This window comes from Metabacillus sp. GQ13 (assembly GCF_059758525.1).
Map to the genome: position 1 here is coordinate 1 of NZ_JCAXET010000016.1, position 57,671 is coordinate 57,671.

Consider the following 57,671-nt stretch of genomic DNA (forward strand, 5'->3'; position numbering starts at 1 on the left):
TTTGGAGTTGGCTTTTTTACTTAAGGAAGATTCGCAAAGTTTATTGGATAAAAAGACTTAAACAATTTTATACATGTCGATTTTTTAGCGTACTATTCATTAAAATGACATGGTATGATTAAGGGCATTCATAACAAATTTCCAAGGATATAAATGGAGGAGATAGGTTGGTTATTTTTCAAGCGACTTTAAAGGATTTAAACAATTTAACTACTTTGTTTAACGAATACAGAATTTTTTACGGGAAGCAGTCTGATACTGAAGGTGCGAAGGCGTTCATAGAGGAACGAATACAGTTGAATGAATCGGTGATTTATCTTGCGATGGATGAAGGAAGACCGATGGGGTTTGTTCAATTATATCCAATCTTTACGTCAGTAGGCATGTCTCGTAAGTGGTTATTAAACGATTTGTATGTAACAAAGAACTATCGACGCCAAGGTGTTGGAAAAGCGTTAATGAATCAGGCTAAGGAATTCGCCTTAGAAACAAAGGCAGCTGGAATTCTATTAGAAACGGCCAAGGATAATGAAAAGGCTCAAGCCCTATATGAAAGCTTAGGTTATCAAAAAGAAGATACAGTATACTTCTATAACCTTTCTCTATAGCATGTAAACTACTAGTTGAATAGGAGATCTATAATGGTTTTAAAAGTAATTTTAGCACTACTCATACCGTGTTTACTTATTATCCTCTTTACACGTGTTTGCTATAACCACTATGTGGCTACGGCTTTAACAGTAGCTTTACTAATCGCATCATATGTAAAAGGGTACACGGATAATCCTTACATTATATGTTTAGACATGGTCTCGCTAATTGCAGGATATTTCTATGCGCGAAAAATGAAAGCAGACCTTTTAAGGAAGTAAAGGTTTGAGCATAGCTAATAGGAGATATACTAAGAGAAAAGGAGTTACCTGATGGTGCTCTTTTTTTGTGAACCACTTAGATCACAAATATGAGGAACAATCGAGTTGACTTTTTTTGAAGGTTACATAACGAAAAAATTGTAAAAAACTTTACATAAAAAATATACGAACTTTAGTTCGTATATTTAGTGATTTTCTGACTGAATGTGGTAAACTAATACTATCGAAACTTTTTGAATGGAGGCTTATGCGTGAGCGAGCAATTTGAATTAGTCTCAAAATACCAGCCGCAGGGTGATCAGCCTAAAGCTATTGAATCGTTAGTTAACGGAATGAAAAATGGTGAAAAATTTCAAACGTTGCTTGGTGCGACAGGTACTGGAAAGACTTTTACTGTTTCTAATCTTATAAAAGAGGTCAATAAACCAACATTGGTTATTGCTCATAACAAAACATTGGCTGGCCAACTATATAGTGAGTTTAAGGATTTCTTTCCTAATAATGCAGTTGAGTATTTTGTTAGTTACTATGATTATTACCAGCCTGAGGCATATGTTCCACAAACAGATACATTTATTGAAAAAGATGCGAGCATTAATGATGAAATTGATAAGCTTCGTCACTCAGCTACATCCTCATTATTCGAGCGGAATGATGTTATTATTATTGCCAGTGTATCGTGTATCTATGGACTCGGTTCACCAGAGGAATATAAGAAGCTTGTTGTTTCCTTAAGAACGGGTATGGAGATCGAAAGAAATCAGTTATTAAGAAGATTAGTTGATGTTCAATACGAACGGAATGATATAGATTTTAGACGAGGGACATTTCGCGTTCGTGGTGATGTCGTTGAGATATTCCCAGTCTCGAAGGATGAGCAATGCATTCGCGTTGAGTTTTTTGGCGATGAAATTGATCGTATTCGGGAAGTGGATGCTTTAACAGGTGAAATAATGGGTGAGCGCGATCATGTTGCAATCTTTCCTGCATCTCACTTCGTTACAGGGGAAGAGAAGATGGAAAAGGCAATCGTTAACATAGAAGCAGAGCTGGTGGAGCGTTTAGCTGAGATGCGAGAAAATGGCAAAATCCTTGAGGCGCAACGTCTTGAACAAAGAACGAACTATGATCTTGAAATGATGCGTGAAATGGGTTTTTGTTCGGGAATTGAAAACTATTCACGCCATTTAACGCTTCGCCCATCAGGGGCCACACCTTATACATTAATAGACTTCTTTCCAGACGACTTTTTAATCATTGTTGATGAGTCACATGTTACACTCCCACAAATCAGGGGTATGTTTAATGGTGATAAGGCTCGTAAACAAGTGTTGGTTGATCACGGTTTTCGACTGCCTTCAGCGATGGATAACCGACCACTTCGATTTGAAGAGTTCGAAAAACATATCGAGAATATCGTTTTTGTTTCTGCTACACCGGGTCCTTTTGAGATGGAACATACGCCAACAATGATTGAGCAAATCATTCGACCTACTGGCTTACTTGATCCAACAATAGATGTTAGACCGATTGAAGGACAAATTGATGATTTAATCGCAGAAATTCACGCTAGGGTTGAAAAAAATCAACGTGTGTTAATTACCACTTTAACGAAAAAAATGTCTGAAGATCTTACAGACTATTTAAAAGAGATTGGCATAAAGGTAAATTACCTCCATTCTGAAATTAAAACCTTAGAACGAATTGAAATTATTCGTGAGCTACGCCTTGGCAAATACGATGTTCTCGTTGGAATCAATCTATTAAGAGAAGGACTAGATATACCAGAGGTTTCATTAGTAGCCATACTTGATGCCGATAAGGAAGGATTTTTACGTTCAGAACGGTCGCTTATTCAAATAATTGGCCGTGCAGCGCGTAATTCAGATGGTCATGTTATTATGTATGCAAATAAAACGACAAACTCAATGGAAATGGCGTTAAGTGAAACAAAGAGACGTCGTGATATCCAAACTGAATATAATAAAAAGCATGGAGTCACACCAATCACGATACAGAAAGATATTCGTGAAGTCATTCGGGCTACTGTCGCTGCAGAGGAACTAGAGGATTATGAATTCTCTGTTACGAAAAAACTGTCAAAAATGACCAAGAAAGAACGCGACAAGGTCATTTCGGATATGGAAGTCGAAATGAAGGAAGCAGCAAAGGCATTGAACTTCGAGCGTGCTGCAGAGTTGCGTGATTTAATTTTAGAGCTTAAAGCGGAAGGATGAAGCATTATGGCAATGGAACATATCGTTGTGAAAGGAGCGCGCGCTCACAACTTAAAGAATATAGATGTCACCATTCCACGTGATAAACTCGTAGTTTTAACGGGTTTATCTGGTTCAGGAAAGTCATCACTTGCTTTTGATACCATCTATGCAGAAGGACAACGCCGCTATGTTGAATCTTTGTCAGCATATGCTCGTCAATTTCTTGGGCAAATGGATAAACCTGATGTAGATGCAATCGAAGGTTTATCACCAGCTATTTCAATTGATCAAAAAACAACAAGTCGTAATCCGCGCTCCACAGTCGGAACGGTCACTGAAATCTATGATTATCTTCGTCTTTTATTTGCAAGGGTTGGACATCCAACATGCCCTGTTCATGGCATTGAGATATCATCACAAACGATTGAACAAATGGTTGATCGGATTTTGGAATACCCTGAACGAACAAAATTACAGGTGCTAGCTCCAGTTGTATCAGGTCGCAAGGGTACACATGTAAAAGTACTCGAAGACATAAAAAAGCAAGGCTATGTACGTGTACGTGTTGACGGTGAGATGCGGGAGATATCTGATGACATTGAATTAGAGAAAAACAAAAAGCATTCAATCGAGGTTGTGATTGACCGAATTGTTGTGAAAGAAGGGGTTAGTGCTCGTTTAGCAGATTCACTAGAATCAGCTCTCCGCTTTGGTGAGGGAAGAGTGATTATTGATGTGATGGGTGAAGAGGAATTGCTCTTCAGTGAACATCATGCCTGTCCAATCTGCGGCTTTTCAATTGGAGAACTTGAGCCAAGAATGTTTTCGTTTAACAGCCCATTCGGTGCATGCCCTGGGTGTGATGGACTAGGGACTAAGCTAGAGGTTGATTTGGAGCTTATCATTCCCAATAAAGACTTATCACTTAATCAGCATGCAATTGCCCCATGGGAGCCAACAAGTTCACAGTATTATCCGCAATTGTTAAAGGCAATCACTAACCATTATGGAATTGATATGGACATACCTGTGAAAGATCTACCAAAACATTTACTTGATAAAATTCTCTTTGGTAGTGATGGTGAAGAGATTTATTTCCGTTATGAAAATGACTTTGGACAAGTTAGAGAAAATTACATTCAATTTGAAGGTGTCGTCCGTAATGTTGAACGTCGCTATAAAGAAACGAGTTCTGACTATATTCGTGAGCAAATGGAAAAATATATGGCCCAGCAAAATTGTCCTACATGTAAAGGTTATCGTCTAAAGAAGGAAACATTAGCGGTATTAATCAATGGCAATCATATTGGTGAAGTTACCAAGCTATCTGTTCAAGATTCGCTTACCTTTTTCAAAGAGATGTCATTGTCTGAAAAAGAAATGGCGATTGCCAACTTAATCTTTAAGGAAATCATAGAGCGATTAGGCTTTTTAAATAATGTTGGACTTGATTACCTAACATTGAATCGTGCAGCAGGTACTTTGTCTGGTGGAGAAGCACAACGGATTCGTCTTGCCACGCAAATTGGTTCACGACTAACAGGTGTTTTATACATACTTGATGAGCCGTCAATTGGCTTGCATCAACGAGACAATGACCGCCTGATTCAAACGATGAGAAATATGCGTGATATCGGAAATACGTTAATCGTCGTCGAACATGATGAAGATACGATGATTGCAGCAGATTATTTAATTGATATCGGGCCAGGTGCTGGAATTCATGGTGGAGAGATTATTGCTGAGGGTACACCCGAGGACGTTATGAACAACGAAAACTCATTAACAGGTCAATATCTAGTAGGGAAAAAGTTTATCCCACTACCTACCGAAAGAAGAAAGCCTGATGGACGTTATATTGAGATAAAAGGGGCAAAAGAGAATAATCTTAAAAATGTAAGTGTGAAATTCCCCCTTGGTTCATTTATTTCCGTGACAGGTGTTTCTGGTTCGGGAAAAAGTACACTAGTAAATGATATCCTTCATAAATCACTAGCACAAAAGCTTAACAGAGCGAAGACAAAACCTGGAGAACATAAAGAGGTTAAAGGAATCGAGCATCTAGAGAAGGTTATTGATATTGATCAATCACCAATTGGACGTACACCTCGATCTAATCCAGCAACTTACACTGGTGTGTTTGATGACATTCGTGATGTATTTGCAACAACAAATGAAGCTAAAGTACGAGGATACAAAAAGGGCCGTTTCAGCTTCAACGTAAAAGGCGGTCGATGTGAAGCTTGCCGCGGTGATGGGATCATTAAAATAGAAATGCATTTTCTACCAGATGTCTATGTCCCGTGTGAAATTTGTCATGGCAAGCGTTATAACCGAGAAACCCTTGAAGTAACATATAAGGAAAAAAGCATTTCCGATATTCTGGAAATGACCGTAGAAAAAGCAGTAGACTTTTTTGAAAACATTCCTAAAATTAAGCGGAAGCTACAGACAATTTTTGATGTTGGATTAGGATATATCACATTAGGTCAGCCAGCAACAACTCTTTCCGGTGGTGAAGCTCAAAGGGTAAAGCTAGCATCTGAATTACACAAACGTTCACAAGGTCGATCCTTTTACATCCTTGATGAACCAACTACAGGTCTTCATGTCCACGACATTGCTCGACTATTAAAAGTATTGCAACGATTAGTAGAGAATGGTGATACCGTTTTAGTCATTGAACACAACCTCGATGTGATAAAAGCAGCAGACTACCTAGTTGACTTAGGACCTGAAGGTGGCGACAAAGGCGGAGAAATTGTCGGTGTGGGAACACCTGAAGACATCATGAACAATGAAAAATCCTACACAGGTAAATATCTAAAACCTGTGATCGAGCGTGACCGTGAACGAATGAAAAAACGATTGAAAGAAAAAGAGGAAGTCGTTGGTTAATACTTGCTGAGACAATGGATGTTATTTGATAAACACTTTGGAACTCTGATTAGTCGTATCTAATTGGGGTTCTTTTTTCTATACAAAACCAACCCTAGTAGATTTGTTATATTATTTACTTATCCCCCTAATCCTTTTTTCTACTTTTTAATGTTGAAGGTAAAATAACTAACTAAATCAACTAATAGGTAATTTATTCCTATATAATAAAATAGTCGATTCATTGTCAATAACTCTAAGGTAGCTTAAAAATAAATGCCTTGCAATTTTTTTGTAGTTTTTGGAAATTTGTATTGATTGAAATGGAATCATACATTACAATAAAATGGAAGAAAGTATGAGGAGATTATGATGGAAAGAGAATATCTACAAACAAATTTGATTGAGCCCACTAGATTGAAACTATTTCAGGTTTGTAAAGAATTTGGTTACCAATCCAATGAGGCGATGCGTTTAAGTAGGATACTAGATGAGTTAATTAATTTATTTAATGACCATGCATGTGAAGGAAAAAGAATAAAGCATTGACACGTAGAGCCCACATTAATTAAAAATGTGGTTTTTTTATACCAAGTAGTAGTCTGCGTAAGGATTTTTGTTTTACCAAAGTCTTCCTCAAAGAGTGTTATTCTACACAATAAACGATCATACGGACTCTAATAACCTTTCTTATTACCTTCATAATAACAGACGATCGTACAATTAATGAACGGTTAACCTCTTAGAACGATCCTTTCCTTAAAAATAGCTGTTTTCGCAACCTTTGTTGCTATTTACCAAGAAGTGAGGTGTAGCTGATTTCCGCTCCAGATGCTCACCTGTCCCGCTACTCCCGTAGGAGTCTCGCACTTCCGCTCCAATCGACCTTAAATAGTTTTTGTTTGAAAAGCAACAATCTCTTAGAAAAGAACCATTTAAAAACTTTACCAAAAATTAAATACAAAAAATAAAATAGTGAAACCTCTTATCTCTTCATACGTATTAAAGAGAAGGAGATGAATAGTAAAATGGATAAAACGAATAAGTTGATTGCTTCTTTAAATTATTTTAGTGTGTTTTTTGCACCTTTTCTTATGCCCATAGCCATCTATTTTATTGTCGATCACATCGAAGTAAAACAGCATGCTAAAAAGGCTTTGATCTCACATATCATTCCATTCTTATCGATCGTAGCTGTCATTCTTTCGATTGTGTTTAGTGGTTTTTCAAATTCAAGTGAAGCCTTGTTTCTAACTGTATTTTTCGGAGGTATGATTCTTATTGGAATCATTAATATAATTGTATTAATCTGGAATGTTGTCAAGGGAGTTAAATTGTTGTCGACAATATGATGATGACATGATCTTAAAAATAGGGGGATGAGGTACATGAAAGAACAAAGAAAAAGAATTTTGAAGCTTGTTGAAGAGGGAAAGCTATCTGCAGATGAAGCACTAACTTTGATTGAATCCTTAGAAAGTGATGAACAATTAAAAGAGGAAAAGATCACAGCATTATCAACTGATGTGATTGATTTTGAGCATGATCATTCAAACCAAACGACAGAGGATAAACATGCGTCGTTAGGTGCAAAGTTGATGGATTGGGTAGATACAGCTGTGAAGAGAGTAAAAGAAATTGACCTCGATATCAACTTTGGAAAATCAATTGATGTTCATCATATCTACCAATTTCAAGGATCATCGTTTCATGATATTGATATAAATCTCCCTAATGGAAGTATCAATCTACAGGCATGGAATGAGAATGATTGTAGGATCGAATGTGATGCGAAAATGTATCGGGTCGAAAATAAGGAACAGGCTAGAGAAACCTTTTTAACGGAAGTTGAGTGTTTAGTTGAAGGGAGTCGCCTGATTCTTCAAACGGATAAAAAGACAATGAAGATGAATGTAAAAATATTTGTCCCTGAACAATCTTATGAGCAAATAAAGATAAAACTGTTTAATGGTCCGGTAAGAGGGGAAGATTTAAAAGTAGAAAGTCTCAAGGTCAAAACCGCAAATGGCGTTGTATCTTTTTCTGATATCAAGGGTCAAGATGGGGAATTTGAAACAGCAAACGGACAGATTAAGCTTTCAAATTCCAGCTTTAAAAAGCTTGCAGTTGAATCAATTACAGGTCTTATTCAGTTTAATGGATCTGCAGAAAAAATTGATGCTCAAAGCTTCAATGGGAATCTTCAATTAACGGTGACAGAACCATTATGTGAAACGCTATATGCGAAAACAACAACAGGTAATATCGACATTTATACCCCAGAGGAAAGCAGAATGATTGGTGAGTTGAAATCGAATCTGGGTACCTTATCTGCACAACTTAAAGATGTAGATATATCGTTTGAAAAAAATGATACCATTCAAAAGGAATTACGATTTAGAACATCACAAGAAACATCGCTATCATTATTTGCTGACTCGAAAACTGGTTCCATTTCAATAAAAAATACGTAAGGTGGAAGATAATTGAAGAAATTACAGAGATCTCGTTCTGATCGTAAGCTATCCGGAGTACTTGGAGGCTTATCTACTTATTTAGGTATTGACGCATCTGTTTTAAGAATTCTATTTGTGGTCTTAGTGATACCTACTGGCTTTTTTCCGTTGATTTTAGTTTATCTCGCTTGGATTTTCCTTGTTCCTGAAGAATCGGACGATATTTAAAATGACAAGGTGGCTAGTTAGTATTCTGGTGAATGCAATAATTCTTATTGTGGTTGCTGGCTACTTTGATTCCTTTTATTTAAGTGGGATAGGTGCAGCGTTAGGAGCGAGCTTTATCTTATCGGTTTTAAATATCCTTGTAAAGCCCTTTTTGATCATCTTAACATTACCGGTAACCGTATTTACATTAGGTTTGTTTCTGTTTGTCATAAATGCAATAACGTTAATGATCACAGAGGGACTCATGGGTGATGACTTTAAGATCGCTGGTTTTGGGGCAGCGATCCTAGCCGCTGTAGTCATATCCCTGCTAAATCTAATGATACAAAAGGCAATTGTTGAGCCATTGCAAAAGAATAAATGAAATCAGAAAAGAGCCTAAACAAACGTTTAATTAGGCTCTTTTTTGTGTTAATTTTGTTTTGTAGTATGAGAATCCTAAGGCTTTCGTCTCCTGTACCTCTCGTTCTAGCGGGCTTCTTACGTTTATCTAGTTGGAATGGATGGTAATCATTACCTATCTTGTTCTAATGGTAAAAAGTTATTTTTCTACACAGACTATAAATGGGTGAATAGCATGCACAAATACATTAAATCTTTTTGTATAATTTCGATAGCATTCCTTTTTCCAATTGTTACGCCAGCACACCCTGTGATTGGCGAAGTAGTACATCCATCACATATCAAATTAATTGCCTCTAAAAACTTTTATCTTGCTCATCAATATACGTCTGAAACAAACAATCATATGAAAATAAGTGAAAATGCAACAGAAACAGAACCACCAATATCAGGAAACCCTCTGGGTGAAAATGAATTCTCACCTGAAAAGTATGTTTCTCTTTATCAAAAAGATGCAAAGGGAAATGAGACACGTGCTCTGACAAAATTTCCATATCATCGATTTGATGTGAATGTGGACGACGATATCAAATCATCAGACCAAGTAACTATGTATTGGGAGGGGCATTCCTTACCAGGTAGACATGTTACAATGTATGGCTGGAACAATAGGCAAAAAAAGTGGATAGAGCTTGACCATAAAATAGCTGGAACTCATCAGTTTTCATTAAAAGGAAGCATTTTAGCTGATGAATATGTGAACAATCATAAGATAAGTGTGATTGTTCAAGATCAGCTCTCCACTCCTTCGAAAAGTTATGATTACTCGTTTGTTTGGATGACGGATACACAATATTATGCACAAGATCACCCAGCTGTTTTTAAGTCGATTGTGGAATGGATTTCTCAGAATAAAGCAGTGATGAACATTCATTATGTTGTTCATACTGGTGACATAGTGAATAGAGGTGCAAATCACCAGCAATGGCAGCGTGCAGATTCATACATGAACACTTTGGATGTTGCAAAAATTCCTTATGGTGTATTGCCCGGTAATCATGATGTAGGGGAAAGCTATAGTCAATATCAACAATATTTTGGGGAGAATCGATTTCAGCATAAGGATTATTATGGAGGTTCTTACCAGAATAACCGTGGACATTTTGATCTCCTTTCGATAAATGGGAAAGACTATGTTTTTGTTTATATGGGTTGGGATATTGATAAGCTTGAGATTAAGTGGATGAACAAGGTCTTGTCACGTTTCTCTGATCGGACAGCCATTCTCGCCGTTCACGAATACTTACAGGGGAATGGGAAAAGAAGTCATAAAGGGAATGAATTATTTGATAGTGTTGTTGTGCCAAACAATAATGTTATAGCAGTATTATGTGGACATTATCACAGTAGTGAGGTTCTCGTGAATAAAATCGATGATAATGCAGACGGTGTAGTAGATCGACGTGTTTATCAAATTCTTGCTGATTATCAAAAGGCTCCTAATGGAGGAAATGGGTTTATTCGTCTCTTGCATATTGATGAAGAGACAAACTCAATAGATGTACAAACTTATTCACCCTTTTTAGACCAATACCATTTTTATGATAATGGTAAATATCCGAATAAAGATGAATTTACGATGGATGTCGATGTGAAAAAAACGGTGAAAATGATTTCCACAGATTATTTTGAGATGAATGTGTATAAACAATTAACTGGAGAAAGGGTTGTTCATGCTAACAACTACTCACAGTGATTCATGCTAATTTACCTACTAACATCAATCCTTAATTTAAAAACATTATGGAAATATTTAATGATCATAAGTTACTATTAAGGGCAACCATAAAGATAAAAATAGGATTCCACTCTTAGAAAATAGGGTGGAATCCTTTATTTTCTCACCTTCGTGATTATGCAAATCACTGTGAAAGAAGGAAGGAATATAGGATTATGTTGATGTTTGTATATTTCTTGTATAGTTCCGTTTGTTATTCTTAATGTCGAATGTGGAAGAATATATTAGTTCAATTATCCTAATGTAGGAATTTACCATATTCATAGATATTAATTAGGACAAAAGGAGTGAAAAAAATGAAAAGGTTTAGATCTTTAATGGCAGTGTTTTTGAGCACATTGCTGATTCTAGGTGCTTTCATGCCACAGTTTGGTGGACAAGTTGTGCTTGCAGCTGAACTTAATGACATTGAATATAATCCAATAATAGGTGAAGAAGCTCAGGTAGCACCTGATTTTGAGCTTCTGCCCAATGAAGGTGAACAATTTGCAGAAGGGCATATTCGTTTTGATATAAATGATGATGGAGGATATGTATCCACTGAAAAATTATTTTTACCAGATGGTAAAAGTGTAACGTTATCAGACGGTTCAGTTCTTACCGTAGTAGGTGAGCAAATATTGCTTGATGGTGTACCTATTGCATCTGCAAATAGTGAAATTAATGGAGAAGCAGGTCCGCTTCAAATTGATTTGTCAGCACCATTACCAAACGGGAATTTTGAAGAGGGATCAATTGGAAATGGTGTTTCAATTCCAAGTTGGGACATTAATACGTCAATATGGCTAGGGGACTTAGCGACCAAAACAAATGGTCGTACTTATAATAATATAGAAATTAATGGAGATGGTACCTATACGGTAACCGGACCAAATAGCGAGTACACTTATAAGACTAATTCAGATTATCGTGGAAGAACAGGTACTAACACGGGAAATGATTTTCAAAACATAGAAGGTTTTGAAACTGGTTTTAATGGTGGAACATATGTGGAAAAAATCTATATGGACAGTACTCAATCAAGCCAAGCTCTAGAAATAGGTTTCTTAAATGCTAACCTCTTGAACGGAGATTACTCCAAAGCAGACGGGAAAATTGCATCTTCTTTCGGAATGGAAGCCGTGAGTGAAACATTCAAGGCGAATCAAGGTGATAATTTATGGTTTGATTGGCAAGCGAATGATGGTGGCGATGACTATGAAGTTTATGGTTTTCTAGTAAATGAAGTAACTGGTGAGCACACAGAAATTCTTTATGGTAGAGGGTCTGCACAAGCTTGGACAACTAATTCAGGAATTGTCCCAGAAAACGGAACATATCGATTCCGTTTTGTCGCAGGATCGTTTAACAAAACAGATGGTACACTACATGGTGCGACATTAAGTATTGACAACATTCGTGTTGTTAGTTCAAAAATAGTTGAAGGTGTTGTTGATGGAATTGCTCAACTCGTACACTATAAAAACACAGAATATAGCGGGAACCGTCCGGTTGAGATTTCTGTTAAGAATAGTGAAGGTGGCCTAAGTACTATAAAGGGTGATGGCAATCTCACTATTAATATGTCTACTAAAGAAGAAGCTTCTACTGCTTTGGGGAATTCATTAACAATTGAAGTCCCTGCAGATAAAGCATTACTATATGATTCAACTGGTCCAACGATAACAGGGAAAACAGAACCAAGTTCAGCCGTTTCTGTTAAAGTAACTGATCCAGCAGGCAATACCAAGTTTGATGGACCTGCAACTGTTGATCAAGATGGAAAATGGTCGATTAAACTTAATGACGCATTAATTAAAGGTGAGTATACAATCGAAGCAAAAGCTTCAAAAGGTGGAGTTGAAGTAACAGAGGCATCAACCTTCCACTTTGTGAATAAAACTGATCTTGAAAATTACTATAATCAAGTAAAAGATCTTGTTAAAGAGCAATATCGGGATGGATGGGATAATGATGATACGGATAGTGACATTGAATTTGCACCTGCACTTGATGCAGCTAAGGGAGTTTTAGCCCAAATTGATGATGGCACTGGAACTCCAAGTCAAGCAGATATTGATCAAGCATTTAAAAACCTAGAAGATGCAAAGATAGCGCTTGAAAAAAAATCACCATTAGAAACTAATCCAGCTTCATATGAGCATGGTAAACAGGAAATCACAATTGATTTTGATAAAGACGTAAAACTAAATGCAGACGATCCAAAAGAAGGGTTTACTGTTGTTGTTGACGGAGAGCCTTATCAAGTAACAAATGCAGTAGCTAATGGCGACAAAGTAACGTTAACCGTTGACAAGCCTTTATCAAGTGATGCTGGAGAAGTTGTTGTAGATTATACACCTGACGATACTCCAAATCTATATGGTGATGAGGACAATGGTACTGCTGACGAACAGTTTAATATCGTCGCAACAGACGCTTTTGGTGCTGGTCTCCAAATAATCGGAACAAAAGGTAATACAGATGATCGTACACCACCATTTAACGGTGGGATTTATGCTGATGCAGACAGAGTAACGTTGACCATAGTTGACGAAAAAGGTACTGAATATGTAGTCAATGCAGTCGCAACGATTAACGGCGAAGGCTGGATATTTGAAGATTGGACAGATTTAGAAGGACTTGTACCAGGTGACTACACAGTTCACGTTACCGCAAAAGATGACGATACTGAAAGAACTGTCACAAAATCAGCCGATTTTACAGTCGTTGATAAAGAAACTTTAGAATCTGCAGTAGAAAGTGCAGAGAAATTAGTTGAAGACGATCATCGTGCAGGTTGGGAAGACTTTGCTAAAGAAATTGATGAAGCACAAGTGGTATTAGCTAACCCGACAGCATCTCAAGATGAAGTTCAGGCAGCATTAGACGACCTTCAAGCAAAAAGAGATGCATTAGAAAAACATACACCAGTAGAAACAAAAACAGCTTCATTTGAGCACGATAAACAAGAAATCACAATTGATTTTGATAAAAACGTAACATTAAATGCAGAGGATCCAAAAGAGGGATTTACTGTTGTTGTTGACGGAGAGCCTTATCAAGTAACAAATGCAGTAACTAATGGTGATAAAGTAACGTTAACCGTTGACAGACCTCTATCGAGTGATGTTGGAGAAGTTGTTATAAAATATACACCTGACGATACTCCAAATCTATACGGTGATGAGGAAAATGGTACTGCTGACAAAGAGTTTACAATCGTCGCAAAAGACGAATTTGGCGCATCACTTCAAATCATTACTACAAAAGGAAATACGGATGACCAAACGCCAAACTTTACGGGAACTGCTCACCAAGATGCAGATAAAGTAACTTTAACCTTCTATGATAGCGAAGGAAAAGCAGTTCTTAAAGATGTACCGGCAACTTTAAATAAAGATAATACTTGGACCTACACGGTTTCTGAAAGGTATAAACTTATATTCGGTGAGTACACATTCAAAGCAACAGCAACAAACACTGAAGATGGAAGAACAGTCACAAAATCAGATGATTTCACAGTTGTTAACAAAGAAGAACTTCAAGCTGAGAAAGATGAAGTAGAAAAGTTTGTAGCTGAAGATTATCGTGCAGGTTGGGCTGAGTTTAAAGATGCCCGAGAACATGCTGATAGCGTTCTTAAAGATCCTAAAGCTTCTCAAAAGAACGTTGATAAGGCATTAGCTGATCTTCAAGCAAAAAGAGATTTATTAGAAAAGCATCCACCAGTAGAAGATAATCCAGCTTCATACGAGCATGGAAAGCAAGAAATCACAATTGAGTTTGATAAAAACGTAAAATTAACTAATGCAGAGAATCCAAAAGAAGGATTTACTGTAACAGTTGACGGGAAATCTTATCAAGTCACAAAGGCAGAGGCTAATGGAAATAAAATAACGTTAACCGTTGACAAGCCATTATCAAGTGATGCAGAAGAAGTTGTTGTAGAATATATTCCAAACAAAACGCCAAACCTATATGGTAATGAGGAAAATGGTACGGCTGACGAACAGTTTACCATTGTTGCAATAGACCAATTTGGAGCTGGACTACAAATAATTGGAACAAAAGGTAATACAGATGATCGGACACCACCGTTTAATGGTGAGGTTCATAATGAAGCAGACAGCGTGACGTTGACGATTGTTGACGGAAAAGGTACTGAATATTTAGTAGACGCAATCGCTATGATTAACGGCGAAGGTTGGATATTTGAAGAATGGACAGGTTTAGAAGAACTTATACCAGGTGATTACACAGTTCACGTTACTTCAAAAGATAATGAGACTGAAAGAACAATTACCAAATCAGCTACTTTCATAGTTGTTGATAAAACGAGTTTAGAAGATGCAGTAGAAAGTGCAGAGAAATTAGCTAAAGACGATCATCGCGAAGGATGGAAAAAATTCGCTAAAGAACTTGATGAAGCACAAGCGGTAGTAGATAAACCGACAGCAACTCAAGATGAAATTCAGGCAGCATTAGACGATCTTCAAGCAGCAAGAGATGCTCTTGAAAAACATGCTCCAGTAGCTGAAGATGCAAGCTTTGAACATGGATACAATGAAATTACTGTTGAATTTGACAAAGATGTAACATTTGCTAGCGGTGAAATAGATCCTAAAGCAGGATTTACAGTAACAATTGATGGTAAAAAAGTGGAAGTCATTTCAGCTGAATTAGTTGAAGTAGATCCTGAAGGGAAAACAAACAAAGTGAAGTTAACTTTACCAGAAGGCACTACACTATCTAGTGATGCTTATGTAGAAGTAGACTACAACGAAGAAGCAGGTAGTTCAAACCTTGTCGGTGAAGAAGAAAACGGAACAGCAGTAGAAAACTTCACGTTCCAAGCTGGTGATCTATTCGGACATGCACTGCAAATAGATGATCCAGATGGTATTACGAATGATACAACACCAATTATTGCTGGAACAGCTGATGCAGGTGCAGATAGTGCAATAATAACAGTGACAGGTCCAGATGGTGAGGAAATCGTTGTCGATGCAGCTAATTTAACGATTAATCCAGATGGCACTTGGACATATCAGATTGAAGATAAGCTCGCTCCAGGTGAATACGTAGTTGAAGTAACAACTTCAGAAGCAGGAAGAACTAATGTAACAAAATATCACAATTTCATCGTCGTTGACAAAGCAAAGCTTATAGCGAAGGATGATGAAATCACCGATCAAAAATTAAAAGAAAATGAGTACACAGACGATTCATGGGCTAATTTGGAAAAAGCATCTAAGCATGCTAATGAAGTTATCGCTGATCCTGAAGCAACGCAAGCAGTAGTGAATCAAGCACTAGCTAATTTACAAAAAGCTTACGATGAACTCGTATACAAAGCAGCATTAGCAAAAGAAGAAAAAGAAGCTGCTAACTTAATACCAAGCAACTATTCTGTTGCGAGCTGGGGAGCATATCAAGCAGCACTTACTCATGCTCAAGAAGTGTTAAGTAACTTAGAATCAACTCAAGAAGAAATTGACGCAGCAACACTAGCATTAGCGCAAGCTCGTGCAGCTTTAACAGTTGACAAAATAATGCTTCAGGCAGAAGCAAAGCAATCAAATCAGCTTAACAGTGCAGATTATTCACATGCAAGCTGGAAAAACTACAAATCAGTATTAAAAGCAGCACATGCTATAATAAGCGACCCACATGCAACACAAGCAGAAGTAGATGCAGCGGAGAAGGCATTAGCAGAAGCACGTGCAGCACTTACTGTCGATAAAGAGCTGCTAGATAAAGAAGAGAAAATGTCTGACAAATTAAAAGAAAATCACTATACACCAGCAAGCTGGAAAGCTTATCAGAAGGCTTTGGAGCATGCAAAGAGAGTATTAGCTGATGAAAATGCAACACAAGCAGAAGTAGATGTAGCATTAGTAGGATTGTCAGATGCTCATAAAGCATTAGAAACAAAACAAGAATTACCTAATACAGCAACAAATTTATATAATTCGTTACTAATAGGGATAGTAATTCTATTGGTAGGCGTTATCCCTTTTATTGGGAAACGCCGAAGAAAAACTATATAAGATTATTCAAAACGTTTGTAAACAAGGAAAAGTTTGATACAGCAAGATAAATCATCATGATTCACAATAAAAGGGCTGTCAGATATTATCTGCCAGCCTTTTTATTAATTTGACGAAAAAACCCAAATTCTCATATTGGAGTGGAAGTTAGTGTATATGGAAGGCAGTTATAACTACTATATTGTGGCACTTTCAGTATTAATTGCTATATTAGCATCGTATTCCGCATTAAGTATAGTAGGGAAAATTTCACTAGCAAGTGGGAAGTACAAGTTATTTTGGCTTTTGGCAGGTTCTTTAGTAATGGGAAGTGGTGTTTGGTCCATGCATTTTATCGGAATGCTTGCATTTCACCTGCATGTGTCAGTGAAATATGATATCTGGCTCACCTTACTGTCGATGTTAGCCAGTTTGATTACTTCTCTCATTGCGTTTTTTATCACGATGCCAATGAATATTAATTGGTACAAAATTGCTTTAAGTGGCACTATTATGGGCATCGGGATCGTCTCGATGCATTATACCGGAATGGAAGCCATGATTATGGATGTTGAATATACATATGACATGAATTTATGGGTATTGTCAGTAATTATAGCTTTCGTCGCTTCATATGCGGCATTATTTTTGTTTCTTCGTTTTCGAAATCAGTCGGCTAGTTGGTTAAAGTGGTGGTCTGCGATTATTATGGGGGTTGCGATATGTGGGATGCACTACACGGGGATGAAAGCGGCAAGGTTTCACAATCATTCGGGCATGATGATGGAGCATGTCCAATCCATTGATCTTTTACTACTTTATGTTGTGACTGTAACGATCTTTATCATCTTGGTTGTTTCTTGGGGGGCGATGTTCTTTGATCGCCATGTATTGGAAAAAATGGCTTATCAAGATACCATCACAGGATTACCAAATCGTAATGAAATGAATCGTTTTTTTGATACTCACATAAGTAATGAGAGTATAGGGGTTTTATTCCTCGACTTGGATCAGTTTAAAGCGATCAATGACACATTGGGTCATGATATAGGTGACCTACTCGTTCAAGAAGTTGGTATTCGGTTGCGCCAGTTTATTCGTGATGATCAACAAGCGTTTCGAATTGGAGGAGATGAGTTTTTGATCATTGTCAAACGTTGTGACCAGAAACGAGCGGAACAACTAGCAGAGCAAATTTTACATAGTATTAAGAAAGTATATCGCATTGAAGGAAATGAATTATATGTCACCGGAAGTATCGGAATTAGTATAGGAACAATCAAACAGTCGGAGCGTTCCGTTCTCCTTAAAACAGCTGATACAGCGATGTATAAGGCAAAAGGTTTAGGAAAGAACCGATATTGTGTCTATAACGAGGAAATGGGAGCCAAAGAAGTTCGGAGAATGGAGTTAGAAAAGGATATACAAATGGCTCTTGAGAATAATCAGCTTTATCTAGTGTATCAACCGAAATGGAATGTGAAGACGAATAGTTTGTATGGATTTGAGGCATTATTACGGTGGGAACACCCGAGGTTAGGTTTCGTTTCTCCAGATGAGTTTATTCCCATTGTGGAAGAGACAGGTTTGATTATACCTATTACAAATTGGGTCTTAGAAAATGCGTGTCGTCAATGCAAAAAGTGGCAGAATCAAGGGGTTACTCAGCCAGTTTCCATGAATCTTTCGATCGGGCTTTTTCAGTCAGGTAATTTATTAGAATTGGTTCAATCTGTGTTGGAAAAAGAGGAGTTAGACCCTCAGTTGATTGAATTGGAGATCACAGAATCCATGGTACTTTATGACCTGAATGATATAATCTTACAACTTCAAAGTATTCGTTCATTAGGTGTGAGGATTTCAATGGATGACTTTGGTACAGGTTATTCATCGATTGGAATACTTGATCGAATTCCCATTGATGCACTTAAATTGGATCGGTTATTTACCGATGATTTAGAAACACCAAAAAAGCATGCAATCATTAATGCCATTATGTTAATGGCGGAAGATCTTAATCTGGATGTTATCGCCGAGGGTGTAGAAAATCAGGATCACATTGAACATTTAGTTGAATTGGGCTGTCATGTGATGCAGGGCTATTTCTATGGAAAGCCAATGAAGGTTGCAGAAATTAATGAATGGATCAAAAATCATAATGAAAATAATGTAAAAGCTTCGGGTTGAGTGATTAATAGGTGGATACGTGTGAATAGATAGACCAAGACTGTAATTTTATTGAGGAAAAGGTGATTTGATGAGAGAGGACCGGTTACCTCCAGAGGATATAGAAGTAAAAAAAGAATAAGCTAATTTTCTATTGTGTACTTGCTATTAGCGTCGTTATTACTAGTGTGATAGTAACTTATCTTTTGAGTGCTTTTTAACAAAAACTCATTTAATCTTAATGTCTTATTTAAGGTACTAGTTTAAGTCCAGGACAGACAAACCTAATAACTGAGAAGGTGCTGAGTTGCTTAGTCATTTTTCGAAGGATAAAGCCCTAGTTTTTCTCCTTTTTGGAGAAAAACTAGGGCTTTTTTAAGTATAATTCCATACCGATTGAGGATACTAAAGTTTTGAAATGAGGCATTCTCGATAGTGAAAATTTATAAGTATCTAAACCTTTATATAGTAGGAATCTTGAACGATACTGTCGTTCCATGATTGAGTTTACTTTCAATTGTGAGACCTTTTCCATATAACTGCTTCAAGCGGCGATTCGTGTTGAATAAACCTATCCCACCTTTTTTATTTTTCTTCTTTTCTAGTAACTCTTTTAGTACCATTTCATCTATCCCATTACCATTATCGGTAATGGTAATTTTGATAGAGTCCTGATACTTGTTAATTTTAATTTTTATAGTCCCGCCTGTAGGACGTTGTAAGATACCATGATTAAGAGCATTTTCGACAATTGTCTGTATTGCAAGAGGAGGGATATGTGCATCTATGTCCTCATCTACTTCCCATACAAACTGTACTCTGTCCCCAAATCTGCCCTTTTCTATCGTTAAATAGGAGCGAACGAGATGGAGTTCATCATCAAGTGGTATAACGTTATTTGTATTTTGAAACTCAAAGCTTGTTTGTAGATAAGAACAGAATGCCTCAAATATATCCTTTGCCTTTTTTTGATCATGATCGAATAAAATGAGTATCGTATTTAACGTGTTAAAGAGAAAATGAGGCTTAATTTGTGCTTGAAGCCAAGCAGCTTCCATTCGATGATGCTCTGTTATTGATTGCTTTAAATCGGTCAACATTTGAACCCTAGCCTTTAATTCTAAAGATTCCACTGGTTTTGAGATATAATCATTTGCTCCTGAAAGAAAGCCGGTATAGAGATCCTCAGGTTGACTACGTGCAGTTAGTAGCAGGATTGGAAGTTCAGAAATCGTGTAGCTCTCACGTATGATTCTCGTCAGTTCATAACCTGATATAATCGGCATCATTACATCACTAATGACTAAATCCCATTGTTCTTTATCTAGTTTAAGCAAGGCTTCTTTCCCACTTGTTACTGTAGTAATTTCATATTCAGCAGATGAAAGGATATTAGTAAGAACATGCAAATTAACAGGATCATCATCTACTATTAATAATTTCCGTCTCTCCATGAGAATGGGATGTTTTTCCTTCATAGAAAACGTATTAAATAAAGGAGAATATGAATCAGTGGTTGCTGCTACCTCTTTTTTATGGCTAACAAGTATTTCTACATCTACCTCGTCCTCTCGTTCTTTAGCCAATGGTAGTGAAAAGGTAAAAACAGATCCCTCGCCTTTTAGTGATTTGACGGTTAGTTTCCCACCATGCAATTCAACTAATTGTTTGCAAATAGTTAACCCGAGTCCGATTCCGCCTCTATTGTCTGTTAATGTAGCGTCACCCTGCCCATAGGGCTGGAAAATCTGATTCAAAATGCTTTCATCCATTCCAACACCTGTATCTGAAATGTGAATAAAGACTTCATTATCTTCGACTGTTCCAGAAATTATGATTTCACCTTCGTCCGTATACTTGATAGCATTATGAATCAAATTTAATAGTATTTGAATAAGCCTGTTTTCATCTGCAACTACATTAGGAAACGAATTGGGGATTTTATTAAGTATTTGAAGGGGTCTACCTTCAAGCATGAATTTGATAATGTCTAATACCCCAGTTACGACCGATTGTACGTTGATACTATTTGGTTGTAAGTGAATTTTACTTTCTTTTAAACGTGTTACATCAAGCAAGTCATTTAGCATGAGTGACATTCTTCGCCCTACTGTAATAAGTAATCTCAAATCCTTGTTCTTTTTTTCGCTAAGCTGATTATTTTCACTTTGAATAAGGGATTGGGCTATATTAATCATCGCATGCAATGGATTGCGTAATTCATGGGATGTATTTGTAAGAAATTCATCCTTACGTTTGTCAGCCTCTAGCAGTTCTTTTGATAGCTGTTCTGCCTGAAGTCCATTTCGATAATAGCGCTTAAACCAAAATATTGAAAATAAGAAGATAGCCAAAAGGAGATCCCATGGATAAAAGTCTTTTTCAAGTGAAAGGTTAAGGGTAAACATGGCCCAAATCTGATTAATCGTAATAGCCGTTACGCCCAATAATAAATAAATAACATCCTCGAGGCCATCGACAGTTGCTCTTATTAATTGTAGAGTTATCATCCCAAGAGATACGAGGAGGATCATAGCGAGAATTTCGCTAGAATCTTGTACGTATTTAATTGGGAATAACACAATAAATAGCGCATAGATTGTGCAACCAATGGGGAACCAAAAAAAGATTTTATTTTTGGAGTAATTTGGTAGTAAATGTTTGAAAAATAGAAATAGAAATAGTGCGATCCCCGTAAAGGTTAGTAATAGCATTCTAGTACTAGATTCATAGCTCATAGCAACATATTCAAATAAAATTCTATCATCCGTTATTAGGACCATCAACATCGCGTTAACCATTAGCAAGAAGAAGTAAATCAATTGCTTTTGCCTGATGCCGATTAAATATAATAAAATGGAGTAAATCGCTAAAGTAAATAGAATGGCACAAACTAGCATTTGGGTAAATAGCGAAAATAAGGTTTCCTTGTTAATAGCAGAAATTTCTCCAAACTTAATTGATTTAAAAACAGCCTTCGTTGGATAATCACCGTGTGAAACATGAATGACTATGTCTATTTCGTTTCGATTAGTACTAAAGGATACTGAATATGGCTTGTTTTGAGCAACGTAATTTTCCTCTTTCTCAGATGGAAGACCAGAACCACCTAATAATTGCCGATTGACAAATAATTGTGAAGCTGTGGGAATACTTGACACTCGCATTCCATAAGTTTGCAAAGACTTGTTGTTATCAAGCAATATACGAAGATGATATGTTCCGGATTTAAAAGTAGAATCCTCAGAAAAAGTTTCCCAATCATTTGGAATATCATGATATTCATGTTGTAAGTTTTTATTATTGTTTTCAATAGATTCTGATGTTAAAAGAACATGTGGATAAAAGTCCCATTGCCCACTCAATCTTATTGTTTGCTCTTCTGGTAGCGCCCACTGACTTAAGTCCATAATTCCTTCGACTGCTTTAGGGTGCTCAGGTACAACGTGGAAGGAATTCCACAATAGGCGGATTAACGTTAAGGCTATACAAAAAAAGATGATAATTATAATAAAAATGAGTTTATTTTTTTTCATTTTTTTCTCCGTTTCTAACCACTAGATATAAAATATTCATTTTTCACCGGGCTTATGTCGTTTCGTGTATGATTATTAGTAAATTTGTAATATTGACTTATTTAGATTAATCTTAACTTATATTGGAAGAATTTACTTTAATTATTTAATGATTTTTAGTTGTTATTAATATACTTAACCACATTATTTATAGAGTTATTTAAATAATAAGTACTTAAGGGGAGCTAAATCGAATGAGGGCAATACTAGTCGATGATGAACATTTACCATTAATGCATTTAAAGAAAATATTGGAAAATGATATTAATGACGTGGAAGTTGTCGGGGTCTATCAAGATTCTTTACAAGTCTATGAGAATATAAAATACCTATCTCCAGATATAGTATTTTTGGATATTCAGATGCCTGGGATAAATGGGTTGGAAATGGCCGGAAGAATTCAAGAGTCTTTTAAGAACATTGAAATTGTATTTGTGACCGGCTATAACGGTTTTGCTTTAGAAGCATTTGATCTTTTTGCTTTTGATTATATTATGAAACCATTACAGGTAGATCGGCTAAAAAAAACAGTAGAACGTTTGAAACAGCGGATAAATAGTAACCTAACAAATGACAAAAAGATAAATGATGCTAATATCCTGTTTTGTAACTTTAATCGAATGACGGTTCAAAAGCCAGGCTATGAACCCGAATCAATAAAGTGGCGTACATCAAAGGCACAAGAACTATTTGCTTACTTATTTCATAATAGAGGGAAAATAGTTGATAAGGAGACATTAATTGAGTTATTATGGCCATCCACTGATGTAACCAATGGAGCGCAGCAACTATATACGACAATTTATCATATCCGTCGATCGATGAAACAAGCTGGATTAGAATCGATCTCAATCATTAGCGAAGGCAACGGATATATCCTACATATTGGCAGGATGCTCATTGAAACGGAAGAATGGGAAAATCAGCTAAATGGATTACATGCTCCGAGCAATGATAGTATCAATGAACATGAAAGTGTGTTTAATAAATACAAAGGAGACTATCTCGGAGAATACGGTTACTTATGGGCTGAAGGAGAAAAGGAACGACTTAGGCGTCTATGGTTAAATCAAGGCCAAAATTTAAGTGGATTTTACCGAGACAAAGGGGATGTGCAAGCTGCAATCAAAGTAAACCAAAAAATTCAACAAATGTATCCAGAAGTTGAAGAAAGCTACTTTGAACTTATGAGGTTGTATGCGTCTGTAAACAGGATAACTGCTGTTGATGAACAATATCGGTTATTGTACGCTATGTTAACTAATGAGTTAAATGTAAAGCCAAGTAAAAAGGTTATAAATTGGTATAATAGTTGGAAATACAAAGATTAATACTGATCGTTATGGAATACATTTCTAGTAATCTAGTGATATTCATCACCATAGGGTCTTAGCTAAAAATCCCGATTTATCTCTATATTTTTATAAAAATGTCGGGATTTTTATAATAGATAATCTTGCTAAAGTAGCTTAGATTCAAGACAACATCCCATCCCTACTCTTGCTTACTAACTACAATGATTGCCTCATAGCCATTTTGCTTTAGGTCATTTACAAGTCTTTCTGCATTTTTCCTATTTTTAAAAGCACCAGTTTGAACCTTGAAAAAACCTTCTAGAATTGGCTGTATATTTTCCTTTTTTCGACCTTCTAAATGATAATATGAAGCTATTGCATAGACAATCGCTTCTGCACAAGCCTTCTGATAAGCAGCTGTACGAAGTAAAGTCGCTTCAAGCTGATTTGTCATAAACCCACATTCACATAAGATTGCTGTCATAACTGTTTCCTTTAAAACAAAGAAGTTCGCTGTTTTTACGCCGCGATCCTTTCTTGCAGTCTTACGTACGAGTTCATCTTGAACTAATAGGGCCAATTCATATGCCTCCTTTGGTTTTGATGTATAGACATAGGTTTCAATGCCGGATGCAGATGTCCATTGTTTTCCATTCCCATGTGCGTTTGCGTGGATAGAGATAAATAGGTCTGCCTTCGATTGATTAGCTTGATCTACCCTGTCTTTTAGGGAGGTGTCCTCTTGGTCAGAATGTGAAAAAAGACTTGTAACCTGTTGGTAATTTGTCAACAGCCTTCTTATTTCGTTTGCAACTGCACGATTAAACTGATATTCCTTCATTCCATCAACCGTTCGTTTACCTGCCGTCTCATACCCATGTCCAGCATCAATCAGGATCTTCATAGAAAAACCTCCTCATATAAGTAAAATCACTTTATATATAGGTCTTTCTTTGGGAAAGGTAGCGTGAATGGAACAGTTTTACTTAAAGATCTTTGTAGTTAAGCATACATTGATTTTTCATAAAGTGTATGAATTATAAAGAGGATCTATCAAAAGAGAATAATTTTTATTTTGGATTGTATGACACTAATGCTAAAATATAGAAGGGACCTTCTTAAGTATCCTTTTAAAGTAACCTCAGGCTTTTAATAATGACCGCATTTAATACAATCCAAATAACATGACAACAAGGTAAACTCATTCTTCTAAGAGATTATAAATCCTTGTGAAAAAGGAGGATAAAAAAGTGCCTACAGTTCGCACAAAGGATCTTATTGAAAAATTTAATTTTCAAATCATTAGTGGTGAGGAAGGAATTAATCGTCCAATCATAACAAGTGATTTATCACGTCCTGGTATTGAAATGGCTGGTTTTTTTACATATTATCCAAAAGAACGAGTACAGTTGCTTGGGAAAACAGAAATTTCATTTTTTCTCCAGCTATCTGATCAGGAGAAAAAACATCGTATGGACGAGCTTTGTACAGAGGTAACACCTGCTATTATTCTCACAAGAGAAATGGAAGCCCCTCCAGAATTAATTGATGCATCTAATCGTGGTGGAGTTCCAGTTTTACGTTCACCGTTGAAGACGACGCGCTTATCAAGCCATTTAACAAACTTCCTTGAGGGAAAACTTGCTCCAACTACTGCTGTTCATGGTGTTTTAGTAGATATTTATGGTGTTGGTGTGTTGATCATTGGGAAAAGTGGTGTTGGTAAAAGTGAAACTGCTCTAGAGTTAGTTAAGCGAGGACATCGCCTTGTCGCTGATGATTGCGTAGAGATTCGTCAAGAGGATCAAGATACGTTAATCGGAAGTGCACCAGAGTTGATTGAGCATCTTTTGGAGATCCGCGGATTAGGGATTATCAATGTGATGACATTGTTTGGTGCAGGTGCAGTACGTAGCTTTAAGCGGATTACATTAGTGATTAATCTAGAATTATGGGACCAAAATAAACAATATGATCGTCTAGGTTTAGAGGAAGACAAGATGAGAATTATTGATACAGATATAACAAAGCTAACCGTTCCTGTACGACCAGGACGAAATCTTTCGGTTATTATCGAAGTTGCAGCTATGAACCATCGGTTAAAACGAATGGGCGTCAATGCAGCTGAGCAATTTACCAATAAGCTTGCTGGTGTAATTGAAGATGGGGATCATGAGGAAGAGTAAGCTCTGAATTGAAGCTGGTCTTAATGGCCAGTTCTCATCGTTTTTGTATGGACTTATCTACCTTTAGATTGAAATGTTTCTTTCGCAAAAAATACTAATGTACACGATTTAATAGATCTTCGTGCTCTTTTCGCTAAATGACTATGATATCCCTATGGAGATCGCTTCAATTTAGATCATAAACGTCCAAAAACCGATTTTTATTCGTACTAGAGCAACAATCTTTTAGATAAGAGCCTACATAAAAGATCGCTAAAAATAGATAGTAAGGAGTTGGAGAGATGGAAGAGAGCTTAACACCTCTTAATCCAGTATTCTTTGAATTAGGGCCTATTCAAATTCACTGGTACGGGGTCATTATTGGGGTTGGAGCCTTACTTGGACTTTTTCTTGCTGTAAGGGAAAGTGAAAGAAGAGGTTTACATAAGGATACATTCGTAGATGTTGTGCTGTTTGCGATTCCAATTGCTATTTTAGGAGCAAGAGCGTACTATGTCATTTTTCAATGGGACTATTATTCTCAAAATCCAGGGGATATCATCAAGATCTGGAATGGTGGACTTGCGATTCATGGTGGTTTAATCGCGGCACTTATAACAGGTGCAGTTTACGCTAAAGTGAAGAACATCTCGTTTTGGAAGCTTGCAGACATTGCTGCCCCAAGTATACTTCTTGGTCAGGCAATTGGTCGTTGGGGAAATTTTATGAACCAAGAGGCACATGGTGGTCCGGTTACAAGAGAGTTTTTAGAAGGCTTATTTTTACCAGACTTTATCGTCAATCAAATGTATATTAACGGTGTTTATTATCACCCTACCTTCCTATATGAATCTCTTTGGAGCTTAGTAGGTGTTATCGGCTTGATCTTATTAAGAAAAGCCAACTTCAGACGAGGTGAGCTTTTCTTAACGTATGTGATTTGGTATTCGGTTGGTCGCTTTTTCGTCGAAGGGCTCCGAACAGATAGTCTCATGCTGACTGAGACCTTACGAATTGCACAGGTCATCTCGATTGTGTTAATTGTTATCTCTATTGCAGTCATCATTTTCCGTCGCTATAAAGGTTATTCAAAAGCAAGGTATTTGGATGCTGGTCAATAAAGTAAAGGTAGTCATACTTGGAGTTGACTAATAATCTGTTGGCGCTTGCGCTTTTCTATAAGACCAGAATCTATTTACATAGTTTTGGTGTCTAGCTCCAGCGCCTAGCCCCTCGAGTCATAAGTCACTAAGGAATTGAAGGAAAGATCACCTTCATTTCCTTAGTGACTTATGCTTGTCTGGGCTGAACAAGGCGCTTGCGCTTTTCTTATTTTACTTCAAGGGGGGTTGGCTGTGGGAAGCAGTTTAAAGAAGGGCTTTCAGTCTGGAATTCAGACAACCTGGACATTAGGGAAGGTTATTTTTCCGATTACGTTACTTGTTAGTCTTTTGCAACACACGCCTGTATTAGATTGGATTGTAAAACTGATCAGTCCGCTTATGGGGATTTTTGGATTATCAGGAGAAGCAGCCATACCGTTAGTCATTGGTAACTTTCTTAATCTTTACGCAGCAATTGGCGCAATTTTAACGCTTGATTTAACGGTGAAAGAGGTCTTTATTTTAGCGATGATGCTTTCGTTTTCACATAATTTATTGATTGAATCAACGGTAGCTGCGAAAGTTGGTCTCAAATTATGGGTTATTTTAATCGTAAGGCTTGGTCTTGCATTTGGTTCAGCGATTGTCATTAACCTTGTATGGCAAGGAGGCAGTGAAGTTGCAGAATACGGCTTTGTTGGCAAAACCGAAGCCGTTCCAAATGGCTGGTTAGAGATTATTGGGTTAGCTATTCAAAAGGCAAGTATAGGAGTCATTCAGCTTGCGTGTATCGTTATACTTCTAATGATTGCGATCCAATTTTTAAAGGATTATGGATTACTAACTTTATTTACTAAATGGATGGCACCTGTTACGCGAATACTAGGAATGAAGGAAAATACATCGATGACATTAGTGGCTGGACTTACAATTGGCCTAGCATTTGGGGCAGGTGTAATGATTCAGGCGGTAAAAGAAGATGGTGTTAGCAAGAAGGATTTAACGATAGCATTTATTTTTCTTGTTTCCTGTCATGCTGTTGTCGAGGATACACTTATTTTTATTCCATTAGGAATTCCCGTCTGGCCATTGCTAGCGATCCGACTAGTTGTTGCGATTCTATTAACAATCACGGTTTCGCGGATATGGCGAAGGGTTGAAGCAACACCAAGAAGAAAGGATGCGTCTTATGAACATTGATACTTTATTATTTGACTTAGATGGTACGTTAATTAATACAAACGAGTTAATCATCGAATCATTTCTTCACACTCTACATTCATTCTATCCAAACCAGTACAATCGTGAGGACGTTTTACCATTTATCGGTCCAACTCTTTACGATACATTTGGTGGCATAGATGCAGAAAAAATGGAAGAAATGGTCAAGGTATACCGCAAATTCAATCACGAACAACATGATCTCCTTGTCACTGAATTTGAGACGGTCTTTGAGACGATTAAGACGCTCAAGGAGAAAGGCTATAAGCTTGGGATTGTAACGACGAAAATACGTACGACCGTTAATATGGGCTTAAAGCTTACAAAGCTGGATCAGTTTTTTGATGTCGTGGTCACGTTAGATGATGTTGACCATGCAAAGCCACATCCAGAGCCTGTTTTAAAAGCATTAGAACAGCTTGGTTCAATTCCTGAGCAAGCGATTATGGTTGGCGATAACCACCATGATATTGTAGCTGGACAAAATGCGGGAACGAAAACAGCAGGTGTTTCTTGGAGTATTAAAGGTAGAGAGTATATTAGTAGCTACAACCCAGATTACTTACTTGAAAAAATGAGTGACCTATTACCAATCATCGGAGTGGAATAATGGGCAGAAATACGACTAGGTATCAGGTTTCTGGAGCAAATTCATTATGGCATGTATATAAAACCGTGCCATTTTTGAAGGTTGTTCGAAATTTCTTTGTTATTCAGCTTGCAAGGTATACGCCCTTTCTAAATATGAAAAATTGGATGTACCGTACATTGTTAAAAATGAATGTCGGCGATCAGGCATCTTTTGCCTTAATGGTGATGGTTGATGTGATGTTTCCGGAAAAGATATCAGTTGGTAAAAATACTGTGATTGGCTACAATACGACGATTCTAGCTCATGAGTATTTAATCAAGGAATATCGTCTTGGCAATGTGGAGATTGGTGATGAGGTGCTAATTGGCGCTAATTCTACGATTTTACCTGGAGTCGTTATCGGTGACGGTGCAATCGTATCAGCCGGCACTCTTGTAAATAAAGATGTACCAGCCGGAGCCTTTGTTGGTGGAAACCCTATGAGGATTATTTATACAAAAGAAGAACTGGCAAAGAGGGATGAAGAGGCTGCTAGTAGAGACTAGTGGTCTTTTTTTAGATTTGATTTGTTAACAGGTAGCTAATAGTTGGGAAACGGACTTAATCAAACGTTCGTTTATCTTCATTTTATTAAATAGGGCCAGTTTCTACAGAATAGTCAGAATAGATGATCAATTTAAATGCATAAAGAGAGTATTTCTAAATAAAATCCCTTGATAATCTTACTTCACTTTGGTAATATATTAGCATATTAGCGAGATAAAGGATTTAGAAAATTTAATTAATGTATATGAACCTTATGATTTTTAATATTAGTATTCATTACGGGGGTACAGACTCATGTTTATGTTTGAAAAACCGCTTGGAATGGTAGATACACTACCAAATCTATATGAAGTGAAGAAGAAGACGCGTCATGCAATGACAACGATTATTGAACAGTGGGGTTTCCAATTTATTGAAACACCTACACTTGAGTACTATGAAACAGTTGGGGTTCAATCGGCAATCCTTGATCAGCAGCTTTTTAAATTGTTAGATCAGCAGGGACATACCTTGGTACTTAGACCAGATATGACAGCTCCAATTGCTCGTGTGGCTGCTTCTAAATTGTATAACAGTCTCTATCCATTACGCCTAGCATACTCTGCAAATGTGTATCGTGCACAACAGCGTGAAGGTGGGCGGCCTGCAGAGTTTGAACAAGTGGGGGTGGAGTTAATTGGCGATGGTACTACGAGTGCTGATGCTGAAGTCATTGCCTTGATGGTTGCGACACTTAAAGAGGCAGGCCTAGAAAACTTTAAGATAGCGATCGGCCATATTGGTTTTGCAAATGCTTTATTCAACGAAGTATTAGGAAATCAAGAGCGAGCTGATGTGTTAAGAAGATTTTTATATGAAAAAAATTATGTTGGCTACAAAGAGCATGTCAAAGGATTACCGTTATCTTCAATTGACAAAGAGCGCCTTTTAACATTATTAAAACTGCGTGGTGGTATTGGTAAGGTTACAGAAGCTAAGGAGCTAGTTTCCTCTCAAGTTGCTCGGGAATCATTAGAAGAAATCAACCAGCTATGGACTACATTAGAGGCCTTTCAAGTAACAGACTACTTAAAATTGGATCTAAATATTGTTAGTCATATGAGCTATTATACTGGGATCTTATTTGAAGTGTATGCAGACAATGTCGGCTTTGCAATCGGTAGTGGTGGACGATATGACCATTTATTTGAAAAGTTCAACTGTGCTGCCCAAGCAACAGGATTTGGGTTGCGAATTGATCATTTAATACAAGCTCTAAATGTCTCAGATGAACAGAAGCTACAATGTGTAATTTACAGTCAGGAACGTCGTTCAGAAGCCATCATTCATACCGCTGAGCTACGAAAAAGTAATAAGCGAGTTGTCATGCAGGACATTACCGGAATAAAAGATGTCGATGCCTTTACAAAGCAGTTTGAAGAGGTTGTTTATTATATAGGTTCTAGGAAGGAGGAGCTGTGAGGTGACAAATATACTAACGATTGCGATGCCAAAAGGGCGAATCTTTGAGGAAGCGGCAGATATGCTTCGAAAAGCCAATTATCAGCTTCCCCCAGAATTTGATGAATCAAGAAAGTTAATTCTCGATGTTCCAAATGAAAATATTCGATTTATCCTAGCAAAACCAATGGACGTTGTTACCTATGTTGAACATGGTGTTGCAGATGTAGGAATTGCGGGTAAGGATGTTATGTTAGAGGAAGATCGTGATGTGTACGAGGTTCTTGATCTGAAAATCAGTGAATGCTATTTAGCTGTAGCCGGGCTACCAAATGCGAAGATAACTGATGTTGCACCTAAGGTTGCCACAAAATATCCAAATGTCGCGTCAAGTTACTTCCGTGAGCAAGGTGAACAGGTTGAGATTATTAAATTGAATGGTTCTATAGAATTAGCACCTTTAATCGGCCTAGCTGATCGGATCGTTGACATTGTTTCAACGGGTCGTACATTAGTAGAAAATGGCTTAGTTGAGCTTGAACATATATGTGACATTACTTCCCGGTTAATAGTTAATCCAGTAAGCTATCGAATGAAGGATGAGCCTATTGATGAATTAGTTGAACGGTTATCGAAAGTAATTGGAGGTTAGTATGATGAAAATCACTCGTATTACTGATAAGAAGGTTTCGCTGAGACGAACAATTGATACTGGAACAGAAGAACAAAGAATAGTAGTCCAAGAGATTATTACTACTGTTCAAAAAGAAGGGGATCAAGCGCTTTTTTCCTATACAGAAAAATTTGATAAAGTAAGCCTTTCAAGTTTAAAAGTAACCGAAGAAGAGTTCTCTCAAGCATACGTAGATTTAGATGAAGAACTAGTTGAGATTATCCGTGAAGCTGCAGTCAATATTCGTTCATTTCACGAAAAACAAAAACGTGAATCTTGGTTTAGCTACAATGATGAAGGAACAATGCTCGGCCAAAAAATAACGGCTATAGACGCAGTTGGTGTTTATGTACCTGGTGGAACAGCGGCATACCCTTCCTCTGTATTAATGAACGTTATTCCAGCACAGGTAGCAGGTGTGAAACGTATTGTCATTACCTCACCGCCAACAAGTCAAGGAACGTTACCGGGAGGTGTTCTTGTGGCTGCAAAAGAGCTTGGAATCACTGAAATCTACAAAGTTGGTGGTGCACAAGCGATCGCTGCCTTAGCTTATGGAACAGATTCTATTGCTGCTGTAGATAAAATAATGGGGCCTGGTAACATCTTTGTTGCTCTTGCAAAACGTGAAGTGTTTGGCAATGTTGATATTGATATGATCGCAGGACCAAGTGAGATTGTTGTGTTAAGTGATGAAACTGCTAGAGCAAATGAGATTGCTGCTGATTTATTATCACAAGCTGAGCATGACAAAAATTCATCTAGTATCCTTGTCACAACATCAATGAAGCAGGCTGAAGAGGTTCGTGAAGAAGTAGCGAAACAAGTTGCCTTGTTACCAAGACAAGAGATTGCACAAGCGTCGATCGATACATACGGACATATTTACGTAGCCGAAGACCTTGACACAGCAATCGCTGTCGTCAATGAGCTAGCACCAGAGCATCTTGAAGTTCTAACTGAAAATCCATTTGCTCTTTTAAATGATATTAAGCATGCTGGAGCAATCTTCCTAGGACGATATAGTTCAGAGCCTATCGGTGATTATTTTGCTGGTCCAAACCATGTGCTACCAACAAACGGTACAGCCCGTTTTTCAAGTCCGCTAAATGTCGATGATTTCATGAAAAAATCTAGTATTATTTCATATAGTGAACAAGCCTTTCTAAATCATTATCAAAAGGTAGCAAAGCTTGCAAGGCTAGAAGGCTTGGAAGCACATGCACGTGCAATAGAGGAAAGGTTAAAATAAGGGGGGTAATCTTATGTCAAGAACAGCTTCAGTAAATCGCCAGACAAAAGAAACGCAAATATCGTTAACATACAATGTTGATGGATCAGGAAAGTCATCACTAAAGACAGATGTTCCGTTTATGGATCATATGCTTGATCTTTTTACGAAGCATGGTCAATTTGATTTATCCGTTGATGCAAATGGTGATATTGAAATTGATGATCATCACACAACAGAGGATATTGGAATTTGCTTAGGGCAAGCCTTACGTGAAGCTCTCGGTGATAAAAGGGGAATTAAGCGCTATGGCAGTGCATTTGTACCAATGGATGAGGCACTAGCACAGGTAGTTGTTGATTTAAGTAATCGACCACATTTTGAATTTAAAGGGGAGCTACCAAGTCAAAAGGTTGGAACATTTGACACGGAAAATGTTCATGAGTTTTTATGGAAGCTTGCACTTGAAGCGCGAATGAACCTACATGTTATTGTTCATTATGGACAGAACACTCATCACATTATTGAGGCAGTTTTTAAAGCATTAGCTAGAGCATTAGATGAGGCGACAATGGTAGATCCCCGAATTGAGGGAGAGCTTCCTTCCACGAAAGGGATGTTATAAAAATGATCGCAATTATCGATTATGGAATGGGTAATTTGTATAGCGTAAGCAAAGCATTAGAACGAATGAATGTTGACTATATCCTTTCACATAACGAGGATGAGCTAGATAAAGCCGATGGTTATATCCTCCCTGGAGTCGGTGCATTTAAGGATGCAATGTCGATTTTAAACGAAACAGGTCTTGCTAGCTTTATTCAAAAAGTTGTTGCAGAAGGTAAGCCACTTATCGGAATCTGTCTGGGTATGCAGCTTTTATTTGATGAAAGTGAAGAGAACGGATTAACAAAGGGACTATCGCTATTACCAGGTAAAGTTGTTAAAATTCCTGATTCGCTTAATGGTGCGAATTTTAAAGTTCCACATATGGGCTGGAATAATCTAACGGTCAAAAACGAAAATCAATTACTCGCGAGGGTAGATGAGGGGTATGCCTATTTTGTACACTCTTATTATGTTGATGCAAAGCAATCGGATAGCCTAATAGCCACTGCTGACTACGGTGTCGAGGTACCAGCTGTTGTTGGAAAAGGGAATGTTTATGGCACACAATTTCATCCTGAAAAGAGTAGTGATCTCGGAATTGCAATTTTGAAAAACTATATTAACATTGTGGAGGGAAAATAACGATGAGCCAATTTATTATCTATCCTGCAATCGATATGCGGGGCGGAAAGTGTGTCAGATTGCTACAGGGTGATTATAACAAAGAAACGGTATATGGTGATTCCCCTTTTGATATGGCCAAGCAATTTGATGATCAAGGAGCAAACTGGATTCATATGGTTGATCTTGATGGAGCAAAGGCAGGTAAGCTTGTTAACCACGCACATGTAATAAAAGCGGCAAAAGAGCTTTCAGCACGTATTCAAATTGGCGGAGGGATTCGAACAGAAGAGGATGTCGAGTTCTATTTATCTAACGGTGTTGACCGTGTGATCCTAGGAAGTGCGGCAATTTCAAATCCCGATTTTGTTAAAAAAATGCTCGCTACATTTGGAGAGAAAATTGCCATTGGCATCGACGCGAAAGATGGGTATGTTTCAACAGAAGGCTGGCTAAACACTTCAAATGTAAAGGCAACCGAACTTGGTAAGGAGCTTGCTCAAGCAGGTGCCGAGGTATTTATTTTTACCGATATCGCAACAGATGGAATGCTTTCAGGACCAAATGTTGAAGCGATCGTTGAGATGGCAAAGGAAACAAAAAAACAAGTGATTGCATCAGGTGGCGTAAGCTCGATTAAAGATTTAGAAACACTATCTGAGTATAAAGGTGAAGGTGTAGCAGGAGCCATTATCGGTAAGGCACTTTACACAAATCAATTTAGTTTACCTGTAGCTTTAAAGGTAGGATGTTCATCATGATTACAAAACGAATTATTCCATGCTTAGATGTAAAAGATGGTAGAGTTGTAAAAGGGATACAATTTTTAGGACTTAGGGATGCTGGTGATCCTGTTGAGCTTGCAACCTACTATGATCAAGAAGGTGCAGATGAGCTTGTCTTTCTTGATATTTCTGCTTCACATGAAGGCCGTAAGACGATGGTCGACGTTGTTGAACAGGTAGCAGCACAGCTTGCAATTCCATTTACAGTTGGTGGTGGTATCAACTCATTAGAGGATATGAAAAAAATCCTCCGAGCTGGTGCAGATAAGGTATCTTTAAATACTGCAGCTGTCCTACACCCAGAGGTTATTTCTGAAGGGGCAAACTTCTTTGGTTCGCAATGCATCGTTGTGGCGATTGATGCGAAGTATGACGACGAATTAGGAAGCTTTCGAGTTTATACGCACGGTGGAAGAAAAGCAACCGAATGGGAAGTTGTTCAGTGGGCAAAAGAAGCCGTTAAACGCGGTGCGGGTGAAATTCTGTTAACAAGCATGGATAGTGATGGTGAGAAGAACGGATTTAACATTGCGCTAAACAAAGCAGTAAGTGAAGCGGTAATTGTTCCAGTTATCGCTTCAGGTGGAGCTGGAAATGCCGAGCACTTTTTACATGCATTTAATGAAGGAAAAGCAGATGCAGCATTAGCAGCCTCTATTTTTCACTATAAAGAAACATCTGTTCAAGAAGTAAAAGATTACTTAGATAAACAGGGGGTGAACGTACGATGATTGAGACAATTAAATTTGATCAAAATGGACTAGTTCCAGCAATCGTACAGGATGCGGCAAGCAAAGAGGTTTTAACGTTAGCTTATATGAATGAGGACTCTTTAAAAAAGACTCTTGAAACGAAGGAAACTTGGTTTTATAGTCGCTCAAGAGAAGAACTTTGGCACAAAGGTGGCACATCAGGTAATATCCAAAAAGTAGTTGAGATGAGATATGATTGTGATCAAGATGCTTTGTTAGTATTGGTTAACCCAGCAGGTCCTGCTTGTCATACTGGTGCTTACACTTGCTTTAGTGAAACAATTGATAAACAAGAAGTATCCGTTAATCAAGACCGGTTCCAAATTTTAAGCACACTTGAATCACTGATTGCCAAACGCGAAAATGAACTTCCAGAAGGCTCTTATACAACCTATCTATTTAACGAAGGTGTCGATAAAATCCTTAAAAAGGTCGGAGAAGAGGCATCTGAGGTTATCATCGCTTCAAAAAATAGAGATGCTGAGGAATTGAAATGGGAAGTAGCCGATTTATTCTTCCACGTTTTGGTTCTGTTAAGAGAGCAAAAACTCCCGTTGGATGAAGTATTAAAAGTATTAGAAGAACGTCATCTTACAAAAAACTAATCTATGCAAATAGCTTCGCACCAAGAGTCTAAGCGATTAATTATGTCTTATTCTTAGGCTCTTTTCTAAAAGTGTGTTGCTCTAGTATGAATAAAGATGAAAATAGAAGCGATCTCTAAAGGGATATCAGCGTCATTTAACGAAAAGAGCACGAAGATAGGCTGAATCTGTAGAGATTTACTTATTACGTAAAACAACACAACCTTGGTGAAAACAGGTTATTAGTAAGAAGACTCGTAATGTGAGTCTTTTTTGCGTTCATTTATGTAGCCAGCTATACTTTTAGAGAAATCGTCCAGCTGGGCTCTTTTTCAACTGATTTTCGGCATATCTTAACGGGTTTTAAGTTTTATTGTCCGACCAATCCATCGTATCATTCAAATTTACTATTATATCGACTTTAATCGACATAATTCGTAATGTAAAAAGTGCGGATAACTTTGTGAATATCGTATATTTACGTAACCACTATTGTTGACCATTATCTTATGGTATACTAACGTACGGTGAAATGAATGAAATGGAGGATTTCGGTGGGAAAACAATTGAGCAAACAACAACAAAAAGCACAGATTGTCCCGTTTCTCCAAGATGGACAATATTATTATAATAAAGGCCTAAAGGCTTATCGTGAGCAAAACTTTCAAAAGGCAAGCAAATATTTGCAAAGGGCAGTTGAGTTAGATCCAAAAGACTCAATCAAGCTATCCCAACTAGCAACAATCTATACAGATATGGGAAACTATAGCCAATCAAATGAATTGCTTTTAACAATACTTGATGAAGTTGATAAAGATCTGACAGAGTGTCACTACTTTATGGCAAACAATTATGCACATCTTGGATTATTTCAGGAAGCATACAAGTGTGCAACTGAATATGCGAATAAGGAACCATTTGGTGAATTTATAGAAGAGAATGAAGATTTAATCGACCTTTTGACGATGGAGGACGATGGTGAGGATCCGTTTTTAAAGGACCCAGATGATTTAATTTTAAAACAGGATGCAGCAAAAACGCTTCTCGAAAATAGTCAATTTGACGATGCTATTTTACTTTTAGAAGAAATTGTTGTCGAGTATCCTGAATTTTGGTCTGCCCATAATAATTTATCACTAGCCTATTTTTACGTTGGTGAAGTTGATAAGGCAAAAGATTATTTGCACATTGTACTCGAACAAAATCCTGGCAATCTCCATGCTTATTGCAATTTATTAGTCTTTCATTACTATGAACGGCAGGACGAGAAGGTAGCAGAGCTTGCCAAAACATTATCAACAGTCTATCCACTTTTATATGAGCATCGTTATAAATTAGGGGCAACGTTTGCTTTAGTCGGCTATTATCCACTTGCCTATAAATGGCTTCGCTCTTTACACAAACAAGGTTTTGAAGGCGATGATACCTTTTATTACTGGCTTTCACATGCTGCGTATTTTACAGGTCATGTCGCATTTTCAGAGCAAATGTGGGAGCGTGTTTTAAAGGAAAACAAAGACAAAGCTGGCTCTGAGCCATGGAATGTAGACAGTTTAGACGATCAACGAGTGCAAAATATGACACTAGAAGAGCGTTTATATGGGATTTTCCTTGCTTCAGAAATGAATAATTATGATCAAATTAATAGTTACAAGGTATCAACTGTTCCACAATCACGATTGGAAAAAGAATTTATTAAACTTGTTTTATCGAAGGATTTTCGTTCGTCTAACGAAGTGACCTCTCTTTATCATATTGTAAAAGAACTATTTGTTCATTGTGAGCAGGATGAGATGATGCTGTTTTCTCTACAAATACTAGGGCTTGCTTATAATAATGATCAAACATTAAAAAATCATCTTGGATGGGCAGCAGCATTAGACTATGTTTGGAAAAACAAAAAAAACAAGTCGATAAGTCAAGCGACAGTGGCGGATATGTATGATGTATCGGTATCGTCGCTTGGGAAATATGTAAGAATTGTAAGAGAAATCTCCATTGTGGATGAGACCTGATATTCATCATTTATCGATTCTCGAATCGCCAAGTAAGCTGTGAATAGGCTCTTGGCGGTTTTTTTGTGTCTGCTTGTATTAGTCGAAAAACACTCGAATTTTGTCGAATGATAGATGATCCTTTAAGGTTGATAGGTCATTAAGCTTCCTTCCTAGTCCGTGAGCAAATAAATGGCATGAAACGTTTATATTTTATACGATGTTTATAAGGTAGAAGAGATAAAACAATGTAGAAAGACTTTTTTTAAAAAGATTGTTGTTTAAAGTTTTAAAAAAAACAGCATTCTTCGCAAAAGTAGTTAATAATAAAAGGAATCATTTTAATGAGGAGTGAACATTCGTGTCTGAAGAAAAAATTTACGATGTTATTATAGCAGGCGCTGGTCCAGCAGGAATGACGGCAGCTGTTTATACATCACGTGCCAATTTATCAACACTTATGATTGAACGAGGAGTGCCAGGTGGGCAAATGGCTAATACAGAAGAAGTAGAGAACTATCCTGGTTTTGATCATATATTAGGACCTGAGTTATCAACAAAAATGTTTGACCATGCGAAGAAATTCGGTGCTGAATATGCTTATGGAGATATTCAAGAAATCATTGATGGCGAAGAATATAAAACAGTGAAAGCTGGAAAAAAAGAATATAAAACACGAGCAGTCATTATTACAGCTGGTGCTGAATATAAAAAAATCGGTGTGCCTGGAGAAAAGGAACTAGGTGGACGTGGCGTATCTTATTGTGCCGTTTGTGATGGTGCCTTCTTTAAAGGGAAAGAGTTAGTTGTTATTGGAGGAGGAGATTCAGCTGTAGAAGAAGGCGTTTATTTAACACGCTTTGCTTCTAAGGTGACAATCGTCCATCGCCGTGATGAACTAAGAGCACAAAAAATTCTTCAACAACGTGCATTTGATAATGAAAAAATTGACTTCATCTGGAATAACACAGTTAAGGAAATTCATGATCAAGATGGTAAGGTAGGGAAAGTTACCTTAGTGAATACGACAAATGGTGAAGAACAAGAATTTAAAACGGACGGTGTGTTTATTTATATCGGGATGCTACCGTTATCCAAACCATTTAAGAGTCTAGGTATCACAAACGATGAGGGATATATTGAAACAAATGAACGAATGGAAACAAAGGTAGAAGGAATCTTTGCCGCGGGTGACATTCGTGAGAAGATGCTACGTCAAATTGTCACTGCAACAGGTGATGGAAGTATTGCAGCCCAAAGTGCACAGCACTATATTGAAGAGTTGACGGAAAAGCTAAAGCTGAAGAATTAAATGCATGTAAGAATGTTTAACACATTCGTAATTCTGTTTTAACCCTCCTGTAACATGGGTGAAACAATTATCGGTTACTATAAGGGTAGTAATTGACCCCCTTTTATAAATAGAATTACTTTAGAGCATGGACGCCCTTTTCCATGCTCCTTTTTTTGTCCTTTTTTTCGTACAAATAAACCGGAATATCCCCACATAACCTAAAAATAGAAAGATTGTTAAAAATAGTACCAAAAAGTGAAACTGATTTTGTTTTGAAACGTATATAAAATGAGAACACCATAAATCGTGTTCGTTGTTAAGACCAAATATAAATAGTATAATATAGAAAAGACAAGAACGTTTCTTATGCTGTTTCATGGCTAATCTAGAGATCGTCAACACTTGATTGAAGGCATAAGAAAAACTTCAACCATGTACGTTTGATTTTTCCTAGTTAAAGCATGACACTTGCGCTTTTCTAAAGTCATGGGAAATAGAGGTGAAGAAGGTGCAGAGAGTTACAAATTGCGTCTTAATGGAAGGAAACAAAATACTACTCCTTCAAAAACCAAGAAGAGGCTGGTGGGTGGCGCCTGGCGGGAAAATGGAATTAGGTGAATCTGTTAAAGATACAGTGACCCGTGAATATCGCGAGGAAACAGGCATATACATTAAAAATCCCCAATTAAAGGGTGTTTTCACCTTTATAATCCAGGATGGAAAAGATATTATTTCAGAATGGATGATGTTCACCTTCTTAGCAACAGATTACCAAGGTACAAATGTCCTTGAGTCAGAAGAAGGCACCATACAATGGCATGAAAAGGAAGCTATCCAAACACTGCCAATGGCTCCAGGGGATCATCACATTTTAGATTATGTCATTAAAGGTACGGGTATGCTATATGGGACCTTTACCTATACCCCAGAATTCGAGTTAATTTCCTATCGTTTAGATCCACAATAGGGTGAAATAAATATATACATAGCATATCCACCGAACGGTTTGTCTTGCCTTCTTTAGAACGAAGATAAACTGAACGAATAGAGGTATTAGGTGAAAGGAGGAACGGACAATGACAAATGATATGAATGAGCAACAACCGACTTCAAATGATGTTCAAATGGTTATTATAACGGGTATGTCAGGAGCGGGTAAAACAGTTGCTATTCAAAGCTTCGAGGATCTTGGATATTTTTGTGTAGATAATTTACCACCTACCCTTTTACCAAAATTCTTAGAGTTGATGAAGGAATCTGGCGCTAAAATGAATAAGGTAGCGCTGGTTATGGACCTTCGTGGTAGGGAATTCTTCGATCATCTGTTCCAAGCACTTGACGATCTCTCTGAAAGTACATGGCTTACACCTCAGATATTATACCTTGATGCCAAAGATGCTACATTGGTGACGAGATATAAAGAAACACGAAGATCCCATCCATTAGCATCGAAAGGCTTACCTCTAGAAGGAATTGGACTTGAACGGGAACTTCTCGAAGAGCTGAAAGGCAGAGCGCAGCTGATTTATGATACAACTGGCTTGAAGCCAAGGGAATTAAGAGAAAAAATTCTTAAGCAATTTTCATCAAGTGTTGAGCATACATTCACAGTTAATGTGACATCATTTGGTTTTAAATATGGCGTACCAATTGATGCTGATTTAATGTTTGATGTGCGTTTCCTGCCTAATCCACACTATATTGACCATATGAGGCCGAAAACCGGATTACAAGAGGAAGTATCCTCATATGTGTTAAAATGGAGTGAAACGCAAAAGTTTTTAGAGAAACTCATAGATTTGCTCACGTTTATGCTTCCATATTATAAGCGTGAAGGAAAGAGCCAAATCGTCATCGCCATAGGTTGTACTGGAGGACAGCATCGCTCTGTTACATTAGCTGAGTACATTGCCAACCATTACCAAAATGACTATCATACTCAAGTGTCTCATCGAGATATTGAGAAAAGAAAGCAACATTAACGAATGACTTTGGACCAAGTACCAAAAGTCGTTATCATCGGTGGAGGAACTGGTTTATCCGTCCTATTAAGAGGGTTAAAGCAATTCCCGGTTGACATTACAGCTATTGTCACCGTCGCCGATGATGGTGGTAGCTCTGGCATGATCCGTAATGAGCTAAACATACCTCCTCCAGGTGATATCCGTAATGTATTAGCAGCCTTGTCAGATGTGGAGCCGCTTGTGGAAGAACTTTTTCAACATCGATTCAATAAAGGAAATAACTTAGTTGGCCATTCATTAGGAAATCTCATCTTAGCAGCAATGACAAACATTACAGGAGATTTTGTCCATGCAATAAGGGAAATGAGTACTGTATTAAATGTGCGGGGGAAAGTATTGCCTGCAGCAAATACGAGTGTCATTTTAAATGCCGAAATGGAAGATGGAACAATCGTATCTGGTGAATCGAAAATACCAATCTCAGGTAAGAAGATTAAGCGTGTTTTTCTCACACCTGAAAAAATCGAACCACTTCCTGAAACATTGGACGTGATTCGTGAGGCAGATTTGATTATTATTGGACCTGGTAGTTTATATACAAGTATTTTGCCTAATCTACTTGTTCCAAAAATTGGTGATGCAGTTTGTCATTCAAAAGCAAAAAAGGTTTACATTTGTAATGTAATGACACAGGCAGGAGAAACATTGAACTTTTCTGCAAGTGATCATGTTAAAGCATTATATGATCATATGAAATGCACTTTTATGAATACAATTCTTGTTAATGAAGAAGAAATTCCAGATGAAATTAAATCAATCTATGAAGAAGAGCTAGCCAAACCAGTTCACTTTGATATCGAAGCTTTAAAAGCACTAGGACTTGAAGTCATCACAGATAAAATTGTTAATTATGATAATAATGTGATTAGACACGATACAAATAAAGTGGCGAAACTGCTCTATGGCATTCTTCAACAAGACATGAAATAAGTGCATGGCTAAGAATGGGGGTGCAGAGGTTGTCATTTGCATCTGAAACAAAAAAGGAATTAACAAACTTAGAACTTAAGCCTTGTTGCTTAAAGGCAGAGCTATCTGCACTTATTAGAATGAACGGTTCATTATCGTTATCTAATAAAATGATATCGATTGATATTCAAACAGAAAATGCTGCAATTGCAAGAAGAATTTATACATTATTAAAAAGGCAATACGAGGTTTCAGTCGAATTATTAGTACGTAAGAAGATGCGCTTAAAAAAGAACAATGTATATATCGTACGCCTAATTGAAAAGGCGAAATTCATCCTAGAAGATTTAAATATTTTAGAGGAAGGCTTTAATATTGTAAGGAGTATTTCAGAAAAATTGGTGAAAAAGAAGTGTTGCAAACGTTCTTATATACGTGGGGCATTTCTTGCTGGTGGTTCTGTTAATAATCCGGAAACTTCCTCCTATCATCTCGAAATTTTCTCGCTTTACAAAGAGCATAATGATTCTCTTTGCGAGTTAATGAATACATTTGATTTAAATAGTAAAACGTTAGAACGAAAAAAAGGCTTCATTACCTATCTTAAAGAAGCTGAGAAAATAACGGAGTTTCTAAATGTCATCGGAGCGCATCAAGCATTGCTTCGTTTTGAGGATGTTAGAATTGTTCGTGACATGAGAAACTCGGTGAATCGCTTAGTAAACTGCGAAACCGCCAATCTAAACAAAACGATTGGTGCAGCAATAAGACAGGTTGAGAATATACGCTTAATCGACGAAAAGATTGGATTAGATGCTTTGCCTGATAAACTTCGTGAAATAGCGAGGCTTCGGGTCGACTATCAAGAGGTAACATTAAAAGAACTTGGCGAAATGGTATCAAGCGGTACAATAAGCAAATCTGGGATTAATCATCGCTTGCGAAAATTAGACCAAATTGCTGAGCAGATACGAACAGGTCAACCGCTAACATTAAAATAAATCAGAGAGATGGGGAGATAACTATGGTTGAAAGACAAGTTGAAGTACACCTAAAATCAGGTTTACAAGCACGCCCAGCTGCATTATTTGTTCAGGAAGCAAACCGTTTTACATCAGATGTATTCCTGGAAAAGGACGGAAAAAAAGTCAATGCAAAGAGCATTATGGGACTAATGAGCTTAGCAATTAGCAAAGGATCAACGATCACGCTAATTGCAGAAGGTAATGATGAACAAGATGCAGTAGAAAACTTAAGTACCTATGTTCAACAAGAAGGTTAACTAGAAAAGCGCAAGAGCCCAAGTACAGCTCCGTATGAACTGGAGCACTCCGCAATGAGATAAAGGAAACACGAAGAACGAAAGTGATACGATGTTGACTTATCTTATGGAGGAGAGTGAAGTTCAATAGGAGTTGGTGCTTTGGAGCTAGACAACTAGAAAAGCGCAAGAGCCCCGTTCAGTTCCGTATGAACTGGGCTCTTACGCAATCGAGTACAACAAAACTATTTCTTATAAAATAGCGAGCACACCGTAGTAGATACCAGCGGAGTGCTTTTTTGCATTAGGTTTTTACCTAACAAGTTTTTTTGCATTCAGACATAAAAAATTGACTTTTGAATTTTTTCTATTATAAACGGAAGTTACTTTAAAAGAGTTTGGAAGGGTAGTTAAGCAAAAAGAGCGCGACATAAGCATAAACCGTATATTAGTTCTTTGTGCGAAAGACAACAATTCTTACGAAAACAGCCTTGCATTAAAAACATGAAAAAGAGTTAAAGCACTTGGCTTTAACTCTTAAAATAATGACTTATTTTTTTTCATCAAGTAGAATATTACGTTGTAAAATTTTATCGATTAAACCGTACTCTAGAGCACGATCTGCTGTCATGAAGTTATCACGCTCTGTATCATGTTCGATGACGTCTAAAGGCTGACCAGAACGGTCTGATAGAATTTTGTTTAATTTGTCACGTAAGAAAAGAATACGTTTCGCTGCAATGTCAATTTCAGTTGCTTGACCTTGAGCACCACCAAGTGGTTGGTGAATCATAACTTCACTGTTAGGAAGTGCATAACGTTTACCTTTTTCACCAGCTGCAAGGAGGAAAGCACCCATAGATGCTGCCATACCAATACAAATCGTTGATACACTTGGTTTAATATATTGAATCGTGTCATAAATCGCCATACCAGCAGTGATCGATCCACCTGGGCTATTAATATAGATCGAAATATCTTTTTCTGGATCTTCTGCTTCTAGGAATAGTAGCTGTGAAACGATTGAGTTTGCTACGTTATCATCAATACCACTACCAAGCATAATAATACGATCCTTTAATAGTCGAGAATAAATGTCGTAAGCACGCTCACCACGGTTTGTTTGTTCAATAACTGTTGGGATTAAATTCATTTTTTATTCCTCCTTTAATATAAGAGAGATTGCACGGTGGTTCATAACCTATAAACATTCGTACAGATACTGTTTTTGATACTTGCAGCTGAATTACTTTATGTATTACCATCATACAACTAAGGTCAATAAAGGTCAAACAAAAAGACTGTAAGATTGATCAAACCTTTTCCCTTACTATACTATGTTCTTAATAAGCATAACATGTAATCATGTTTCCCACATTTATTTGATTTCAAACAGGATGGAAGGTCATATATAAAGGCTGTTTTCGCAAAGATTGTTGTTTTCCGTACAAAGTAGTATTGTACACGTTTTAACTATATCTTCGTGCTCTTTTCGTTAAATTACTCAAAAATCCCTTTGGTGATAGCTTCAATTTACATTATAAAAATCCAAAAGCCGATTTTTATTAGTTCTAGAGCAACAAACTTTTAGAAAAGAGCCTATATAAAATAGAGAAGCATAGTTGTTAATGAGGGTTATTTATCATGGCTGAAACGATGTGTAATCGAGATATGGAGGCAAATTACGTGGATGTTTAATTGTTAAAAAGTCGTCAGTTGTTCTAAAGCTAAACGGTAAAAGAAGGTATACTTTTTTAAAAGGTATCTTAATTTAATGATACCTATTGATAAACACATGCAATTTATCGTATAATATTCTAACTGGTGTTAAATTTCTATATGAAGTACACTAGTCTTCAAATGTGCGCTCGTAGCTCAGTCGGATAGAGCGATGGTTTCCGGTACCATGTCTGCCGGGGGTTCGAATCCCTCCGAGCGCGTTAAATAGGGAAAATAGCAAGGATCTGAGTAAATCTCAGTCCTTGCTATTTTTTATTTAGGCTGTTTTCGCAAAGATTGTTGCTTTCCATACAAAGTACACATGTACAGGTTTTAAGCTTATCACTGTGCTCTTTTCGCTCAATGACTCTGATACCCCTCTGGAGATTGCTTGAATTTACATCATAAAAATCCAAAAGCCGATTTTTATTAGTCCTAGAGCAACAAACTTTTAGAAAAGAGCCTTTATTTAAAAAGGATCTTTAATGATATTTAACAATCCATACCTAGCCACGTTTATGCAATATTTTAATGAGTTTAATTTTAAAGAAGCAGTATAAAGAGTACTGGATAGATAGGAACCGAGTACGATAATTTCCAACCAAATAATAGAAGAATGGAGGGCAACCAACTTGTAAACGGTGATTAGTATGTATCTTTTAAATAAATGAAAGGAATTAATCAATGTATTCACAGTTTCAATACAAGTTAAAACGAACCTAGTTCAGTAATCAGCATATTATTTTACCAGCTGAAGTTTCAGAGCCTATCACATCCTCAAAAGTAGTAATGGCACTTCTGAAGTTGGTTTAAGGCACCTCGGTAATAGTCGGAACCGTAAAATACACATTCAAAAAAACAAAATATAATGTTAAAATCCAACTTGATAATAATGGAAGAATTGTATTGGGCCAATGGGAATTGGGGAGAATATCATGATTAACTATTCACTAAATCCCGAAGAAGCTATCTTTGAAGTGAAATTAGAAGGAGATTTAGATATTGAAGCTACAGAAGTTATCGAAGGGGAATTGATTCCAGCATTAGAAAACTATCAGACAGTTCGTTTGAATTTTGAGAAAGTTCCATTTGTAGATTCCTTTGGTATGGGTCTTTTATTAAGGTTCTTTTCTAAGTGTTTGTTGCTCTAGGACTAATAAAAATCGGCTTTTGGATTTTATGATGTAAATTCAAGCAATCTCCAGAGGGGTATCAGAGTCATTTAGCGAAAAGAGCACGATGGTAAGGCATAAAACGTGTGCAGTTGTACTTTGTACTGAAAACAACAATCTTTGCGAAAACAGCCTTTATTAAACTGGTGAACACATTAAACGATCTTGGGACAAAGGTAATGGTCTTAAACGTAAAGGAGAAAGTAATGGAAGTTTTCGGGTTTTAGCAACTTCCAGAAATACTCGGTGATGGTGTGTTTGTATAAGACTCTATTAGGGTACTTGCTCTAGTACTCATTTACCCTACCGTTTTATATATAGAAAAAGTATGCTAATGCAATATATAATTGATTAAAGGATCTAGGCACATTTATTAATTCGGGGTGAGAAAGATTGAATGATCAAATTTTTAATAACTTTCATATAACACTTGTACTTGTTTCTTTTATATTAGCGATCATATCCTTCTTTGTAGGTTTTGATATTTTTAATCGCCTCATTATTCAAAAGGGTAGACGGAAAATAGTTTGGTTATTGTATGGTACGTTTGCTGTAAGTATTGGAATTTGGACCTCACATTTTATTGGTTTGATAGCATTTATTCACTTCCATACTTTTGATTTACCTTTTGTGTTTAGTTCTTTAGTGTTAGCTATGGTCTTAATCTTTATGACACTATTGATTAGTACAAAAGCTAAAACAACGAAAAAACGTATTATATTGGCGAGTTTGTCAATAACAGTAAGCATTCTACTACTCAATTTCTTTGGGATGGAGGCTATCAATGGTCATTTAGGATACAATCGAATGGCTATGACAGCTTCTATATTGTTAGCGTTAATTGCACCTTTTCTAATTATAAAAATGGTCGTTAAGTTAAGGAGCTTTGCTAGTATCACGGACTTTCGTGTAAAACTCTATAGTGGAGTGTTATTTGGACTAAGTTTAATGTTCATACACTATATTTCGATGTTAGGTATGACCATTCGACCTCGATTTGAGGATACACTTTTACTTGATAATAATCACTATCTTTCAGTTGGTTTAATCGTAGGGAGTTTCTTCATATTAAGCATTTTTATTGTTAGTTCAATAATTGACCGAAAGCTGTCTACTCAGTCTCTTAAGCTCTCTCAAACTGAACAAGATTATCGATCTCTTTTTGAACATAATCCTGATATTGTTGTTCGCTTTGACAAGAAGGGTATAGTCTTATCAGTAAACAAAGCACTAGAAAGGATTACGGGTTATAAAATAGAAGAATGGATTAATCAACATTATCAAAGAATTGTGATGGAAGAGTATTATGAGAAGACAAATGAACAATTTCTACTGGCTACAAAGGGATTAGCAACAGACTGTGAGAGTGTATTGATTCATAACAATGGGAACAAGATTCATATCTATGTAACAAATATTCCTATTATTATTAATAGTGAAATCGTTGGTGTATATTGTATTGTAAAAGATATAACGGACAAAAAAAAGGCGGAACTTACGATTCAGCATTTAGCATTTCATGACTATTTGACTGGATTGCCAAATCGGAGTAATTTGGAACATACATTATCCAAATTACTAAATAAGGCTATCGATACAAAGCAAACATTAGCAATATTATTTATTGATTTAGATCGTTTTAAATTGATAAACGATACACTTGGCCATTCATTGGGGGATATCCTATTAAAGGAAGTGGCCGTTCTATTGAAGGAATCGGTACTTCAAGAAGATATTGTTTTTCGCCAAGGTGGCGATGAATTTATTATCATTCTAGAGAATGCAGATCGAAATGTTGCTTCCACTCTAGCGCTTAAAATTTTAGAGGCCTTATCTACCCCAATCAAAATTCATCATAATGATATTTTCACATCGCCTAGTATTGGAATTAGTCTCTTTCCAGAAGATGGTAACACAGCTGAAACATTAGTAAAAAATGCAGATTTTGCTATGTATCAAGCGAAATTAGCAGGTAAGAATACCTATCATTTTTATTCGACAGATGAAAGCAAAAATGGCATGAATCCATTAGAATTAGAAATGAACTTGCATAAAGCGATAAAGCAAGATGAATTTATGCTTTATTATCAGCCGAAGATAAACTTGAAAACAGGCCGCATCGTCGGGGCTGAAGCACTCATACGCTGGAATCATCCAAAATTGGGTATGGTTTCACCGGCTGACTTTATACCGATTGCAGAGGAAACAGGGTTAATTATTCCAATAGGTGAGTGGGCATTATATACAGCCTGTCTTCAAAATAAAAAGTGGCATGAACAAGGCTTTATCAACATTGTTATCTCTGTTAACTTATCGGTACGACAATTTTTACAAATAAATATTGTCGAGACAATTGAGAAGGTGCTACAAGCTACTGAGCTGGAAGCGCAATTTTTGGAACTAGAGATTACAGAAAGTATGACTGCGGACATCGAGCGTGCAATCACAACCCTCCAAGCGTTAAAAAAATTAGGTGTTCGAATCAGTATTGATGATTTTGGTACAGGCTTTAGCTCATTAAACTATTTAAAACGTTTCCCAGTCGATACATTAAAGATTGATCAATCGTTTGTCAGCGAACTCCATACCAATCCTTATGATGAAACAATAGTAAAGACAATTATTTCGATGGCACATAATTTGAATTTAAATGTTGTAGCAGAAGGTATTGAAACAAAGGAACAGTTGATTTTTTTACAGGAGCATCTATGTGAAGAAGGACAGGGGTATTTTTTTAGTAAACCAATAACAGAGGAAGAGTTTATTCGTCAATATAAGGAAATAGAAGGTTTAGTAAAAACATTTGGTATTTCAGAGGAGTTACATGAGAAATATTTGATAGAAGAGACCCTGCGTAATGCAAGAGTTGAATTACAGAATACTGTGAAATATCAACAAGGACTTATTTTTAAGTTTGTCGAAAAAAGTGGGGATTATATCCATACATTATGTGATGGCATGTTGTTGTCCCGTTTAAATCTCATTCCAAGCCAAGTAATTGGTAAGTCTGTCTTCGATTTCCTTCCATATGATAAAGCAGTTGAACTTACAAAAATATATGAGCGGGCTTGGAATGGAGAGGAAAATGTAACATTTGAAGGACCGATAAATCGTATCCATACCTTTTGTGCATTAAACCCGATTAAAAGAGGGGGAGAAGTAATAGAAGTTATTGGATCAAGTGTTGATATTACGAAATTAAAAGAAACAGAAATGGAGTTAACTGAAACGCAAAACTTATATCAGTTAATGGCTGAAAATATGGAAGATCTCATTTCAGTTTTCGATGTAACAGGAAATATGCTTTATGCTTCTCCTTCTCATGAAACGGTCCTTGGTTTTCCAGTAAGTATATTAGAGGGGCGGAATCTTGTTGAAGGCGTTATTAATAAAGAAGATAAAGAAATGCATATGCAAATATTTGAGGAAGTTGTTCGCACTAAAAAGTCCAATCGGATCGAGTTAACACTGACTAAGAGTGATGGTAGCTTGTGTTTATTTGATTTGTATATTAAACCAGTAATAGATGAGCAAGGAAAAGTTCAACATGTTGTCGGGGTGGCGAAAAACGTTTACTGAGAAACTTTTCTTAAAGAAAAAATCCATTTAGAAACGTCCCCTCGCTACCCACTTGCCGATGGGATCGCCCAATAACTAATTGATTCAAGGAGGAACACTAGATAATTTATAAAAGAAAAGAATCGTTTAGGTATCAATTTAATCCTCCTCTTTCTTGTTCTATACGTAATGTAGCGATAGATGGAAAGAGTCTAAGAACGGGTGCCGCTGAGGGCGAATGAATCGATCTTAGTCCTCAGGGCTACCCCCTTGCTTATTAACCCTAGCCAATAACAATCATCATATTAAAACAGGAGCATAAAAATAATAAAAGGCTGTTTTTCGCAAAGATTGTTGTTTTCCGTACAAAGTATACATAGAGTTTAATAAAAATACTTCTTAACATGATTGTGTTTGTTCCTCTTTCCATAGCCTTGTTGTAAAATGTTATCTAGGGGGAAGGTATGATGAAAATTGGATTAATACAAGAACAGACGTTAAAGGTAACAATGACTCAAGAGTTGCAGCAGGCTGTTACATTATTGCAGTACTCCTCAGTCGACCTTCTATCATATATTCAAGAACTTACATTGGAAAATCCCCTAATTGAAGTGAGAGAAAACGATCATTCCCCATATCAGCATTCATTAGCTAAATCAGATAAGCAATCATACATTGAAAATACATGTGCGAAAAAAACGAGTCTTAGTGAACATTTGCGTAAACAGTTAATAGACTTTCAAATGAAGAAAGAGGACAGAGTGGCTCTAGAATATTTAATTGATGCACTTGATGGAAATGGTTACTTAAAGGACGATCTAGATGTTTTAGCACAAGAGTTAATGGTTTGCGAGGACTGGTTGGAAAGTAAGCTTAATTTACTCCAAAGCTTAGACCCTGCTGGTGTTGGTGCTCGTTCTCTCCGTGAATGCATCATATTGCAATTAAGAAGATTGCCTGTTCGAAGTATATTAGCTGAGACGATCATTTCAGAATATTTTTATTTATTTGCAGAAAAATCCTGGAAAGAGCTATCGAAAAAAGTAAATGTACCAATTAATGAGATCCAGGACATTCAAGGTATGATTAGAAAGCTTGAACCAAGGCCAGGGCTGAAATATGAACATGATCATACCACCTATGTCATACCGGAGATGATTGTGAGTAAAACAAGTCACGATCTCGTGGTTCATTATAATGACTGGCTTATACCGCAATTAATTATCAATCAACCTTTAGAGTTAACTAAAACCGATCCAGAAACAATGGGATTTTATTCTAAAAAAATCGTCCAAGGAAAATGGTTAATGAAAGCATTAGAACAACGCAAAGAAACAATGATAAATGTTATGAAAGTGATCACACAAAGGCAAAGAGACTATTTTATTAATGGAAAAAGTTATTTGAAGCCTTTAACATTAAAGGATATCGCTGAGACATTAGAAATCCATGAATCAACAGTTAGTAGGACGGTTAAGGATAAATTTGTTCAGTCACCTCAGGGTCTTGTCTCTATGAAGTCATTTTTTTCAAACAAGCTCGATGATCATGGTGAGGTTTCTACTGCAGTGGTGAAAATAAAGCTTAAAGAATTAATTGATTCAGAGAATAAAAAGAAACCATTATCAGATCAAAAAATTGCCACTGAACTGAAAAATAAGTATGGTATGATCATTTCAAGACGAACAATTGCAAAATACCGTGAACAACTAAAAATCCCTACATCAGTAATTAGGAAGCAGTATTAATTCAGTAGGGACAGGTAAAATAAAACAGAATGGATGTGAAATGTAGCGATGAAACAGGTCGTTTTTTACTCGAAAGAAAATTGTTCCTTATGCGATAATGGGTTAGCTGTTATCAAAGAAATCCAACAAGATGTTCCATTTGACTATGAAGTTGTCGATATCTACAAAGATGATCGTTTATTAGAGCTATACCAAATCATGATTCCAGTCGTGAAAATCGATGATAAAGTGGTTTCTTATGGGATTTTGGAAAAAGAAGTAATAAGAAAGCGTTTACTTCAAAAATAAGAGAAACATTTCTTGAATATGTAATTTCACCCTGATAAAATAAAGAGGTAGCAGGGGAGATTTTTTTTTGAGTGGTGGGACATAATAAGTCATAGTGGGACTTTTACGGTCCATGTCGACTCAGAAAGGGATAGCAAAAAATGATATCATTAATAGAGGTACAAAAGAAATTATTGCCTGACCTTTTACAGGTTATGCAAAAACGCTATCAAATTCTTCTATATATTAGATTGATGCAGCCGATTGGACGTAGAAGCCTTTCATCTAGTCTTGGGTTAAGTGAGCGGATACTAAGAAATGAAGTTCAGTTTCTGAAGGATCAGAATTTGATCGATATTCACACTTCTGGTATGACCTTAACAAAAGAAGGAAGCTCTCTTTTGAAAGCTCTCGAAGAAATGATGAAGGATGTTTTAGGATTAACTCTTTTGGAAAGTACATTAAAAGAGAGATTTAATCTTAACAAGGTTATTGTTGTTTCGGGTGATAGCGATCAATCTCCATGGGTGAAAAAGGAAATGGGAAGAGCATGTGTTACATGTATAAAAAAGCGATTAAACGGTAAAAATATCGTCGCTGTTACTGGAGGTACGACCCTTGCTGCTGTAGCTGAAATGATGACTCCAGATAATAAAAATCACGAAATCCTATTTGTTCCTGCACGTGGAGGTCTTGGAGAAACGGTAGAAAATCAAGCGAATACAATCTGTGCGAAAATGGCAGAGCGTGCGAGCGGAAATTACCGACTTTTACATGTTCCAGATCAGTTAAGTAAGGATGCTTATCAATCAATTGTTGAAGAACCTTCTATTAAAGAACTCTTAGCTATGATGAAATCCTCGAGTATGGTTGTTCATGGAATAGGAGACGCTAAAACAATGGCTGAACGTCGGAGAACTCCGGAAAAGGACTTCCTTAAGATTGAAAAGGGAGATGCTGTTGCAGAAGCATTTGGTTATTACTTCGACCAAGAGGGAAAAATCGTACATAAGGTTCAAACAGTAGGAATTCAGCTAGACGACATTGAGGAAATGCCGAATGTTATTGCGGTAGCAGGCGGGGCTTCAAAAGCAAAAGCAATAAAAGCTTATATGAAACAGGCATTAGACTCTGTCCTTATTACAGATGAAGGTGCTGCGCTTAAGTTAATAAGGGATTAACGTCCCTGATTATAAATGTTCATTTCTGGGTATGTATGATAGATATGGACAAAAATAAGTTTAGTGTAACGTTCAAAGGTGATGACATCTTCGAACATATTCAAAGGAGGAAATTAAATCATGGCAGTAAAAATCGGTATTAATGGTTTTGGTCGTATTGGTCGTAATGTTTTCCGTGCAGCTCTAAAAAACTCGAACGTTGAGATTGTGGCAGTTAACGATTTAACTGACGCTAATATGCTAGCTCATCTTTTAAAATATGATTCAGTTCACGGGAAAATTGATGCAGAAGTTTCTGTAGACGGTAACAACCTTGTTGTTGACGGTAAAACAATTCAAGTATCAGCTGAGCGTGACCCTTCTAAATTATCATGGGGCAAGCAAGGTGTTGAAGTTGTTGTTGAATCAACTGGTTTCTTCACAAAACGTGCTGACGCTGCGAAACACTTAGAAGCAGGCGCTAAAAAAGTTATCATCTCTGCACCAGCTAGTGACGAAGATATTACAATCGTTATGGGTGTAAACGAAGACAAATACGATGCAGCTAGCCACGATGTAATCTCTAATGCATCTTGTACAACTAACTGTTTAGCTCCTTTTGCTAAAGTATTAAATGATAAATTCGGAATCAAACGTGGAATGATGACAACTGTTCACTCATACACAAATGATCAACAAATCTTAGATTTACCACATAAAGACTACCGTCGTGCTCGTGCGGCAGCTGAAAACATCATCCCAACTACAACTGGTGCTGCAAAAGCTGTTTCTCTAGTATTACCTGAATTAAAAGGTAAATTAAACGGTGGAGCTATGCGTGTTCCAACTCCTAACGTTTCTTTAGTTGACCTTGTTGCTGAGCTAGACAAAGAAGTAACTGTTGACGAAGTAAATGATGCATTCAAAGCAGCTGCTAAAGGCGAATTAAACGGAATCCTTGGATTCAGTGAAGAGCCATTAGTATCTGGAGACTATAATGGTAACATCAATTCTTCTACAATTGATGGATTATCTACTATGGTTATGGAAGGTAGCATGGTTAAAGTTATCTCTTGGTATGATAACGAGAGTGGTTACTCTAACCGTGTAGTTGACCTTGCTGAATACCTAGCTTCAAAAGGACTTTAATCCTTACAATCTTCATGAATTTGGAGAACGAATTGAATAAGGGTATAATGTAAGATAAATGGGGAAAGGGGATCATCCCCTTTCCCTATTTTTATGGGTGGGTTCGATATGAAAGAAGCCAACTTAGTTCAGTAAAATAAAAGGTATTTACTTAGGTTTGGTGATCGCCTAGCCCCTCGAGTCATGAGCGTCTAATGCTTATGGGGCTGATCAAGGCGCTTGTGCTTTTCTTGACTTAGATGTACAACCTGTCGTGTAATTTTGTTAGAGAGAAATATCATTTGGATTTTGATGGTTCGGTTACAGCGCTTATCTGCAAAATGGAAAATTCTGTTTTTCTTTGTAAGGCGCTTTGGCATTTCAAAAGAGGAGGGCTTTTCATGAACAAAAAGTCAGTTAAGGATATTGAAGTAAAAGGGAAAGTTGTATTTTGTCGTGTGGATTTTAACGTTCCGATGAAGGATGGACAAGTTACAGATGATACACGTATCCGTGCAGCATTACCAACAATTCAGTATCTTACAGAGCAAGGTGCAAAGGTTGTTTTAGCGAGCCATTTAGGTCGTCCAAAAGGTCAAGTAGTTGAAGAACTTCGCTTAAATGCAGTAGCAGAAAAACTACAAGATCATTTAGGTAAAAATGTTGTGAAAACAGATGAAGCCTATGGTAATTCAGTGAAAGCGGAAATCGCTAAACTTGAAGAAGGTAGCGTCCTTCTACTAGAAAACGTTCGCTTCTATCCAGGTGAAGAAAAAAATGACTCAGAATTAGCGAAAGCATTTGCTGATTTAGCTGATGTTTATGTAAATGACGCATTTGGTGCAGCTCACCGTGCTCATGCATCAACTGCAGGAATTGCCGAGCATTTACCTGCTGTTGCAGGATTCTTAATGGAAAAAGAGCTTGAAGTTTTAGGGAAAGCTTTATCTAATCCAGATCGTCCTTTCACAGCAATTATTGGTGGTGCAAAGGTTAAAGATAAGATTGGTGTTATTGACCATTTACTCGATAAAGTTGATAACCTAATCATTGGTGGAGGATTAGCTTATACATTCATTAAAGCATTAGGACATGAAGTTGGTAAGTCATTATTAGAAGAAGATAAAATTGATTTAGCAAAATCATACCTTGATCAAGCGAAGGAAAAAGGCGTTAACTTCTATATGCCTGTTGATGTAGTAGTGGCAGATGACTTCTCAAATGATGCAAACATTAAAGTTGTTCCTATTGATAGCATTCCAAGTGATTGGGAAGGCCTAGATGCTGGACCGAAAACACGTGAAATTTATGCGGATGTTATTAAAAAGTCTAAATTAGTTATTTGGAATGGACCAATGGGTGTATTCGAACTTGAGGCATTTGCAGGTGGTACGAAGGCTGTTGCGGAAGCATTAGCTGAAGCAGAAGGTACATATTCTGTCATTGGAGGAGGAGATTCAGCAGCAGCTGTAGAAAAGTTTGAGTTGGCAGATAAAATGAGCCATATTTCTACTGGTGGTGGAGCTTCTCTTGAATTCATGGAAGGTAAGGAACTTCCAGGTGTAGTGGCATTGAACGATAAATAAGTACGTATAAGAAAAGATGCCTTCGTTACTTCTAGATTTGTCGCGACATCTAAAAGCACGAAAAGTCTCTTATCAGTACGTAAGCAAATGCAGAAACGTTCGGTTAAAGCTGATCGATTTGCACTCGTAGTAGAGATCGATTATCGACCCCGAACATAGTACGTTCAAAGATTCAAAGAAGAGGACGGTGTAAAGATGAGAAAACCAATCATTGCAGGTAACTGGAAAATGAACAAGGTTTCATCAGAAGCAAGAAGCTTTGTTGAAGAAGTAAAGAGCTTAGTACCAGGAACAGATAAAGTTGACTCAGTCGTTTGTGCTCCAGCATTATTTTTAGAGAGCTTAGTAGGCTTAACGAAAGATAGTGACCTTCAAGTAGGCGCACAAACTATGCACTTTGAAGAAAGTGGAGCTTTTACTGGGGAGATCAGCCCAGTAGCACTTAAAGATTTAGGTGTTAGCTATGTTGTATTAGGACACTCTGAACGCAGAGAAATGTTTGCAGAAACAGATGAAACTGTAAACAAAAAGACGTTAGCTGCTTTCAAACACGGTTTATCTCCAATCGTTTGCTGTGGTGAAACGCTAGAAGAACGTGAAGCTGGTCAAACAAATGATCTAGTTGGTAACCAAGTAAAGCTTGCTTTACAAGGATTAACAGAAGATCAAGTAAAGCAAACTGTTATTGCTTATGAGCCAATCTGGGCAATTGGAACAGGTAAATCATCTTCAGCTGAAGATGCTAATGAAGTTTGTGCATATATCCGCAAAGTAGTTGCAGAGCAATTTACTGGCGATGTAGCAGAAGCAGTACGTATTCAATACGGTGGCAGTGTAAAACCAACGAACATTAAAGAATATATGGCACAATCAGATATCGATGGTGCATTAGTTGGTGGCGCAAGCTTAGAAGCACAATCTTTCCTTCAGCTTTTGGAGGCTAGTAATAATGAGTAAAGCTCCAGTTGCACTGATTATCCTTGACGGCTTTGCTTGCCGAGATGAGGTAAAAGGAAATGCAGTTGCACAATCAAAGAAACCAAACTTTGACCGTTATTGGAATCAATACCCACATTCCCAACTAATTGCTTCAGGTGAAGCAGTAGGCCTTCCGGAAGGTCAAATGGGAAACTCTGAAGTTGGCCATTTAAATATTGGAGCAGGTCGTATTGTTTATCAAAGCTTAACTCGTGTGAATGTAGCGATTCGTGAAGGTGAGTTTCAAAAAAATCAAACCTTTACTGATGCGATCAACCATGTGAAGCAAAACGGTACCAATCTTCATCTTTTCGGTCTATTATCAGATGGTGGCGTTCATAGCCATATTCAACATTTATTCGCACTTTTACAGCTTGCTGCAAAAGAAGGCGTTAAAAATGTCTATATTCATGGTTTCTTAGATGGACGAGATGTTGGTCCAAAAACGGCTAAAAAATATGTGAATGAATTACTTGAAAAAATCACAGAATACGGTGTTGGTGAAATTGCAACATTATCAGGTCGTTACTACTCAATGGACCGTGACAAACGTTGGGATCGTGTAGAAAAATCTTATCGTTCAATGGTCTATGGAGAAGGTCCTACTTACAGTAAACCAATGGACTGTATCGATGATTCTTATAATAATGGAATCTTTGATGAGTTCGTCCTTCCGTCTGTTATGACAAAAGAGGATGGTTCACCAGTAGCA

General features: G+C 37.1%; 45 protein-coding genes and 1 tRNA gene (1 of these 46 running past the window's edge). 43 read left to right on the forward strand and 3 right to left on the reverse strand.

The window, feature by feature from the left end; translation table 11 throughout:
- Positions 1–167: 167 nt before the first annotated feature.
- The 12 genes from AC6CHR_RS18565 to AC6CHR_RS18620 all read left to right on the forward strand — a co-directional run bounded on the left by AC6CHR_RS18565 (position 168) and on the right by AC6CHR_RS18620 (position 18,990).
- Positions 168–608, forward strand: coding sequence for a GNAT family N-acetyltransferase (locus tag AC6CHR_RS18565; RefSeq protein ID WP_498250503.1), 441 nt, complete (start codon positions 168–170; stop codon positions 606–608).
- A 33-nt stretch (positions 609–641) separates the two neighbouring features.
- A complete protein-coding gene (locus tag AC6CHR_RS18570; protein ID WP_498250504.1) occupies positions 642–872 on the forward strand; it encodes a DUF2198 family protein in 231 nt (76 codons plus the stop codon).
- Between the two features lie 251 nt (positions 873–1,123).
- The gene (gene uvrB, locus AC6CHR_RS18575; protein ID WP_498250505.1) at positions 1,124–3,109 is read left to right on the forward strand and encodes an excinuclease ABC subunit UvrB; all 1,986 of its coding nucleotides are present in this window, start codon (positions 1,124–1,126) and stop codon (positions 3,107–3,109) included.
- Positions 3,110–3,115: 6 nt separating this feature from the next.
- On the forward strand, positions 3,116–5,989 hold the full coding sequence (gene uvrA / locus AC6CHR_RS18580) for an excinuclease ABC subunit UvrA (protein ID WP_498250506.1): 2,874 nt from the start codon (positions 3,116–3,118) through the stop codon (positions 5,987–5,989).
- A 351-nt stretch (positions 5,990–6,340) separates the two neighbouring features.
- Positions 6,341–6,517: an aspartyl-phosphate phosphatase Spo0E family protein gene (locus AC6CHR_RS18585; protein WP_498250507.1), complete on the forward strand. Its 177-nt coding sequence runs from the start codon at positions 6,341–6,343 to the stop codon at positions 6,515–6,517.
- A 479-nt stretch (positions 6,518–6,996) separates the two neighbouring features.
- On the forward strand, positions 6,997–7,320 hold the full coding sequence (locus tag AC6CHR_RS18590; RefSeq protein ID WP_498250508.1) for a magnetosome magnetite crystal formation protein family: 324 nt from the start codon (positions 6,997–6,999) through the stop codon (positions 7,318–7,320).
- Between the two features lie 36 nt (positions 7,321–7,356).
- Positions 7,357–8,442 (forward strand): DUF4097 family beta strand repeat-containing protein, encoded by a 1,086-nt coding sequence (locus tag AC6CHR_RS18595; RefSeq protein ID WP_498250509.1) that lies wholly within the window; start codon positions 7,357–7,359, stop codon positions 8,440–8,442.
- Positions 8,443–8,454: 12 nt separating this feature from the next.
- On the forward strand, positions 8,455–8,652 hold the full coding sequence (locus AC6CHR_RS18600) for a PspC domain-containing protein (RefSeq protein ID WP_498250510.1): 198 nt from the start codon (positions 8,455–8,457) through the stop codon (positions 8,650–8,652).
- 1 nt (position 8,653) lies between these two features.
- On the forward strand, positions 8,654–9,016 hold the full coding sequence (locus AC6CHR_RS18605) for a phage holin family protein (protein ID WP_498250511.1): 363 nt from the start codon (positions 8,654–8,656) through the stop codon (positions 9,014–9,016).
- 213 nt (positions 9,017–9,229) lie between these two features.
- On the forward strand, positions 9,230–10,750 hold the full coding sequence (locus tag AC6CHR_RS18610) for a metallophosphoesterase (protein WP_498250512.1): 1,521 nt from the start codon (positions 9,230–9,232) through the stop codon (positions 10,748–10,750).
- A 338-nt stretch (positions 10,751–11,088) separates the two neighbouring features.
- The gene (locus AC6CHR_RS18615) at positions 11,089–16,824 is read left to right on the forward strand and encodes an Ig-like domain-containing protein (RefSeq protein ID WP_498250513.1); all 5,736 of its coding nucleotides are present in this window, start codon (positions 11,089–11,091) and stop codon (positions 16,822–16,824) included.
- Between the two features lie 156 nt (positions 16,825–16,980).
- Positions 16,981–18,990: a bifunctional diguanylate cyclase/phosphodiesterase gene (locus tag AC6CHR_RS18620; RefSeq protein ID WP_498250514.1), complete on the forward strand. Its 2,010-nt coding sequence runs from the start codon at positions 16,981–16,983 to the stop codon at positions 18,988–18,990.
- Positions 18,991–19,430: 440 nt separating this feature from the next.
- Here the strand turns inward: AC6CHR_RS18620 and AC6CHR_RS18625 are convergent, their stop codons facing one another.
- Positions 19,431–22,505: a hybrid sensor histidine kinase/response regulator gene (locus AC6CHR_RS18625; RefSeq protein ID WP_498250515.1), complete on the reverse strand. Its 3,075-nt coding sequence runs from the start codon at positions 22,503–22,505 to the stop codon at positions 19,431–19,433.
- Between the two features lie 233 nt (positions 22,506–22,738).
- Here AC6CHR_RS18625 and AC6CHR_RS18630 point away from each other — a divergent pair, with 233 nt between their 5' ends.
- Positions 22,739–23,875 carry a response regulator gene (locus tag AC6CHR_RS18630; protein ID WP_498250516.1) on the forward strand — a complete coding sequence of 379 codons (1,137 nt, stop codon included), beginning with the start codon at positions 22,739–22,741 and terminating at the stop codon, positions 23,873–23,875.
- Between the two features lie 163 nt (positions 23,876–24,038).
- Here the strand turns inward: AC6CHR_RS18630 and AC6CHR_RS18635 are convergent, their stop codons facing one another.
- On the reverse strand, positions 24,039–24,743 hold the full coding sequence (locus AC6CHR_RS18635) for an N-acetylmuramoyl-L-alanine amidase (RefSeq protein WP_498250517.1): 705 nt from the start codon (positions 24,741–24,743) through the stop codon (positions 24,039–24,041).
- Positions 24,744–25,089: 346 nt separating this feature from the next.
- On the opposite strand from AC6CHR_RS18635, the gene hprK reads away from it, so the two are divergent.
- The 20 genes from hprK (at position 25,090) to AC6CHR_RS18735 (ending at position 43,664) form a co-directional block, all read left to right on the forward strand.
- On the forward strand, positions 25,090–26,025 hold the full coding sequence (gene hprK, locus AC6CHR_RS18640) for an HPr(Ser) kinase/phosphatase (RefSeq protein WP_498250518.1): 936 nt from the start codon (positions 25,090–25,092) through the stop codon (positions 26,023–26,025).
- A 281-nt stretch (positions 26,026–26,306) separates the two neighbouring features.
- Positions 26,307–27,125, forward strand: a complete 819-nt coding sequence (gene lgt / locus AC6CHR_RS18645) for a prolipoprotein diacylglyceryl transferase (RefSeq protein ID WP_498250519.1) — start codon at positions 26,307–26,309, stop codon at positions 27,123–27,125.
- Between the two features lie 234 nt (positions 27,126–27,359).
- Positions 27,360–28,307 carry a nucleoside recognition domain-containing protein gene (locus AC6CHR_RS18650; RefSeq protein ID WP_498250520.1) on the forward strand — a complete coding sequence of 316 codons (948 nt, stop codon included), beginning with the start codon at positions 27,360–27,362 and terminating at the stop codon, positions 28,305–28,307.
- The gene (ppaX, locus tag AC6CHR_RS18655; RefSeq protein ID WP_498250521.1) at positions 28,297–28,938 is read left to right on the forward strand and encodes a pyrophosphatase PpaX; all 642 of its coding nucleotides are present in this window, start codon (positions 28,297–28,299) and stop codon (positions 28,936–28,938) included. Before AC6CHR_RS18650 ends, ppaX begins: the two co-directional genes overlap by 11 nt.
- Positions 28,938–29,465: an acyltransferase gene (locus AC6CHR_RS18660; RefSeq protein WP_498250522.1), complete on the forward strand. Its 528-nt coding sequence runs from the start codon at positions 28,938–28,940 to the stop codon at positions 29,463–29,465. Before ppaX ends, AC6CHR_RS18660 begins: the two co-directional genes overlap by 1 nt.
- Positions 29,466–29,760: 295 nt before the next feature.
- Positions 29,761–30,927, forward strand: a complete 1,167-nt coding sequence (locus AC6CHR_RS18665; RefSeq protein ID WP_498250523.1) for an ATP phosphoribosyltransferase regulatory subunit — start codon at positions 29,761–29,763, stop codon at positions 30,925–30,927.
- A gap of 25 nt (positions 30,928–30,952) precedes the next feature.
- Positions 30,953–31,558 (forward strand): ATP phosphoribosyltransferase, encoded by a 606-nt coding sequence (gene hisG / locus AC6CHR_RS18670; RefSeq protein WP_498250614.1) that lies wholly within the window; start codon positions 30,953–30,955, stop codon positions 31,556–31,558.
- 4 nt (positions 31,559–31,562) lie between these two features.
- Positions 31,563–32,831 carry a histidinol dehydrogenase gene (gene hisD / locus AC6CHR_RS18675; RefSeq protein ID WP_498250524.1) on the forward strand — a complete coding sequence of 423 codons (1,269 nt, stop codon included), beginning with the start codon at positions 31,563–31,565 and terminating at the stop codon, positions 32,829–32,831.
- Between the two features lie 13 nt (positions 32,832–32,844).
- Positions 32,845–33,435, forward strand: a complete 591-nt coding sequence (gene hisB, locus AC6CHR_RS18680) for an imidazoleglycerol-phosphate dehydratase HisB (protein ID WP_498250525.1) — start codon at positions 32,845–32,847, stop codon at positions 33,433–33,435.
- Positions 33,436–33,437: 2 nt separating this feature from the next.
- Positions 33,438–34,061, forward strand: coding sequence for an imidazole glycerol phosphate synthase subunit HisH (gene hisH / locus AC6CHR_RS18685; RefSeq protein ID WP_498250526.1), 624 nt, complete (start codon positions 33,438–33,440; stop codon positions 34,059–34,061).
- Between the two features lie 2 nt (positions 34,062–34,063).
- Entirely contained in the window at positions 34,064–34,801 is a 738-nt protein-coding gene (gene hisA, locus AC6CHR_RS18690; protein WP_498250527.1) for a 1-(5-phosphoribosyl)-5-[(5-phosphoribosylamino)methylideneamino]imidazole-4-carboxamide isomerase, read from the forward strand.
- Complete coding sequence (gene hisF, locus AC6CHR_RS18695) at positions 34,798–35,556, forward strand: imidazole glycerol phosphate synthase subunit HisF (protein WP_498250528.1); 759 nt, start codon at positions 34,798–34,800, stop codon at positions 35,554–35,556. Before hisA ends, hisF begins: the two co-directional genes overlap by 4 nt.
- The gene (gene hisIE, locus AC6CHR_RS18700) at positions 35,553–36,182 is read left to right on the forward strand and encodes a bifunctional phosphoribosyl-AMP cyclohydrolase/phosphoribosyl-ATP diphosphatase HisIE (protein ID WP_498250529.1); all 630 of its coding nucleotides are present in this window, start codon (positions 35,553–35,555) and stop codon (positions 36,180–36,182) included. Before hisF ends, hisIE begins: the two co-directional genes overlap by 4 nt.
- A gap of 533 nt (positions 36,183–36,715) precedes the next feature.
- Positions 36,716–38,176: a tetratricopeptide repeat protein gene (locus tag AC6CHR_RS18705; protein WP_498250530.1), complete on the forward strand. Its 1,461-nt coding sequence runs from the start codon at positions 36,716–36,718 to the stop codon at positions 38,174–38,176.
- 340 nt (positions 38,177–38,516) lie between these two features.
- The gene (gene trxB, locus AC6CHR_RS18710) at positions 38,517–39,467 is read left to right on the forward strand and encodes a thioredoxin-disulfide reductase (RefSeq protein WP_498250531.1); all 951 of its coding nucleotides are present in this window, start codon (positions 38,517–38,519) and stop codon (positions 39,465–39,467) included.
- A gap of 481 nt (positions 39,468–39,948) precedes the next feature.
- Positions 39,949–40,416, forward strand: coding sequence for an 8-oxo-dGTP diphosphatase (locus AC6CHR_RS18715; protein ID WP_498250532.1), 468 nt, complete (start codon positions 39,949–39,951; stop codon positions 40,414–40,416).
- 109 nt (positions 40,417–40,525) lie between these two features.
- Positions 40,526–41,431 (forward strand): RNase adapter RapZ, encoded by a 906-nt coding sequence (gene rapZ, locus AC6CHR_RS18720; protein ID WP_498250533.1) that lies wholly within the window; start codon positions 40,526–40,528, stop codon positions 41,429–41,431.
- Between the two features lie 9 nt (positions 41,432–41,440).
- Positions 41,441–42,403 carry a gluconeogenesis morphogenetic factor MgfK gene (mgfK, locus tag AC6CHR_RS18725; protein WP_498250534.1) on the forward strand — a complete coding sequence of 321 codons (963 nt, stop codon included), beginning with the start codon at positions 41,441–41,443 and terminating at the stop codon, positions 42,401–42,403.
- 29 nt (positions 42,404–42,432) lie between these two features.
- Positions 42,433–43,383, forward strand: coding sequence for a DNA-binding protein WhiA (gene whiA / locus AC6CHR_RS18730; protein WP_498250535.1), 951 nt, complete (start codon positions 42,433–42,435; stop codon positions 43,381–43,383).
- A 23-nt stretch (positions 43,384–43,406) separates the two neighbouring features.
- A complete protein-coding gene (locus AC6CHR_RS18735; protein ID WP_498250536.1) occupies positions 43,407–43,664 on the forward strand; it encodes an HPr family phosphocarrier protein in 258 nt (85 codons plus the stop codon).
- 529 nt (positions 43,665–44,193) lie between these two features.
- Here AC6CHR_RS18735 and clpP read toward each other — a convergent pair.
- Complete coding sequence (clpP, locus tag AC6CHR_RS18740; RefSeq protein WP_498250537.1) at positions 44,194–44,796, reverse strand: ATP-dependent Clp endopeptidase proteolytic subunit ClpP; 603 nt, start codon at positions 44,794–44,796, stop codon at positions 44,194–44,196.
- A gap of 711 nt (positions 44,797–45,507) precedes the next feature.
- Between clpP and AC6CHR_RS18745 the strand changes: the two genes are divergently transcribed.
- The 10 genes from AC6CHR_RS18745 to gpmI form a co-directional block, all read left to right on the forward strand.
- A tRNA-Arg gene (locus AC6CHR_RS18745) sits at positions 45,508–45,583 on the forward strand.
- A 714-nt stretch (positions 45,584–46,297) separates the two neighbouring features.
- Positions 46,298–46,513, forward strand: coding sequence for an STAS domain-containing protein (locus AC6CHR_RS18750; RefSeq protein ID WP_498250538.1), 216 nt, complete (start codon positions 46,298–46,300; stop codon positions 46,511–46,513).
- 414 nt (positions 46,514–46,927) lie between these two features.
- Positions 46,928–50,113, forward strand: coding sequence for an EAL domain-containing protein (locus AC6CHR_RS18755; RefSeq protein WP_498250539.1), 3,186 nt, complete (start codon positions 46,928–46,930; stop codon positions 50,111–50,113).
- Positions 50,114–50,559: 446 nt separating this feature from the next.
- The gene (gene rpoN / locus AC6CHR_RS18760) at positions 50,560–51,840 is read left to right on the forward strand and encodes an RNA polymerase factor sigma-54 (RefSeq protein WP_498250540.1); all 1,281 of its coding nucleotides are present in this window, start codon (positions 50,560–50,562) and stop codon (positions 51,838–51,840) included.
- Between the two features lie 48 nt (positions 51,841–51,888).
- Positions 51,889–52,128 carry a glutaredoxin family protein gene (locus AC6CHR_RS18765; protein ID WP_498250541.1) on the forward strand — a complete coding sequence of 80 codons (240 nt, stop codon included), beginning with the start codon at positions 51,889–51,891 and terminating at the stop codon, positions 52,126–52,128.
- A 140-nt stretch (positions 52,129–52,268) separates the two neighbouring features.
- Positions 52,269–53,288, forward strand: a complete 1,020-nt coding sequence (locus AC6CHR_RS18770; RefSeq protein WP_498250542.1) for a sugar-binding transcriptional regulator — start codon at positions 52,269–52,271, stop codon at positions 53,286–53,288.
- Positions 53,289–53,408: 120 nt separating this feature from the next.
- Positions 53,409–54,416, forward strand: coding sequence for a type I glyceraldehyde-3-phosphate dehydrogenase (gene gap / locus AC6CHR_RS18775; protein WP_498250543.1), 1,008 nt, complete (start codon positions 53,409–53,411; stop codon positions 54,414–54,416).
- Positions 54,417–54,796: 380 nt separating this feature from the next.
- Complete coding sequence (locus AC6CHR_RS18780; RefSeq protein WP_498250544.1) at positions 54,797–55,981, forward strand: phosphoglycerate kinase; 1,185 nt, start codon at positions 54,797–54,799, stop codon at positions 55,979–55,981.
- 195 nt (positions 55,982–56,176) lie between these two features.
- On the forward strand, positions 56,177–56,938 hold the full coding sequence (gene tpiA / locus AC6CHR_RS18785; RefSeq protein ID WP_498250545.1) for a triose-phosphate isomerase: 762 nt from the start codon (positions 56,177–56,179) through the stop codon (positions 56,936–56,938).
- Positions 56,931–57,671 carry the 5' end (the start) of a 2,3-bisphosphoglycerate-independent phosphoglycerate mutase gene (gene gpmI / locus AC6CHR_RS18790; RefSeq protein WP_498250546.1) on the forward strand. The gene runs 807 nt beyond the window's last position, so the window shows 741 of its 1,548 coding nt (coding positions 1–741); its start codon is at positions 56,931–56,933; the stop codon falls past the right edge of the window. Before tpiA ends, gpmI begins: the two co-directional genes overlap by 8 nt.

Excerpts from the sequence above, each read along its gene's own strand:
- AC6CHR_RS18765 (WP_498250541.1), top strand. The coding sequence starts at position 51,889 with ATGAAACAGGTCGTTTTTTACTCGAAAGAAAATTGTTCCTTATGCGAT.
- hisF (WP_498250528.1), top strand. The coding sequence starts at position 34,798 with ATGATTACAAAACGAATTATTCCATGCTTAGATGTAAAAGATGGTAGA.
- AC6CHR_RS18585 (WP_498250507.1), top strand. The coding sequence starts at position 6,341 with ATGGAAAGAGAATATCTACAAACAAATTTGATTGAGCCCACTAGATTG.
- clpP (WP_498250537.1), bottom strand. The coding sequence starts at position 44,796 with ATGAATTTAATCCCAACAGTTATTGAACAAACAAACCGTGGTGAGCGT.
- AC6CHR_RS18735 (WP_498250536.1), top strand. The coding sequence starts at position 43,407 with ATGGTTGAAAGACAAGTTGAAGTACACCTAAAATCAGGTTTACAAGCA.
- AC6CHR_RS18590 (WP_498250508.1), top strand. The coding sequence starts at position 6,997 with ATGGATAAAACGAATAAGTTGATTGCTTCTTTAAATTATTTTAGTGTG.
- AC6CHR_RS18610 (WP_498250512.1), top strand. The coding sequence starts at position 9,230 with ATGCACAAATACATTAAATCTTTTTGTATAATTTCGATAGCATTCCTT.
- gap (WP_498250543.1), top strand. The coding sequence starts at position 53,409 with ATGGCAGTAAAAATCGGTATTAATGGTTTTGGTCGTATTGGTCGTAAT.
- tpiA (WP_498250545.1), top strand. The coding sequence starts at position 56,177 with ATGAGAAAACCAATCATTGCAGGTAACTGGAAAATGAACAAGGTTTCA.
- hisG (WP_498250614.1), top strand. The coding sequence starts at position 30,953 with ATGCCAAAAGGGCGAATCTTTGAGGAAGCGGCAGATATGCTTCGAAAA.
- rpoN (WP_498250540.1), top strand. The coding sequence starts at position 50,560 with ATGAAAATTGGATTAATACAAGAACAGACGTTAAAGGTAACAATGACT.
- hisB (WP_498250525.1), top strand. The coding sequence starts at position 32,845 with ATGTCAAGAACAGCTTCAGTAAATCGCCAGACAAAAGAAACGCAAATA.
- hisD (WP_498250524.1), top strand. The coding sequence starts at position 31,563 with ATGAAAATCACTCGTATTACTGATAAGAAGGTTTCGCTGAGACGAACA.
- AC6CHR_RS18595 (WP_498250509.1), top strand. The coding sequence starts at position 7,357 with ATGAAAGAACAAAGAAAAAGAATTTTGAAGCTTGTTGAAGAGGGAAAG.
- AC6CHR_RS18615 (WP_498250513.1), top strand. The coding sequence starts at position 11,089 with ATGAAAAGGTTTAGATCTTTAATGGCAGTGTTTTTGAGCACATTGCTG.
- AC6CHR_RS18770 (WP_498250542.1), top strand. The coding sequence starts at position 52,269 with ATGATATCATTAATAGAGGTACAAAAGAAATTATTGCCTGACCTTTTA.
- AC6CHR_RS18660 (WP_498250522.1), top strand. The coding sequence starts at position 28,938 with ATGGGCAGAAATACGACTAGGTATCAGGTTTCTGGAGCAAATTCATTA.
- AC6CHR_RS18620 (WP_498250514.1), top strand. The coding sequence starts at position 16,981 with ATGGAAGGCAGTTATAACTACTATATTGTGGCACTTTCAGTATTAATT.
- AC6CHR_RS18780 (WP_498250544.1), top strand. The coding sequence starts at position 54,797 with ATGAACAAAAAGTCAGTTAAGGATATTGAAGTAAAAGGGAAAGTTGTA.
- AC6CHR_RS18570 (WP_498250504.1), top strand. The coding sequence starts at position 642 with ATGGTTTTAAAAGTAATTTTAGCACTACTCATACCGTGTTTACTTATT.
- AC6CHR_RS18630 (WP_498250516.1), top strand. The coding sequence starts at position 22,739 with ATGAGGGCAATACTAGTCGATGATGAACATTTACCATTAATGCATTTA.
- AC6CHR_RS18635 (WP_498250517.1), bottom strand. The coding sequence starts at position 24,743 with ATGAAGATCCTGATTGATGCTGGACATGGGTATGAGACGGCAGGTAAA.
- AC6CHR_RS18605 (WP_498250511.1), top strand. The coding sequence starts at position 8,654 with ATGACAAGGTGGCTAGTTAGTATTCTGGTGAATGCAATAATTCTTATT.
- uvrA (WP_498250506.1), top strand. The coding sequence starts at position 3,116 with ATGGCAATGGAACATATCGTTGTGAAAGGAGCGCGCGCTCACAACTTA.
- AC6CHR_RS18750 (WP_498250538.1), top strand. The coding sequence starts at position 46,298 with ATGATTAACTATTCACTAAATCCCGAAGAAGCTATCTTTGAAGTGAAA.
- AC6CHR_RS18625 (WP_498250515.1), bottom strand. The coding sequence starts at position 22,505 with ATGAAAAAAAATAAACTCATTTTTATTATAATTATCATCTTTTTTTGT.
- rapZ (WP_498250533.1), top strand. The coding sequence starts at position 40,526 with ATGACAAATGATATGAATGAGCAACAACCGACTTCAAATGATGTTCAA.
- lgt (WP_498250519.1), top strand. The coding sequence starts at position 26,307 with ATGGAAGAGAGCTTAACACCTCTTAATCCAGTATTCTTTGAATTAGGG.
- hisIE (WP_498250529.1), top strand. The coding sequence starts at position 35,553 with ATGATTGAGACAATTAAATTTGATCAAAATGGACTAGTTCCAGCAATC.
- AC6CHR_RS18665 (WP_498250523.1), top strand. The coding sequence starts at position 29,761 with ATGTTTATGTTTGAAAAACCGCTTGGAATGGTAGATACACTACCAAAT.
- ppaX (WP_498250521.1), top strand. The coding sequence starts at position 28,297 with ATGAACATTGATACTTTATTATTTGACTTAGATGGTACGTTAATTAAT.
- hisH (WP_498250526.1), top strand. The coding sequence starts at position 33,438 with ATGATCGCAATTATCGATTATGGAATGGGTAATTTGTATAGCGTAAGC.
- hisA (WP_498250527.1), top strand. The coding sequence starts at position 34,064 with ATGAGCCAATTTATTATCTATCCTGCAATCGATATGCGGGGCGGAAAG.